Annotated in this window: 34 protein-coding genes; 21 read left to right on the plus strand and 13 right to left on the minus strand. The window is 70.9% G+C overall.

Annotation, left to right across the window (positions count from 1 at the left end; genetic code table 11):
• From AOK08_RS20350 to AOK08_RS20360, 3 genes are all read left to right on the plus strand, one after another.
• Positions 1 to 825: carbohydrate ABC transporter permease (locus tag AOK08_RS20350; protein ID WP_055527885.1), on the plus strand; the 825-nt coding region annotated here is incomplete at its 5' end.
• A gap of 70 nt (positions 826 to 895) precedes the next feature.
• A complete protein-coding gene (locus AOK08_RS20355; protein WP_055527887.1) occupies positions 896 to 2,305 on the plus strand; it encodes an extracellular solute-binding protein in 1,410 nt (469 codons plus the stop codon).
• Positions 2,302 to 3,048 carry a 2'-5' RNA ligase family protein gene (locus AOK08_RS20360; RefSeq protein ID WP_198539320.1) on the plus strand — a complete coding sequence of 249 codons (747 nt, stop codon included), beginning with the start codon at positions 2,302 to 2,304 and terminating at the stop codon, positions 3,046 to 3,048. Before AOK08_RS20355 ends, AOK08_RS20360 begins: the two co-directional genes overlap by 4 nt.
• A gap of 81 nt (positions 3,049 to 3,129) precedes the next feature.
• On the opposite strand, the gene AOK08_RS20365 is transcribed toward AOK08_RS20360, so the two are convergent.
• The 3 genes from AOK08_RS20365 to AOK08_RS20375 form a co-directional block, all read right to left on the minus strand.
• On the minus strand, positions 3,130 to 4,839 hold the full coding sequence (locus AOK08_RS20365; protein ID WP_055527889.1) for a methyltransferase: 1,710 nt from the start codon (positions 4,837 to 4,839) through the stop codon (positions 3,130 to 3,132).
• Positions 4,840 to 4,963: 124 nt separating this feature from the next.
• Positions 4,964 to 6,163: a 4-hydroxybenzoate 3-monooxygenase gene (locus AOK08_RS20370; protein WP_055527891.1), complete on the minus strand. Its 1,200-nt coding sequence runs from the start codon at positions 6,161 to 6,163 to the stop codon at positions 4,964 to 4,966.
• A gap of 145 nt (positions 6,164 to 6,308) precedes the next feature.
• Positions 6,309 to 7,376: a CPBP family intramembrane glutamic endopeptidase gene (locus AOK08_RS20375; RefSeq protein WP_079054152.1), complete on the minus strand. Its 1,068-nt coding sequence runs from the start codon at positions 7,374 to 7,376 to the stop codon at positions 6,309 to 6,311.
• A gap of 209 nt (positions 7,377 to 7,585) precedes the next feature.
• On the opposite strand from AOK08_RS20375, the gene AOK08_RS45845 reads away from it, so the two are divergent.
• The gene (locus AOK08_RS45845; RefSeq protein ID WP_157876736.1) at positions 7,586 to 7,861 is read left to right on the plus strand and encodes a hypothetical protein; all 276 of its coding nucleotides are present in this window, start codon (positions 7,586 to 7,588) and stop codon (positions 7,859 to 7,861) included.
• Between the two features lie 3 nt (positions 7,862 to 7,864).
• Positions 7,865 to 9,808 (plus strand): FtsX-like permease family protein, encoded by a 1,944-nt coding sequence (locus AOK08_RS20380; RefSeq protein WP_107101000.1) that lies wholly within the window; start codon positions 7,865 to 7,867, stop codon positions 9,806 to 9,808.
• Positions 9,809 to 10,048: 240 nt separating this feature from the next.
• On the opposite strand, the gene AOK08_RS20385 is transcribed toward AOK08_RS20380, so the two are convergent.
• On the minus strand, positions 10,049 to 13,348 hold the full coding sequence (locus AOK08_RS20385) for a S8 family peptidase (RefSeq protein WP_422125757.1): 3,300 nt from the start codon (positions 13,346 to 13,348) through the stop codon (positions 10,049 to 10,051).
• Positions 13,349 to 13,701: 353 nt separating this feature from the next.
• Here AOK08_RS20385 and AOK08_RS20390 point away from each other — a divergent pair, with 353 nt between their 5' ends.
• The 3 genes from AOK08_RS20390 to AOK08_RS20400 all read left to right on the plus strand — a co-directional run bounded on the left by AOK08_RS20390 (position 13,702) and on the right by AOK08_RS20400 (position 16,706).
• On the plus strand, positions 13,702 to 14,160 hold the full coding sequence (locus tag AOK08_RS20390; protein WP_055527895.1) for a hypothetical protein: 459 nt from the start codon (positions 13,702 to 13,704) through the stop codon (positions 14,158 to 14,160).
• A gap of 85 nt (positions 14,161 to 14,245) precedes the next feature.
• On the plus strand, positions 14,246 to 14,935 hold the full coding sequence (cseB, locus tag AOK08_RS20395) for a two-component system response regulator CseB (protein ID WP_055527897.1): 690 nt from the start codon (positions 14,246 to 14,248) through the stop codon (positions 14,933 to 14,935).
• 580 nt (positions 14,936 to 15,515) lie between these two features.
• Entirely contained in the window at positions 15,516 to 16,706 is a 1,191-nt protein-coding gene (locus tag AOK08_RS20400; protein WP_241827024.1) for a sensor histidine kinase, read from the plus strand.
• Between the two features lie 166 nt (positions 16,707 to 16,872).
• On the opposite strand, the gene AOK08_RS47450 is transcribed toward AOK08_RS20400, so the two are convergent.
• Complete coding sequence (locus AOK08_RS47450) at positions 16,873 to 17,142, minus strand: lantibiotic dehydratase C-terminal domain-containing protein (RefSeq protein WP_241827025.1); 270 nt, start codon at positions 17,140 to 17,142, stop codon at positions 16,873 to 16,875.
• Between the two features lie 301 nt (positions 17,143 to 17,443).
• Between AOK08_RS47450 and AOK08_RS20410 the strand changes: the two genes are divergently transcribed.
• From AOK08_RS20410 to AOK08_RS20425, 4 genes are all read left to right on the plus strand, one after another.
• On the plus strand, positions 17,444 to 17,710 hold the full coding sequence (locus AOK08_RS20410; protein WP_055527901.1) for a ribbon-helix-helix domain-containing protein: 267 nt from the start codon (positions 17,444 to 17,446) through the stop codon (positions 17,708 to 17,710).
• The gene (locus tag AOK08_RS20415) at positions 17,707 to 18,150 is read left to right on the plus strand and encodes a PIN domain-containing protein (protein WP_055527903.1); all 444 of its coding nucleotides are present in this window, start codon (positions 17,707 to 17,709) and stop codon (positions 18,148 to 18,150) included. Before AOK08_RS20410 ends, AOK08_RS20415 begins: the two co-directional genes overlap by 4 nt.
• A gap of 633 nt (positions 18,151 to 18,783) precedes the next feature.
• Complete coding sequence (locus AOK08_RS20420; RefSeq protein ID WP_055527906.1) at positions 18,784 to 20,565, plus strand: S8 family peptidase; 1,782 nt, start codon at positions 18,784 to 18,786, stop codon at positions 20,563 to 20,565.
• Between the two features lie 285 nt (positions 20,566 to 20,850).
• Complete coding sequence (locus tag AOK08_RS20425; protein WP_055527908.1) at positions 20,851 to 23,643, plus strand: alpha/beta hydrolase; 2,793 nt, start codon at positions 20,851 to 20,853, stop codon at positions 23,641 to 23,643.
• A gap of 372 nt (positions 23,644 to 24,015) precedes the next feature.
• Here AOK08_RS20425 and AOK08_RS20430 read toward each other — a convergent pair whose 3' ends face one another.
• Together AOK08_RS20430 and AOK08_RS20435 are read right to left on the minus strand one after the other, a co-directional pair.
• A complete protein-coding gene (locus tag AOK08_RS20430) occupies positions 24,016 to 25,566 on the minus strand; it encodes a multicopper oxidase family protein (RefSeq protein WP_055527960.1) in 1,551 nt (516 codons plus the stop codon).
• A gap of 74 nt (positions 25,567 to 25,640) precedes the next feature.
• Complete coding sequence (locus AOK08_RS20435; protein ID WP_055527914.1) at positions 25,641 to 26,063, minus strand: hypothetical protein; 423 nt, start codon at positions 26,061 to 26,063, stop codon at positions 25,641 to 25,643.
• Positions 26,064 to 26,225: 162 nt separating this feature from the next.
• Here AOK08_RS20435 and AOK08_RS20440 point away from each other — a divergent pair, with 162 nt between their 5' ends.
• The 4 genes from AOK08_RS20440 to AOK08_RS20455 all read left to right on the plus strand — a co-directional run bounded on the left by AOK08_RS20440 (position 26,226) and on the right by AOK08_RS20455 (position 29,942).
• Positions 26,226 to 26,735 carry a hypothetical protein gene (locus AOK08_RS20440; RefSeq protein ID WP_157876737.1) on the plus strand — a complete coding sequence of 170 codons (510 nt, stop codon included), beginning with the start codon at positions 26,226 to 26,228 and terminating at the stop codon, positions 26,733 to 26,735.
• Between the two features lie 161 nt (positions 26,736 to 26,896).
• Positions 26,897 to 27,322 carry a hypothetical protein gene (locus AOK08_RS20445; protein ID WP_055527927.1) on the plus strand — a complete coding sequence of 142 codons (426 nt, stop codon included), beginning with the start codon at positions 26,897 to 26,899 and terminating at the stop codon, positions 27,320 to 27,322.
• A 107-nt stretch (positions 27,323 to 27,429) separates the two neighbouring features.
• Entirely contained in the window at positions 27,430 to 28,641 is a 1,212-nt protein-coding gene (locus AOK08_RS20450) for a PLP-dependent cysteine synthase family protein (RefSeq protein WP_079054153.1), read from the plus strand.
• The gene (locus AOK08_RS20455; protein ID WP_055527931.1) at positions 28,638 to 29,942 is read left to right on the plus strand and encodes an MFS transporter; all 1,305 of its coding nucleotides are present in this window, start codon (positions 28,638 to 28,640) and stop codon (positions 29,940 to 29,942) included. The genes AOK08_RS20450 and AOK08_RS20455 overlap by 4 nt, the downstream gene beginning before the upstream one ends.
• Before the next feature lie 215 nt (positions 29,943 to 30,157).
• Here the strand turns inward: AOK08_RS20455 and AOK08_RS43380 are convergent, their stop codons facing one another.
• A complete protein-coding gene (locus tag AOK08_RS43380) occupies positions 30,158 to 32,074 on the minus strand; it encodes a PAS domain S-box protein (RefSeq protein ID WP_079054154.1) in 1,917 nt (638 codons plus the stop codon).
• A 779-nt stretch (positions 32,075 to 32,853) separates the two neighbouring features.
• On the opposite strand from AOK08_RS43380, the gene AOK08_RS20465 reads away from it, so the two are divergent.
• On the plus strand, positions 32,854 to 34,065 hold the full coding sequence (locus tag AOK08_RS20465; protein WP_157876738.1) for a chymotrypsin family serine protease: 1,212 nt from the start codon (positions 32,854 to 32,856) through the stop codon (positions 34,063 to 34,065).
• 296 nt (positions 34,066 to 34,361) lie between these two features.
• Entirely contained in the window at positions 34,362 to 35,570 is a 1,209-nt protein-coding gene (locus AOK08_RS20470; protein ID WP_055527933.1) for a fructose-specific PTS transporter subunit EIIC, read from the plus strand.
• 79 nt (positions 35,571 to 35,649) lie between these two features.
• Here AOK08_RS20470 and AOK08_RS20475 read toward each other — a convergent pair whose 3' ends face one another.
• The 5 genes from AOK08_RS20475 to AOK08_RS20495 form a co-directional block, all read right to left on the minus strand.
• Positions 35,650 to 38,064, minus strand: a complete 2,415-nt coding sequence (locus tag AOK08_RS20475) for an ATP-binding protein (RefSeq protein ID WP_055527934.1) — start codon at positions 38,062 to 38,064, stop codon at positions 35,650 to 35,652.
• A 315-nt stretch (positions 38,065 to 38,379) separates the two neighbouring features.
• On the minus strand, positions 38,380 to 39,402 hold the full coding sequence (locus AOK08_RS20480; protein WP_055527938.1) for a LacI family DNA-binding transcriptional regulator: 1,023 nt from the start codon (positions 39,400 to 39,402) through the stop codon (positions 38,380 to 38,382).
• A 72-nt stretch (positions 39,403 to 39,474) separates the two neighbouring features.
• Positions 39,475 to 40,311, minus strand: coding sequence for an ATP-binding cassette domain-containing protein (locus tag AOK08_RS20485; protein ID WP_055527943.1), 837 nt, complete (start codon positions 40,309 to 40,311; stop codon positions 39,475 to 39,477).
• Entirely contained in the window at positions 40,308 to 41,303 is a 996-nt protein-coding gene (locus AOK08_RS20490) for an ABC transporter permease (RefSeq protein ID WP_055527945.1), read from the minus strand. The genes AOK08_RS20485 and AOK08_RS20490 overlap by 4 nt, the downstream gene beginning before the upstream one ends.
• 239 nt (positions 41,304 to 41,542) lie before the next feature.
• Complete coding sequence (locus AOK08_RS20495; RefSeq protein WP_055527948.1) at positions 41,543 to 42,571, minus strand: sugar ABC transporter substrate-binding protein; 1,029 nt, start codon at positions 42,569 to 42,571, stop codon at positions 41,543 to 41,545.
• Between the two features lie 260 nt (positions 42,572 to 42,831).
• On the opposite strand from AOK08_RS20495, the gene AOK08_RS20500 reads away from it, so the two are divergent.
• The 3 genes from AOK08_RS20500 (at position 42,832) to AOK08_RS20510 (ending at position 47,047) form a co-directional block, all read left to right on the plus strand.
• Complete coding sequence (locus tag AOK08_RS20500; RefSeq protein ID WP_055527950.1) at positions 42,832 to 43,887, plus strand: carbohydrate kinase family protein; 1,056 nt, start codon at positions 42,832 to 42,834, stop codon at positions 43,885 to 43,887.
• Between the two features lie 238 nt (positions 43,888 to 44,125).
• On the plus strand, positions 44,126 to 46,723 hold the full coding sequence (locus tag AOK08_RS20505) for a glycoside hydrolase family 32 protein (protein ID WP_055527952.1): 2,598 nt from the start codon (positions 44,126 to 44,128) through the stop codon (positions 46,721 to 46,723).
• A gap of 30 nt (positions 46,724 to 46,753) precedes the next feature.
• A complete protein-coding gene (locus AOK08_RS20510; RefSeq protein WP_055527954.1) occupies positions 46,754 to 47,047 on the plus strand; it encodes a putative quinol monooxygenase in 294 nt (97 codons plus the stop codon).
• Positions 47,048 to 47,266 lie beyond the last annotated feature (219 nt).

Genomic DNA, 47,266 nt, shown 5'->3' on the forward strand with positions numbered 1-47,266 from the left:
GGCGGGAACCGCGTCCGGGCCGGTTCCGTACTGCGCTGGCTGTGGCTCGGCGCCGTGGTCGTACTCGTCGCCTTCCCCGTCTACGTCACCGTCGTCACCGCCCTCCTCCCGCCGGGCGACGTCGCCGCAGGGCGTCTCGTCCCGGTGCCGGACCGGCTGACCCTGGGCAATGTGCGCGAGGCGCTGGCCTCCGCCCCGCTGGCCCGGCAGTACCTGGTCAGTGTCGGTGCCACCGTCCTCCAGGCGACCGCCCAGCTCGTCACCGCCGCCCTGGCCGCGTACGCGCTCGTGTTCCCCCGCTGGCGCGGCCGGGGCATCGCCTTCGGGGTGGTGCTGGCCACCCTGGCGTTCCCAGGGGAGAGCCTGGTCATCCCCAACTTCGAGACCGCCACCGCGCTCGGGCTGCGCGACACCCTGCTCGGGATCGTCATCCCGTACCTGGCCGCGGGCTACGCGGTCTTCCTGCTCCGCCAGGCGTTCCTCGCGCTGCCGAGGGAGACCTGGGAGGCCGCCCGGCTCGACGGCTGCGGTGAACTGCGGGCCCTGCTGCACGTCGTACTGCCCATGGCACGACCGCAGTTGGTCACGGCGGCGATGTGGTGCGCCCTGTCGGCGTGGAACGGCTACTTCTGGCCGCTGCTGATCACCGACTCCCCCCAGCGACGCACCATCCAGGTCGGCCTCGCCCAGCTCGTCGTCGACCAGGCCACCAGCCCGGCCGTGATCTACGCCGGCACCCTGCTCGTCCTGCTGCCGACCCTGCTGCTTGTTCTTTTTGGGCAGCGCTTCCTGGTACGGGGCCTGGCCGCACGGGTCACCACGTAACCACCGCTCACCGCCCTCCACAACCACACCCGAACTTCACTGAGAAGAAAGACGATCCGTCATGCCATCCATGTCCTCACCTCTTCCGCGCCCCCGCAGACTGCCCGTCCTCGCCGCCCTCCTGACGGCCGTCACCGCCTCGACGCTCACCGCCTGTGGCTCCGGCTCCGGCTCCGGCGAGCAGGCCGCCACCGGGACCGCACCGGGAGCCTCGGCGCTGGCGGCGGCCAAGGGGCCGGTCACCGTGACCCTGTGGCACGGGGTCGGCGGGCCGGCCGGTGTGGCGCTCCAGCAGGAGATCGACGCGTTCAACAAGGCCAACGCCGGGAAGATCGTGGTGAAGGCGTCGTTCCAGGGCAGCTACGCCGACGCCATCGCCAAGTACACCTCCTCGATCCGCGACGGCGGCACCCCGAGCGTCATGGTCTCCAACGACATCACGACCGGCTATCTGCGCGACACCAAGCAGACCGTCTCCGCCCAGGCGATGGCCGCCGCCAACCCGAAGGACCTGGACCTCGACCAGCTCCGCCCGGCGGCGCGCAACTACTACACGGCCGACGGCGAGCTGCTCGCCGTACCGCTCAACACGTCCATGCCCCTGCTGTACGTCAACGACAAGCTGCTGGACCGGGCGGGCGTCGACCGCTCCACCCTCGGCACGCTGGACGGCGTGGCGGCGGCGGCCCGCGCGGTCCACGCCAAGGTCGCCGGGGTCAAGGGCATCGACATGCCCCTGGACGGCTGGTGGTTCGAGCAGCTCACGGCCGCCGCCGGAGTCCCCTACTGCACGCCGGACAACGGCCGCAAGGGCAAGGGCGCCACGGCGCTGACGCTGACCAGCGCGCCGCAGCGGGCCGCGATCGGCACCATGGCCAAGCTCGCCACGGACGGCGTCGCGCTCAACACCGGCGTCGACGGCAGCGCCGCCCTGTCCGCCTTCGCCGCCGGCAAGACCGCGATGATGTTCAACTCCAGCGGTGCCATCGGCGGCCTCAAGGAGGCCGGCATGACCGGCTACACCGCGCTCCCCTACCCCCTCTCCGGCCCGAAGGGCACGTCCGGTGCCGCGATCGGCGGTGCCGCGATGTGGGTGGACCAGGCCGGACACAGCAAGGCCGAGCAGGTGGCGAGCTGGAAGCTGATCAGCTACCTGGCGTCCGCCCCGGCGCAGGAGCGATTCGCCGAGGCGTCCGGCTACGCCCCGATCAACACCGGCGTCGACAACTCGCCCACGTGGAAGCAGTTCCTCGCGAAGAACGAGCCGTACGCCGTGCTCGGCAGGCAGTTCACCGACACCCCGGCCACGACGGCCACCTCCGGCTGCCTCACCGGCGCGATGACGGGCGTACGCGCCGAGGTCGTGTCGGCGATGCAGGAGGCGTTCGGCGGCCGGACCCCCATCGACAGCGCCCTGAAGTCGGCCGAGAAGTCGGCCACCGCCAAGATCCAGAGCTACCGGAAGCAGGCAGGACAGTGACCACCAACACCGAAACCACCAACACCGAGACCACTCAGCCCCGGACCCAGCCCCAGGCCCCGATTCAGACCCCGACCCCGGCCCTCGTCCCCGCTCTGCCGTCCGCGCGATTCGCGCAGGCGTACGGGGACCCGTACCGCTACGGCGTCTACCTCCGCCCCGACCCCGCGACCTGCTTCGCCGTCACCACCGTGACCTCCCAACTGCGGGCGCAGTACGGGATCGTGTCGGCCGGCGCGTTCCCGCCGCACGCGACCCTGATCGGCAGCCGGCACCTCACGGCGCCCGTCGAGGAGATCGTCGACTCGGTGACCCGGGCGCTGGCCGGGGTGTCCGCCTTCACCGTGCACAACGCGGGTGTCCGGCGGCTGGGCGTGGGCCTGGTGTACGACGTCCAGCATCTCGCCGACGGCCGTACGCCGAACCCCGACCTCACCGAACTCGCCGCCCGGGTCGACAAGGCCGTCACCCACCTGGAGGCCCCCGCGCCGAACCCGGCCGAGCACCGGTTCGACCGGGACACCTTCTCGGCGCACCTGTCGTTGGTCTCGCACGACATGTACGTACGCCCCGACCTGTCCGAAGAGGTCGAGGAGTACATCGACGGGCTGCCCGTGGCCTTCCCGGCGAGCTTCCCCGGGGACACGGTCGCCCTCTACCGCACCCGCAGCGACGACTGGACGGGCCGCTGGTGGCAGACCCTCACCTGGGAGCACGTCCACACCTGGCGGCTGCCCCGCTGACCGTCGCGCACGGGACACCGCCGGTCCGTCCAGGAGGACATGGACCGGCGGTGCTCGTTACCCTTCTCCCCTCCGTTCCCGTCAACTCCGCTCTAGGGTCGGCCGGTTGGTGGCCTTCCTGACGTGCAGGACATTGCCGTCCAGGGGCAGCGGGGACAGGTCCACCAGGGTGAGGCCCGCGTCGGCGAACAGCCGGGCGTAGTGGTCGGTGTGCCGTTCGCGTCCGCCGACGTTGCACATCATGTGGAGATCCCAGGCGGTCGCCAGCGACACCGAGCCGTCGGACGGCAGTACGCGTTCGACGACGAGCAGATCCGCGTGGTCGGGCATCGCGCGGGCGCAGTGGCGCAGGATCTCGCGGCAGCGCTCGTCGTCCCAGTCGTGCAGGACGCGGGACAGGACGTAGACGTCACCGCCCGCCGGTACGTCCGCGAAGTCACCGGTCAGGAACTCGCATCGCGGGCCGAGACCGGCCGCCGCCAGGCGCAGGCGGGCGGCCTCGACGGAGTGCGGACGCTCCAGCAGGACCCCGGTCAGCCGAGGGTGCGCGGCGAGGACGCGGCCGAGCAACTCCCCGTTGCCGCCCGCGACATCGACCACCGTGGCCCCCGCCGGAGCCTGGGCCGCCGCGCTGAACGCCGGATGCGCGGGGACCGGGTCGAACATGGCGGCCCCGGCGGCCATGGAGCGGTCGAAGAGTTCCATGAGTCGGGGATCGCGGGCGAAGTGGTCGAAGTGGTTCTCGCCGAAGAGGTGCTCGAAGGCGACCTCCCCCGTGCGTACGGTGTGTTCGAGCCCGGCGAAGGACTCGTAGAACGGGCCGCCGTACATCAGCGCCAGTGCCCGCATCGACCCCGGGGCGTCCGCGCGCAGCAGCGCGCCGAGGCCGGTGAGCCGGTAGCCGTCGCGGCCCTCCGTCACCGCGCCCAGCATCACCAGGTAGCGCAGCAGCGTGGCGAGGTTCCGCGGCTGTGCGCCGACCTTCCCCGCCAACTCCCCGACATCGACGCCCCGTTCGGTGTCCATGGCGTCGGGCACCGAGAGCTGCGCGAACGCGGCCAGCGCCTGGGTCGTCCACGCCCCGGTGAGCAGGCGCAGGAGCGTTTCCGCTGGCTGCTGGGCGCGGTGCTGGTCGAGGTGGGCGGCGAGTACGTCTCGGTGGTCGCCGGGGACGTACAACTCCACGCTCCGGTAGCCGGCCTTGGCCTCGGCGGGCGCGCGGAAGTAGAGGACCGTGCCGTTCTCGTGCGGGTTGTAGCCGCCGCCGTCCGGGACGGCGCCGTAGCGCGCGAAGGTCGCGCACAGGCCGCGCAGCACCAGCGGGTCGGGTGCCGGTACGTCGAAGGCGACGTGTGCCTCGTGCTGCCGTTCCCGTTCGTACGCGGCCAGGGTGTCCAGGTCCGATCCGGGTGGCACGGTCAGCGCGAACACCTCGACCATCCGTCGCTCCCCGTCCGCGCAGGTCACCGCCGGGCGCAGGATCCCCACGTCCAGTTCGGCCGCCCGTCTCCGGTGCCGTACGGCGAGCCGGTCGCGTACGACGACACTCGCTCGCGGCGGCGCGGTGGTGACGAGCCCGCAGTCGCCGAGCAGGGCGTGCAACTCCGCCTCACCGGACGGGAAGACGAGCAGCGCGGCGTGCGAGAAGCGGCAGTGCTCCACGAGACTCCGCAGCTCGGGGCCGTCGAGACCGGGGAAGAGGAGTGGGAGCAGCGTGACGGCGTCCTGCTCCTTGACGAAGTCGACCGTCGCGAGCAGGCGGGACGTGTCGTCCGCCGACGTCGTGATCATTTACGGAAATCCTCATTCAGGTGTGCGGAATGGGGGCATGCGGCAGTGGAGGAAAAGGAAGAGAAGGGAAGAGAAGAGGAGCGAAGAGAAGGGGAAGCGCAAGGGAAGAGGCAGACGCCGGACCTCATACGCCGACGTAGTGCTCGGCGAACCAGTCCTGCTGGCTTCGTGACGTTCGCAGCGACGTGATGCGGGAGCGCCGCAAGGAGTTGTGGAACAGGGACGCGCCGTCCGAGCCGGACGGGCCGTGCAGCAGCCCGATCATCCAGGCCGAGAACTCCTGCGCCCGCCAGATGTACGCGAGACAGCGCGCCGAGTAGGCGTCGAGACCGTCGGAGTCGCCGCGTACAAGGGCGTCGAGCAGGGCGCGGGCGGCGAACTCCGCTTCCAGGACAGCGAGGTTCGCGCCCTTGGCCGCGGAGGGGCTGATCAGGCCGGCGGCGTCGCCGACCAGCAGCAGCGAGCCGTGGCGCAGCGGTTCGAGTACGTCGGACTCCAGGTCGACGACGGCTCGCCGCGCGATACGGCCACGGTGCAGCGGGCCGAACTCCGGTGCCCGCATCCGCAGTTCCAGCTCGTCCCAGATCCGCTCCTCGGACCAGGCGTCGGCGCCCGTGCCGTGCTCGTACTGGAGGTAGTACCGGGTGACGTCGCTCGTACGCGCCATGTGCCCGGCGAAACCCCGCTCGTGCACCGCGTATCCGACGGCGTCCAGGCTGGGCGGTGCCTCGGCGAGCAGCCCGAGCCAGGTCACTCCGTGGTCGCGGTGGTGACGGCGTACGGAGCCCGCCGGCAGCGAGCGGCGGGCCGCGCCGTGCCGTCCGTCGCAGCCGGCCACGTATCGCGCCCGCCACTGGCCGGGCCGCCCGTCCGCCTCGCGCACCGCCACCGAGGGCCGGTCGGTGTCGGTGTCGAGGACGGCAACTGCCTCGGTGGCGAAGTCGATCCGCCCGCCCGCTGCCAGGAATCGCGTCAACAGATCGGTGACCAGGTGCTGTTGGGGATAGACGGTGTGCGACTCACCGCGTCCGAGCCCGCTGTAGTCGAGCCGGAACCGGCCGTCCTCGGTGCGGAACTCGCAGGTGCTGTGGGCCTGTCCGCGCCGCCGCAGCCCCTCGGCCAGCCCGTGCCGCTCCAGGATCCGTACCGTGTTGGCGGCCAGGAATCCGGCACGCGCCCGCGTCTCGATGTGCGCGCGCTCGGCACGCTCCAGGACGACGCAGTCGATGCCGCTGTCCTGAAGGAGATTGCCCAGCACAAGCCCGGCCGGCCCTGCCCCGAGGATTAGTACATCGGTCGCTCTACCGGTCTGTCCGTCTGTCACGAGATGCGATATTAGGTGGCTTGAAGTGGCCTATCTGACAATGATCACCCGTAGGAGTGGGTTCGTATGTGTTGTCGACTCGGCTGGTGATTCAGCCGGTGGTTCACGGTGAATCACTGTGAACCACCGTGAATCAAGCGGTGATTCAGCCGGTGCTGTCGGCCTTCCCGTACCGCTGTGGGTCGGCCACCGCACCCTGGGGATACGCGGCGAAGTGCCCCGGGAGCGGAGGCACCGGTGCCTGTGGTGCGGGGACCGTGCGGGTCGGGGTGCGGCGGCGGGCCAGCCAGAGGACGGCCGCCGCGTACAGGGCGATGCCGGCCAGGTCGAGGGCGACGATCTGCCAGGGCGCGTCCGCGGCCGTGTCGTCGCTCTTGAGGCCGTCGACGACGGCGGCCGAGACACCGAAGGCCAGCAGGTTGTTCACCGCGTGCAGCCCGATGGCCGCCTCAAGTCCGCCGGTACGTACGGTGAGCCAGCCCGCGACCATCGCGAACACGACCAGATCGGCGAAGCCCCACGGCGTGCCCCAGCCGTGCGCGGCGGCGAACAGGACGGCCTGCGGCACGAGCGCGGGCCAGGGGGAGCGCAGGAAACCGCCGAACGCCTGGGTGAGCCAGCCCCGGAACACGTACTCCTCGGCCGCCGCCTGCAACGGCACCAGCAGAACCAGCATGGCGAGGGCCGGGCCGAAGACCTCCCAGCCCGCCCACCGCGCGGGCGGCCCGTCGTCAGCGGGCAGCAGGAACATGGCGCCGGTGGTCACGGCGAGGGCGGGGAGGGCCACCAGTACGCACCACCCCAGCCAGCGCCACCGCAGTCCGCCCGTCACGGCCGAGACCGTGCCCGCCGGGCGGCGGCCGATCCAGAGCACCGCGAGCAGGACGACGGGAATCGCGGAGGCGATCGCCAGCAGGTCGAACGCGGTGCCCGACACCGGGCCCAACTCGACGGTCCCGTCCCGGGCTTCGGGATAGCCGACGGCCGTTCCCACGGCCTCGGCGGCGCCGTACAGCACCACCGCCGTGAGCACGCTCCCCATGGCCACGAACCCGGTGCCGAGCACGGCCCGCCACCATCGATGGCGTGCCGCCGAGATATGGGCCATGCGGTGATAGGCGAGTGGCTCGGAAAGTGGTCCGGGGGCCAGTGGTCCGGGGGCCGATTCGGGCAGGCGCGCGGGTATCGGGGCGGCGTCGAGCGGGTTCGTCATGAGGAGAATCCTCCCGGCGGGCCCGCGCCCCCGCATCGCCCGCAGGCACGATCGGCGCCTCTGCCGGAGGGTGGAGAGCGACTCCCTACCTGGGCCCTGAGCACACGGGTCCTGAGCACACGGGTCCTGAGCACACCTGGGTCCTGAGTACACCTGGGTACCGGGGGCCGGTGCCGGCCGAGGCACCCCCGCCCTACGCTCGTGCGGACATGGAGACGACGACGATACGCAACTGGCTGCTTCCCGTGCTGCTCGCGGCCGGGCAGGTCGCCTGGCTGTGGCCCGGGGCTGTCCTGTCGGTCGAGGAGTTGCCCGGGGCGGGCGTGCTGGTCGCCGTCCTCGGTGCGACGGTCGTCGAGACGGCCGCGCTGGGCCGCCGACGGCAGACACCGGACGCACCGCCTGAAAGCGGGCCCCAGCCCCGGCCTCAGCCCCAGCCCAAGCCCAGCTCCTGTTCCAGCTCATCGCTCCCACGGAGGACATGAACCATGCCCGTGTTAACCAGTCCCCTTTCCGGCTCGGCGGGCATGCGCCAGCTGTTCGTCGCCGAGGTCCGGGCCTACCCCGGCAGAGTGGCGGGCGCGGCGCTGGCCTGCGCGGCGACCGCCGCCGGACTGGGGGCAAGTGTGCTGCTGCTCATCGGAGTGAGCCTGCCGGACCATCCGGAGAACTCGGTGGCGGAGGCCGCCGCGCAGGACGCGCAGAACCTGTTGTCGCTGCTGATGTCCCTGCTGCTGATGTGCGCGGTGCTGGTGACCGGATCCACCGTCTCGCTCTGGACCGGTCAGCGTCTGTCCCAGTTCGCCGTGTTGCGCGCGCTCGGAGTCACCGCGGGCCGGCTGCGTGGCCTGGTCGCCCTCGACGTGGCGCGGCTCGGTCTCGTATCGGCGGCTCTGGGCGCGGCCGTGGGCATGGTCCCGCTGGCGCGGCTCGGGCAACGGGTGCTGCTGGCCCGGGAGTTGTTCCCCGAGGGGACCCCGCTCCCCTCCCCGGGGCAGACCTGGGCGACGGCGGCGGCCGTCCGCTTCGTCACGGCGGGGGTCGGAGTACTCGCGGCCCTGGCGAGCGTGCTGGCCGCGGGCCGGATCGGTCCCGCCGCCCTGCTGCGGGACGCGGAGCTGTCCATGGCCTCCACCCGGAGCACAGGGCGCCTGGTGACCGGCCTCGTGCTGCTGGTGACGATGTGCGCCCCCCTGCTGTTCGTCATGGCGTTCATGGACGTCCCGGCGACCCTGCGCGCCGCGATGGCCCCCGGGGTCGCGCTGACGGTGATCCCGGTGCTGGCCGTGCTCGCCCCCTGGATCGTGCCGCCCCTCGTCCGCCCGACAGCGCTGGCGATACGACTCCTGGACCGGCGTGTCGGGCGTATCGCGGCGGCGGGACTGCGGGAGACGCCCGCCCGGACGACGGCGTTGGCGGTGCCGGTGCTCCTCTCCGTCGGTATCGCCGTGTCCCTGCTCGGCGCCGGGGCCACCATGGGGCAGGCGGTGCAGCGGCAGTACGAGGAAGGACTGCGCGCCGACGCGGTCGTCACCGCCGAGCCCGGCACCCGCCTCCCCGCGACGGCACCGGCGTTCTCCGGAGGGAGCGCGACCGCGCTGGTGGCGACGGAGGTCACCGCCCCGCCCACCTGGTACGACGACCGGCCGGTGGCCACCCGCGCGTGGGGCGCCGACGGCGGCTCCCTGTCCAGGGTGCTGGACCTCGGCGTGCGGGAAGGCCGTATGTCCGCCGTGGGCCGGGGAACCTTCGCGGCGGGTGCCATGCAGGCCGACGGACACCACTGGCGGCTGGGCCAGCGAGTGAGACTGGCCCTGGCGGACGGCTCCCCGCAGACGCTGACCCTGGTGGCCGTCTACGAACGGGACCTGGCCTTCCCCGAGTTCGTCGTCGCACGGTCTGCCGCCCTGCGGCACACCCCGGCCGCGTACGCCGACCGTGTCCTGCTCACCGGACCGGCGGACGACTGGCCCCGGGGAAGGGGGCAGAAGGTCGCCTCCCGTACCTCGTACCTGGACGACCTCACCCCGCGCAACGCGGCCGACGACCTGGCCGCACGGCTGGTCGTGGCCGTCGTCGCGGGGTACGCGCTGCTGGCCGCCGCCAACACCAGTTCCCTCGCCCAGCGCGACCGGCGGGCCCAGCGGGCACACCTGCGGGCCATGGGCCTGGGCCGCTTCCAGTTGCTGCGCTGCGTGCTGTACGAGGCGGCGGGCGCGACGGTCGTCGGTGTGGCGCTGGCCGCTGTCACGGCGGGCGCGTGTCTCGTCCCGCTGTCCGTGATCCTGGGCACCGGCGCCGTACCGGCCGTCGACGTCCCCTGGACCGTCGGTGTACTGGCCGCCTCGGTCCTGGCGGTCGCGCTGCCCGCCGCCGTCACGGCGCACCCGATGTCCGGCGTACGCAAGCAGTACGCGAGGAGGGCGGCCTGAAGGCGCGGCAGTCGCCGGGCCGTCGCCGGGTCGGCTGATCCGGCCGTGGGCGACCCGGTCGCCGACCCGGCCACCGAACCGGCCACCGAACGCGCCACGGGCCGGTCTCCCGGAAGCATGCTTCCGGGAGACCGGCCCGTTCAGCGATTGCGTCAGTGACCGGTGCCGGCGATCCGCGTGTGCGAACCGCGGCCTGACTCGCTTGCTCAGTTGCCCACTTGTACCTGCCTGCCTACGCGCTCACTTGCCGTAGTAGGCGTTGTGCACGGAGATCGTGGACGTGTTGCCCTTCTTGTCGGTGATCTTGGCGCGGAGGGAGATGCCCTTGCCCTTCGCCGGGTTCTTCACGGTGATCTTTCCGTTCTGGACGGTGGTCTTCGTCCAGGTCTTGCCGTCGTCGTACGACACGGACACCGCGAGCGAGCGAAGGTTCTGGCCCTTCGCCGCGCCCTCGACGGTGACCGGGTAGGTGACCGTCTGCCCGGCCGCGACCCGGCCGTCCAGGCCCGTCCGCGGTGCGAAGCGGACCGTGGAGACGGGCAGTTCGGTCGGCAGGGCGGAGGTCGGCCGCTTCGAGCGGAACGTCCAGCTCGCGTCGACCCGGGTGGAGGCGGCCTGGACCTGGGCGCTTCGCGTGGCCGACGTGGTCAGGGTGTACGAGGCCTCGCCGGCCGGGACCTTGAACACGGCGGCGCCGGTGAGCGCGTCGGTGTTCGACCCGACCTTCTGGCCGTTGCGGAACAGTGTCGTGCGCGCCGAGGTGAGATCTGACTGCGCCTCATGGCCCTGGCCGTCGGCGAAGAGGGGCAGCCGGCCGTAGATCCCGTCCTCGCTGTGGAAGACGCCGAGCAGTTCGGGCACCACGTGCGGGGCGAACACCGCCGCGTTGAACGTCTTCTCGTAGGTCCTGCCGCCGGTGAACCTCAGGTAGTCACTGGAGTTGGCGTCGGAGTCCACGAGCCGCACGCCGTCCGCGTCCACCTTCCCCGAGAACTGCATGAGGTTGAAGTACCACTCGGAGCCGTCACCCGACGACAGGTACAGGGTCCGGGTGGCGGGGAGCTGCTGGTTGACGGGGACGTGGAAGCCGTTGCCGACGTTCGTGCCGACGGTCAGGGAGAGCGCGCCGGTCTTCCCGGGCGTCGAGGCGCCCAGACCGGCCTTCACCGTGGCGAACTCGCTCGCCTTGTAGTGGTGGACGCGCGTCCCGACCTTCGTCACCTCGGAGCCGCCGACGGTGTCGTACTCGGCGCCGCTGCCCTTGGTCCACTGCCCGGACCAGATCTGTGTCAGGCCGGAGGGCATCTCGGGGCCGACGTGCGCGACCCGGATGTCGGAGAAGGTGGGCATCAGGAGACCGTTCGCCGCGTTCACGGCCACGTTCTTGTAGAGCACCATGGCCTGGAGCGGCTTGGCGGTCTTGTCCGGCACGGTGATGTCGGACGAACGGGTGGTGTTCAGGTCGAGCGTGATCGTCGTGTTCTTCTTGATGTCCAGCACGGGCTGGGCCAGCCAGTCGACGCCGCCCTCGGTCGTCTCCGGGTTCTTCATGCTGGCCGTGTCGAGCATGTACGGGCCCTTGGGGACGCGGAAGGTGACCGTGTCGTCGCTGGACACGTTCGAGTAGCCGCCGCCGCCCCGGAAGGCCATCGCCAGGCTGCTGATGTGGACCGGGTGCTGCCCGGGGCGGTTGACGTACTTCAGCGTGACGTTGTACGCCTCCGTCTCCCGCTCGACTCCCAGCGGGGTGCGGACACTCTGGCCGTCGCCCGTGGCCGTCACGTACGCCGAGTACCCGCCGTCGACCGTGCCGCCCAGCTTGGTGTTGACGGTGACGTCCACGTCCGCCGTGCCGCCGGCCGGGACGGTGACCGTCTTCGCGCCGAGGGTGAAGAAGCCGGCCGGGGCGGTCCGGCCCTGGGGGTTGCGGGTCGTGGCCGACAGGTTCAGCGTGACGTCCGTGGTGCCCGTGTTGCGGTACGTCACCTTCCTGGTGACCGGGGTGTCGTCGGTGTGCGGCCACTGCTGGAGCGGGAAGCTCACCGAGGCCGGCTCGGCGACCACGGTCTGGGCGATCGCCTTGTCGACCTGGATACGGCCCGAACCCTGCGCGTAGGGCGGCAGGTCGCCGCCCTTGGCCGAGCCCATCAGCGCGCCCTTCAGCTCACGGAAGGTCCAGTCCGGGTGCTCCTGCTTGAGGATGGCGGCGGCGCCCGCGACATGCGGGGTCGCCATCGACGTACCCGAGATCGACATGTACCCGGGCGGGTTCTCGCCCACCTGCTTGGCGAGCGCGCTGCCCTTGGCCGCCGCCGCCGTGATGCCCACGCCGGGCGCGGTCACATCGGGCTTGAGGGCGCCGTCGGCGGTGGGGCCGGTGCTGGAGAAGCTCGCGAGTTCGTCGTGGCCGTCGACCGCGCCGACGGTGAGGGCGTCGGCGGCGGCGCCCGGGGAGTCGATGGTCCTGGAGCCCTGCTCGCCCTCGTTGCCCGCGGCGATGGTGAAGAGGACGCCCTTCGTCTCGGAGAGCCGGTTGACGGTGGCTTCCATCGGGTCGACGCCCGGGGTGTCGGCGCCGCCCAGACTGAGGCTGATGACGTCGGCGCCCTGCTCGGCGGCCCACTCCATGCCGGCCATGATGCCGGAGTCGTTGCCCTCGCCCTTGTCGTTGAGGACCTTGCCGATCAGGAGCTTCGCCCCGGGGGCGACCCCCTTGTACTTGCCGCCGGACAGGGCGCCGGTACCCGCGATGGTGGACGCGACGTGCGTGCCGTGGCCCTGGGCGTCGTTCGTGCCGGCGGCCGTGCTGAAGTTCTTGGTGGCGATCACCTGGCCCTGGAGATCGGGGTGAGTGGCGTCGAGTCCCGTGTCCAGGACGGCGACCTTGACACCCTTGCCGTCGTAGCCCTTCGCCCAGGCCGTGGGCGCGCCGATCTGCGGCACGGACTTGTCGAGGCTGGCCTTGCGGATGCCGTCGAGCCAGACATGGGAGATGCCGGAGGCGAGGGTGTCGCCGTCGGTGAGGGTGTCCCACAGCTTCGGCGCCTCGTCGGTGGGCGTGACGAGGGCGTCCATGTCCAGGGCCTGGAAGGTCCGCTGGACCATGCCCGTGTCCCGGACCTCGGCCTTCATGGCGCGTGCCGTGCCCTTGTAGTCGACGATGACCTTCAGGCCGGTGTGCTGACTCCTGAGACTGGCCGCCTTGTTGAGCTCGGTGATGTCGAACAGCCGCATGTCGAGCTTGCCGCTCGCGACCATCGCGGCGACGTCCGTCGGTATGACGTGGACGTGCCCGTCGATCGTCCGTATCTGTACGGGGATCCGCTCGCGGCCCGCGGCCCGCTCCATGCCGACGACACTGCCCTTGGCGCTGACGAGGACACGGTCACCGGTGACGAGGGTGATGCGGTGCGTGGCGGGCGCCCCGTTGTCGGCGTGCACGGGCGTCGCCTGTGCCGAGCCGTACATTCCCGAGGCGAGGACCGCCACCACGGTCGCGGCGGCCGTACCGACGAACGCGGCCTTCGTTTTCCTGCGCAAGGTTCCCCCAGGTCTGGTGTGCTCTGGTGCGTGCTCTGGTGTGTGTGCTCTGGTGTGCCGGGTCGCACCGGTCGGAATGAACGTAGCGACGCGGAAGCACGGTTGGTCGTCCGCTGTACGGCGGTGACGTATCGATGTCGATCACGCACTGATGGGTGGCTGTTACATACGCAGGTCAGAGGGCCTGTGCCAGGTAACAGCGGGCGAGAACAGCGGGCAGACGGCCGTGGCGGATCGAGGCCGACGCCACCTTTGAACGGCCGACACCACCCGGCCGTACCATGACCTGCGATGTGTGCGGCAGTGATCTGCCCATGGCCCGGCGACCCGGCGACCCGGCGGAAGGAGCAGGGATGCGGATACGCAGACTCGTGCTGTCGTGCGCCGTGTCGGCCGTCTTCCTGACCGCCTGCGGCGGGGTGGACGGCGGCGTACGGGTAGAGGGCCCGGCGGCGACGAGGATCCCCTCGACGGGGCCGGTGTACGTGACGGACTGGTACGGCCGGGCCTGGCAGCACCCCGTGGAGGTCGACCCGACCATGCGCGTCACCCTGACCGGGCTGAAGTGGCGGGACTGGGGCTCGCCCCGGGCCCGGGCCACCGGAACTGTCCTCGACGTGACCTGCCTGGGCGGCTGCACGGGGAGTGGCAACCACCCGCGGAGAGTCCCGGTCAAGGTTGTCCTGAGTGATCTGGTCAGGCGCGAGGGCGTGTCGTTCTACGGCCATCTGAACCTTGTCCCCGTACATCCCCCCTTGCCTTACTGGTTGCAGGGCAACGACAGCACGGACCTGGAAGTACCGGATGCGTGAGCAAGGCACCGGAGAGGACCGCCGGACAGGGCACCTGACAGGGCACCTGACAGGGCACCTGACAGGGAATCGGAGAGAGAACGCGATGCACGCCGCTCCTGAGATCCTGCTGGTCGAGGACGACGAGCTGATCCGGGAGGCCACGCGGCTCACACTGGAGGAGCGCGGCTACGGCGTCCGTGCCGCGGCCGACGGCCTGACCGGGCTCGAACTCTTCCGGGAACGTCATCCGGACGTGGCCGTCCTCGACATCATGCTGCCGGGCCTCAACGGAGTGAGCCTGGCCGGCCGTATCCGCGAGGAGTCGGGGGTGCCCGTGCTGCTGATCTCGGCCCGCAACTCCCCGCTGGACGTGGTGATGGGCCTGGAGGCGGGCGCCGACGACTACGTCACCAAGCCCTTCGACGCCCCGGTCCTCGTGGCCCGCATCCGCTCCCTGCTGCGCCGGGCGGCCCCCGTCGAGCAGCCGCCCGAGCAGCCGGCGCTCAGCCCGCGCCAGTCCTTCGGGGACCTGGAGTTCTGCCGGGTGTCCCTGACCGCGAGCCGGGCCGGGAAACCGCTCTCGCTGACCATGACCGAGCTGAAACTGCTGAGCGAGTTCGCCGCCGCGCCCGGGACCGTACTCTCCCGGGACGTACTCCTGGAGCGGGTCTGGGACTACGCCTGGTCCGGTGACACCCGGGTGGTGGACGTCCACGTACAGCGCCTGCGCGCGAAGATCGGCCGGGAGCGGATCGAGACGGTGCGCGGCTTCGGCTACAAGTTGCGCCCATGAGACGACCGCTGATGAGCCCGCTGAGACGGCGGCCGACGAGCCGCCCCGCCGAGAACAGACCCGCTGAAAGCAGGCCGGCTGTGAGCCGCCCCGCCGGGAGAGGGCCCGCTGCGAGCCGCCCGGCCGTGAGTCTCCCCGCCGAGAACAGGCCCGCTGCGAGCCGCCCGGCTGAAAGCAGACCTGCCATGAGCCGCCCGCCGAAAGCAGACCTGCCGTGAGCCGCCCACCTGAAAACGGACCCGCCCAGAACGGACCCGCCGAGAACTGGTCCGCCGAGAACGGACCCGCCGAGAACTGGTCCGCCGAGAACGGACCCGCCGAGAACTGGTCCGCCAAGAACAGGCCTGCCGAGAACAGGCCCGCAGAGCACACGTCTGCCGTGAACCGTCCCGCCGCAAGCAGTGCCGCCGCAAGTAGCGCTGCCGCAAGTAGTGCCGCCACAAGTAGTGCCGCCACAAGCAGCGCTGCCGCAAGCAGCGCCGCCGAAAGCAGCCCCGCTGCGAGTCGCCCCACCACGAGTCGCCCCACCACGAGCAGGCACGCGGCGAAACGCCCTTCCGCCCGGCGGCTCGCCCTGAACGTGGGAGCGAAGGTCGCCCTGGCCGTCGCCGCCGCGGCCATCTGCGTGGCGGGGTCCATCGGGTTGCTGGTCCACCGGACCACCGCCGCCGACCAGTTGGCCACGGCCCGCTCGGGCCTGGACCAGGAGCTGATGAGCGCCGCCGGCGACCGCGCCGATGGACGCCAGTCGGACGCCAGGCTCGACCCCCGTGACCTGCCCGCCCCGGTGGCACGGGCCGTGCGGGACAACGTCCGGGTGACCTACCTGCGGGAGGGCGGCAAGGGACCGGTGCTGTGGGCGGCGACCAGGATCGCGGACCGGAAGGTGCTCGCGGTCAGCCGCTCGTACGCCCCCGAGGTGCGGTCCCTGGCCGCCCTCGACGGGACGCTGTTCGCCACGGGCGCGGGCGTCACCGTCCTCGTCTCCCTGGCGGGACTGCTGCTGGGGGTGCGGATAGGACGCCGGGCCACGGTCGCCGCGCGTACGGCGGAACGCATCGCCGAGGGCGACTTCGACGCCCGGGTCAGCCCGAACGGCCGCGACGAGATCGCCCGGCTCGCCGCCTCCGTCAACACCATGGCGGACGCGCTCGGCGCCCGGCTGGAGGCCGAGCGCCGGGTGACCGCCGACATCGCGCACGAACTGCGCACACCGGTCGCGGGCATGTCGGCGGCGGTCGGCCTGCTGCCGCCCGGCCGGGTGTCCGAGCTGATGGCGGGCAGCGTGCAGAAGCTGCGCGGGCTGGTGGAGGACGTACTGGAAGTGGCTCGGATGGACTCCCAGGTCGCGGCGGTCGAGACCGAGGAGCGCGAGGTGAGCGCGATGACCCGGCGGGCGGTCGCCGGGCTCGACGAGGTGTACGTACAGGTCGTGGCGGACGCGGTGGTCTCCACCGACCCGCGCCGCGTCGAACGGATCCTCACCAACCTGGCCACCAACGCCCTGCGGCACGGCGCCCCACCCGTGCAGGTGGAGGTCGACGGCCCGGTGGTCCGGGTCCGCGACTACGGCCCCGGCTTCCCGGCCGACCTGCTCGCGGTGCTGAACACCTCCGGCCCCCAGCGCTTCCGTACGGGCTCCAGCACCGGCGGCACCGGCCTCGGCCTGACCATCGCCACCGGCCAGGCCCGCCTCCTGGGCGCCCGCCTGACCTTCCGCAACTGCCTGGACGGGGGCGCGGAGACGGAACTGCGGCTGCCGACGGACTGATCACCCCTCGGCGGCATCGGGGTCGGTGATGAAGGGCTGTTCCGCGAGGGTGCGGTCGGATGCGATCAGTCAGTTGTTCTTCCGTAGCAGCCTGCGCCTTACTGATCACCAGGGCACGCAGCCCTCGCCGCCAAGCAGGGTAGGGGGTGTGCCAAGGAACATGCGGTCAATTCCCGAGGATGGCTTCCCGTGCCGCCCGTGACCAGATGGCCTGTTGGCGCTGGGTGAAGCCCATGCGGTTCCAGTGGAAGAGGATGTGGCGGGCGAGGACACCACGGGTGGCGAGTGCAAGCCGTCCGTCGCGGCCGGCGTCTCCGAGGGCCTGGCCGCAGTGCTGCACCGCATCGGCCCAATCCGCCAGGGAAGCCAGTGAGTTGCCAACGGTGAAGGCGGGCTCGGGGTCGGCCATCAGGAGTTCGCACACCTTGCCGGTCATCGCGGTCACCCGCTCCGGCGGAACATCGCTGGGCAGAGGGCGCTTGGCTTCGACCCGCGCCCATGGCCGCTTGGAACACCGCCCGCATCGCGCTCCGCAAGTGGTCCGCGATCTCGCTGGGTGGGCGGTCGAGGAGAAGGTCGAGTTCGTCCGGTTCGGGAAGTGCGGGGATGCCGTGCTCGACCCAGAAATCTCCCCAGAGGTGGCGACGCCGTGCCTCTGAATCGGGATCGTGCAACCAGGGATTCGTGGATCCCTCTCGGCACATACACCAATCTGGTACATGGGCTAGCCTTGGTACATGTCCATGAAGCGCACCAACGTCTACGCCGACCCCGAGGACCTGGCGATCATCAAGGAGGCCGCCAAGCGCCGGGGTATAAGCGAGGCCGAGATCATCCGGCAGGGGATCCATCTCGCGGCCATGGCGAACCGTGTCTGGGACGAGCCGCTGTTCTCCCGCACCTTCGAGGGGCCGGGGCGTACGCCGTCCAAGGCCGAGGTCCGTGACGCGGTCGCCGACGCTGTCCGGCGCGAGACCGACCCGGGTCCCGGAACCGCCGCGTGATCATCGTCATCGCGGACACGTCCGGCCTCCTGGCCGCCCTTGACTCGACACACCCGGAGCACGTAGCGGCGAACGAGGCGATCATGGCGGCCGGTCTCCTGGTCATGTCCCCGCTCCTGCTGGCGGAACTCGACCATGTGGCGACGCGCGAGCTGGGACGCGCAGCCGCCGTCAGCGCGGTCGACGACCTGCGGCGCTGGATGAGCCGGGGCCGGGTCGTGATGCCCGAGATCACGGAACACCACCTGGGTGAGGCCCAGTCCGTCCGAGCCCGCAACGGTGCGCTCGACCTGGACCTCGCCGACGCCGTGAACGTGGCCCTCGCCGCCGAGTACGACACCGACGCGATCCTCACCCTCGACCGACGCGACTTCCGGGCAGTCCGCCCATTGGGCCGGCACAAGGCGTTCCGGGTACTGCCCGACGACCTTCCGCTCTGACACGAGACGCTCTCGGAACCGGGTTCCAGGCGAACCGGGCCCCACCGGTGCGCGGGCGATGCGCGGTCTCCGTACAGGTCTGGATGACAATCCCGCCCGCATGGATGGAGAGTCCTGCCGGCACGCTGACGGCGGGACTCGGCCGGGGATGACGGCCTCGCCGCTTCCGATCGGATGTCGGATGTCGGATGGCGGACCTCGGGGATCCAGGCCCTGGAGGGCCGGTGCCCGCGCATCTTCGGCCGCTCGGAGGCGAGTCGCACGTCGTGCGCCGTGGGGAACCACATCCGGGTCCGTCCGGCCCGCGGCAGGGTGATGCGGTCGGCCGGCCTCTCGACGCGCGGCCGGGTCGGCCGCCGCCTGGTCTGCTCGATACGCGCGGAGGGAGCGATCACCCCGTGCGTCCGCGCGGTGGTGACCATCCGGTACCGCGCCGGCACCCCCAGCGGCGATTTTCAGCCACGCCCCCATAACTTCGCGGCACGGAAAGGTACTTCCGTACACGAGGACCCGTCTGACATCTTGCATCCACCACTTGTTTCGTACGGCCCGGCTGATGTCATGAGCACGTCCGGGCCGTCTTCGGAGGACGCATTGATACCCCACATATCGAGCCGATCCAGACGCACGCTGGTGCTGGCGGCCACCCTCGGTGCCGCCCTCGCGCTCGGCGCCCCGGGCGCCCTCGCGGGCACGCTCCCCGTCGCCCCCTCCACCGCGCCGGCCGCCAAGGCCCACACGCCGGCCGCGAAGGCCCATGCTCCGGCCGCCGTGCAGGCTTCCCGGAGTGCGGCCTGGGTGGCCGGCACGCGTGCCTACCTCGTGATCACCGCCCCCGGTGACACCGCGGCGGTCCGCTCCGCGATCGCGGCCAACGGCGGCACCGTCTTCTCGGACTTCGACGCCATCGGCGTGATCGTCGCCCACTCGGCGTCCAGCGGATTCGCCGCCGCCATGCGCGGTGTCGCCGGTGTGCAGCAGGTCGGTGCCACGCGTACCTCGGACGTCCCGGCCGACGCCTACAACCCGGCGCTCCCGGCCAATCCGGCGCAGGCCGCGACCCCGGCCGGAGAACCGGTCCGGGCCGACATGAGCCAGATCAAGGCCGACCAGGCGTGGGCCGTGAACCCGGGCTCCGCCTCGGTCAAGGTCGGCATCCTGGACACCGGTGTGGACGACCAGCACCAGGACCTCGCGCCCAACTTCGACGCGGCCGACTCGGTCTCCTGCGCCTACGGCAAGCCCGACACCCGTGTCGGCGCCTGGCGGGACGTAGACACGCACGGCACCCACGTGGCGGGCACCATCGCCGCGGCCAAGAACGGCAAGGGCGTCGTCGGCGTGGCCCCCGGGGTGACGATCGCCGCGGTCCGGGTAGCCGAGCCGGGCAACTCCTTCTTCTTCGCCGAGAACACCATCTGCGGCTTCGTCTGGGCCGGTGACCACGGCTTCAAGGTCACCAACAACAGCTATTACACGGACCCGTGGCAGTTCAACTGCCCGGACAACATCGACCAGGCCGCCATCATCGAGGGCGTCAAGCGCGCCCAGGAGTACGCCGAGAGCAAGGGCTCCCTCCAGATCGCCGCCGCGGGCAACGAGAACTACGACCTCGCCCACAAGACGACCGACTCCGCGAGCCCGAACGACTCGACGCCGGTCACCCGCACGATCACCAACGCCTGCCTCGACATCCCGACCGAGCTGCCGGGCGTGGTCACGGTCGCGGCCAACGGCACGGGCGTCACCAAGGCCTCGTTCTCCAACTACGGACAGGGCGTCATCGACGTCTCGGCGCCGGGCAGCAACGTGTACTCGACCGTCCCCGGCGGCGGTTACGGCAGCAAGAGCGGCACCTCGATGGCCACCCCGCACGTGGTCGGCGTGGCGGCGCTCATCGCCAGCGCCAACCCGGGCATCACCCCGGCGCAGATCCGCGCCAAGCTGGCCGCCCAGGCCAACGACATCGCCTGCCCCTCGGACAGCCGCTGCACGGGTACGACGGCCGACAACTCGTTCTTCGGTGAGGGACAGGTCGACGCCCTCAAGGCCGTCGGGGCCACCCCGCCGCCCGGCAAGTACTTCGAGAACCTCGCGGACTTCGCCATCAACGACAACGCGACCGTGGAGAGCCCGATCACCGTCACCGGCGTGACCGGCAACGCCCCGGCCACCCTCAAGGTGGGTGTGGACATCAAGCACACCTACATCGGTGACCTGAAGGTCGACCTGGTGGCGCCGGACGGCACCGTCTACACGCTGCACAACCGCGCCGGCGGCAGCGCCGACGACATCGCCCAGACCTACACCGTGGACGCCTCCTCGGAGGTCGCGAACGGCACCTGGAAGCTGCGCGTCAACGACAACGCCGCCTCCGACACGGGCAAGATCGACGCCTGGAACCTGACCTTCTAGCGGCAAGGCGGGCCGCGGCCTGTTCGGCCGGGGCTGCGAACTGGTGGTCGGCAGAGGTGACCGCTCAGTGACAGTGAAGGCTCCGCTCCCAAGCCGGGAACGGAGCCTTCACTCACAACACGCGCCTGGCCAGATCGCATCGCCCACCCGCCACCGGCGCCTCCACACGGACAACCCACAGACAACCCACAGACAACCCACAGGCGCCCCTCCCCCTCCTACGTGACGCGGGAGGCGCCCAGGACCGACGGGACGTCTGCGCACGGGGTTTTGAGGAGTAGGCCATTGATCCGTGCCCGGCGAACAGGTGTGACCGCCGTGGCGGTGCTGGCGGCCCTGGCGGGGGCGCCCGGACTGGCGCAGGCTGAATCGCCGCACGCGGCGGAAGCAGGATTGCTGAGCGCGCCGGGCGTCGGCGACCCGTTCCCGCCGGGGTGGCGGATCGACGGGGAGGGCGGGGCCCGTGAGCTGGTCTGGCGGGCGCCGAGAGACGTGCCCATGGGCGATGCGCGGGTCGAGTTCCGTGCCGGGGACCGGCTGCTCGGGGTGCCGAAGCCGGCGCGGGACGGGCGTACCTTCCGGCTCGCCCTCGGTGAGGCGGCGCTGCCCGACCAGCTGACGGACCTTCAAGTAACCGCTTCGGGGCGGAGATTGGACGCGACGCCCGACGGCACGCGGCACGGGTCCGGCCCGCGTGTCGCACGTACGCCCGCGAGCATGGCGCCGGCCAACGCCGTCGATCCGGGCAGACCCGGCTCGTACCGCACGGTCACCGGGAGGTACGACCTCGACCCGGTGCGCCTGCCCGGGTTCGGCACCCCGGTGGAGATGACCGCCGAGGTGGTGGCACCGAAGGGGGCCACCGGCAGCCGGCCGCTCGCGCTGTTCCTGCACGGCCGTCACGACAGCTGCTTCAAGCCGGACTCCGACTCCGAGGACGACGTGACCGGCGACTGGCCCTGCGCGGACGGCTACAAGCCGATCCCGAGCCACCTCGGCTATCTGCGCGACCAGCGACTGCTGGCCTCCCAGGGCTATGTGACGGTGTCGATCTCGGCGAACAGCATCAACGCCCAGGACCACGAGGCCGAGGACTCCGGCGCGCAGGCGCGTTCCTCGCTGGTACGGCAGCACCTCGCCCGCTGGGCCGACTGGAACGCCCGTCGCTCCTCCGCCCCGGCCGTCGTACGCGAGGCGCCGAAGGTGGACCTCTCCCAGGTCCTGCTCGTCGGTCACTCGCGCGGCGGCGAGGGCGTCAACCGGGCCGCCATGGACAGCCTCTACCCGCCGCCGGCCGCCGAGGACGGCTACCGGGGCCCGGTGCGCTGGAAGATACGCGGGACCGTGCTGATCGGACCGACGATCTTCGGCCAGAACCCGGTCGCCGACGTGCCGTCCGTGACGCTGCTGCCGGGCTGCGACGGCGACGTGTCGGACCTTGAGGGCGAGAACTACGTCGACGGGACGCGCGGGACCGGCGGGGGCACGGCACTGCACAGCGCGGTCTACATGGTCGGCGCCAACCACAACTACTTCAACAGTGAGTGGACCCCGGGCGAGGCCGTCGCACCGGCCATGGACGACTTCCTGTCCGACCCGGAGCATCCGGACCCGGTGTGCGCGCCGGGTGCCGCGACCCGGCTGACCGCCGCCCAGCAGCACAAGGCGGGCGCCACGTACATCGCCGCCGCGGCCCGGCTCTTCCTCGCCGGGGACGACCGGGTACGTCCGCTGCTCGACGGTTCCGGCAGGCGGGCGCCGTCCGCGGACCCGGCGCGGGTGCTGACCCACGCGGTCGGCGGGCGCCGCAGCGGCGGTTTCCTGCCGGACGGCGGGGCGAGGGTGACGGGCGCCCGGCCGTGTTCGGCGGTCGACCCCGACCCGGCCGTGGCCTGTCTGAGCCCGGCGACCCGCGGATCGTCACCGCACTTCGCGTCGTGGGTGACGGCACAGGAGGCAGGTCGTGGCGCGGTGGATCTGAAATGGTCCGCGCCGGGCACGGCCGCCCGCGTCACCCCACCCAAACCGCTCTCCCTGCGCGGCTACCGGCAGCTCGCGCTCCGGGTCTTCGTACCGCCGAACACGACCGGTACGAAGTTCGACGTGTCCGTCACCGACTCCGCCGCCCGCCGGGTGACGCTGGGTTCGGTCCGGGCGGACGGGCTCCCGGGCACCGCGAGCACCGCCTCATACTGGGCTCAGGAACTGCGCGTCCCGCTGTCCGCCGCGACCCGGGCCGGCCTCGATCTCACGCATGTCAAGTCCCTTGAACTGACGCCCCGTTCGCGGTCCGGGCGGGCCTGGCTGATGGACGCCTGGGGCTGGGCGCCCGGCACTCCGGCGGTACGGGAGGCCGTACTGCCGCGAGTCGACGTCGGCCGCACGACCGTCAAGGAGGGCGACTCGGGCACCCGCACCTACCGGATCCCGGTCACTGTCAGCGGGCACGGCAGCGGGCAGGTCCGCGTGTACGTCCTCGCCCGGAACGGCGGCCGGACCGAGAACCGCCTTGTGACCGTACGGCCCGGCAGCCACGCCATCGACGTGCCGGTGAAGGTGAAGGGCGACACGGTCTACGACGACGACGTGGATCACGACATCGCCGTCAAGGCCGTCCGCAACGCCGTCGTCGGCAAGCACCGGGGCGGGCTCTCCGTCCAGAACGACGACCCCGAGCCGCCGGTCACCCTGACGCCGGTCACGGACCGGGTGACCGAGGGAGAGACGCTGACCTGGCGGCTGTCCATCGACGCGCCCGCGCAGACGGACATCTACCAGCCGGTGCTGGTGCTTCCGGTCACCGAGGGCGCCGAACTGTCCACCAAGGACGTGGACCCGCGGTGGCTCAGGGAATCGTCCGGTGACGTGCCCGACCCCGAGCGCCCGCTGTCCGCCGCGAAGCTGTGGGTATGGCCGCACATCCCGCCCGGCAGCACCGGCGTGGACTTCACCGTACCGACGGTACGGGACCAGGCGGCCGAGCCGACCGAGTCCGTCCGCCTCGTCCTGACCGACCGGCACGCCGACCCGCTGCCCGGCAGCCCGGTACTGACGGGGGCGGTGCTGGACAGGCCGTAAGCAGGATGTACGGGGGACAGCGAGCCCCTCTTGCGCGCGCGGGGTCCGGTCTGTCCGGGCCCCGCGCTTCACCAGGCCACGCGGATCCAGACCGTTCCGTCCCGAGCCCCGGCCACAGCCTGGGACGTACCCGCACAACAACGTCGCCGCCAGTCTCCCTACCGCCAGGAGCACACGCCCGCAGGCCCAGGGCAGCCGAAGGGCCCGCACTCGTGACCGTGGGGGCGCCGCAGCGCCCGGCCTGTCATCCGGGAAGGGAAGCGAAGGGGGCACCGGCCGACGGCAGTGGCGCCCACCGGCGCCGCGCGCGCGACAGCGACCGGGTGGCACGCGAGCGAGCACTCCGCATGACGCGTGCCACCCGGCCCGAGGTCATGCCCGGTACGCGACGTTCGCCATCATCCCGGCCTCGCCGTGGTAGGCGTTGTGGCAGTGCAGCATCCACTGGCCGGGGTTGTCGGCGTCGAAGAGGACGGACAGCTTCCCCTTGGGCAGGACGATCGCGGTGTCCTTACGGGGACCCGACCCGCCGAGCTGGTACGTGTGGCCGTGCAGGTGCATCGGGTGCCACATGGTGGTGTCGTTGACGAAGTCCAGCCGCACCCGCTGGCCCTCCTCAATCAGGATCGGGTTGGCATCCGGGTCGGCCATGTCGAAGGGCCTGCCGTTGATGGCCCAGTTGTAGTGCATCATGCCGCCGGTGAGCTTGATCTGGTGCGTGACGTCGACCCTGGCGGACTTCAGGCGCACCTCGTCGGCCGCGCGGAGCCGGGAGGCGGTCATGATCAGGCCGCTGAGTTCCTTCGGCCGCACAGACGCCGACGGTGCGCGGCCGGAACCCGTACGGACCAGAGCCAGACCCCCTGCGTTCTTGCCCTCGGCCGCGGCAACCAGGGGGAAGACGCCGTCGCCGAGGGTGACCAGGACGTCGTAGCGTTCGCCCATACCGATGAGCAGGGCGTCCACCTGCTGGTGCTCGACGGGATACCCGTCGGTGTGGGTGACGGTCAGCCGGTGGCCACCGAGCGCAACCCGGTAGGCGGTGTCGGAGCCGGCGTTGATGATCCGCAGCCGCACCCTGTGGCCGGGCTTGCCGACGAAGACGTGCGGGTCGGCCGGAACACGGCCGTTGACCAGGTGGTACGGGTACTTCACATCACCGGCGTCGCCACCGAGGAGATCGCTCCCGGAGCCGCCCATGAGCATGAACTTCGACGACATGCCACCCATGTCCATGTCACCCATGTCACCCATGTTGTCCATGTCGCCCATGCCGTGCCTGAGCTCGGCGAAGACCTCGTCGGGGGTACCGGTGACTCCGTCGACCCAGTCGTCGAGGACGACCACCCACTCGTCGTCGTACGCCAGCGGCTCGCGCGGGTCCTCGACGATCAGCGGGGCGTACAGGCCGCGGTCGAGCTGGACGCCGACGTGCGGGTGGAAGAAGTACGTGCCGGGGGTGTCGGCGACGAACCGGTACGTGAAGGTGCTCCCGGCCCGTACCGAGGTCTGGGTGGCGGGCGGCACGCCGTCCATGTCGTTGCGCAGGGTGATGCCGTGCCAGTGGATCGAGGTGGCGGTCCTGTCGGGCAGTTGGTTCACGAGTTCGGCGGAGAGGGTGTCCCCGGCGGACAGCCGGACTTCCTTTCCGGGCGTCCGGCCGTCGTAGGCCCAGGTCCTGGCCGTGACGCCGCCGCCCAGGTCGAGCATGGCGGGCGCCGCGGTCAGGGTGATCCTGTGCTGTCGGCCGGTGCCGGTGCCGGTCCGTTCCCTTTCCACGCGGGCGACGGCGGAGCCGGACGGGCCGATCAGGCCGGGGGCGCCGCCTGCCGCGCTGCCGGAGTCGGTGCAGGCGGCGAGCGTGCCGGCTCCCACGGCGCCGAGTCCGGCGAGCAGGACGGAGCGGCGGTTGATGCTGTTCACGATGTATGTCCTCTTGTTCAGCTGCTGCATGCGGTCGCGGACGCGAGACGGCACACGGGTGCCGTTAACGCGGCCTAGATGCGCAGCGTGGAGAGGACCGACAGGTCGGGTGGCGCGCGGCCGACCGTCCCGGCGGACACCGGGCCGGCGTGGGCTTCGTACGGGTCTGCCGGCTGCCCGGCATGCCCCTGCGACGGCGCAGCGAGCTTGACCACCTCGATGCCCGCGGTGGCACAGTGCTCCATGCCCGGGGCGGCGCAGGCGCTGTCGGGAGCGTTGTACATGCCTGTCATGCCTGTCATGCCTGCCAGGCCTGTCATGCCGGGCATGACGTGCTCCGAGTAACTCGCGTGCGAGGCGGAGGGCATCGAGCCGACGGCGACCGCGGGGGCCTCGTGGTGGACCAGCACGGCCAGGGCGGCACACAGCACGATGACGACGCCGCGCGCCCAGCGCGCGAAGCCCGCGCGGGCTGCCCGTGCCGCTGCTGCCGACATCGCCTCCACCCGATCAGCATACCCCCGTGGGGTTTGTCCGATGTTTGCAGTCGATGAAGTGCGTTGAGCCTGCACACGGTTGGTTCCGCGAGATGGCTTGTTTACGCGGGGCCCGCGAAGTTCGAGGCGGGCGTGCTTCCGGGAGAGGGCTAGGATCACGGCGTGATTACGGCCTGGTCGCCCTCCGGTGTGCAACGGAGCCGCTCGACAGCGGTTCTGCGGCGCATGGTGGGCCTGGGCCTGCTCCTCTTCGGCCTGCTGTATACGCACGCCGTCAGCCCCGATGAGACGGTACGTCACCTCTCGTACGGCGAAGGCGTCGCGGTGGTCGCGGTATCCGCCGCTCACGTCACGCCCACCGTGGACCAGGAAATGGTCGCGAGTGCGACGTCGGCACTGTCCCCGGGCGGGAGTCCCCACACTCCGTACGCTCCGTACGATCCGGCGGGGGGCGACCACGAGGGGCACGGGCAGCACCACGCCGGTGGTGAGTGCGGGCTCGGGCAGCCTCCGCAGGGGCCCGGTGCCGGCGAGCCCTGCGTGGCCGCGCTGAGCCCGGTGAGCAGCGATGAGGACAGCCTGTCCCGGCCGGCGCACGCCCATCACACAGCGGCTCGGGACTTCGCGACTCCGGCGGCGCACGCGGCGGACTCCGCGATTCTGCGTATCTAGGTCAGCGCTTCTCCGAACCGGTCACCTCCCACTTTTCGCTGCGCTGAGCTGCGCTGCCGTGCGCTCTGGGGCCGGTCGACGACTGTTTCCTCACCTCCCCCCCCACTGATCCCTGCCCCTGCCGTGATCCTTCGGCGAGGGCGGCGCCGCACGGAGAACATGTGCCTCCCATCCCGGACACCGTCCTGGTCCACAGGAGCCGACTCGCCCTGACCGCGCTGTACGCCCTGCTCTACGCCTTGCTGTTCGCGATGCCGGTGTGCCTGGGCGATCAGCCGCATGCCTCGGAGCAGCCGTACGGTCGCTCAGCCGCCGCGCCGAGTGAGGTCCAGCCGCGAGCGAAGAGCCCCGACAGCAAGGTGCTTGACGCACCGGACTCTCCCGACAGTTGTCACGACGCCGGTTCAGAGGCGGCCACGACCTCGAAGTCCTCGACCACCCCCGTCCGCCCGTCCGCGACCACCGCCGTCTCGCGGGCGGGCGACGGGTCGGACCTCCTCTCGCACGACTCCCGTGATGCCACGCGAAGACTCCCGCCGAGCGGTGGCCGGTCAGCTCTCGTCCGCCTCTGCCAGTGGCGCGTATAGACGCCGCCCTGGCAGGCCGGCCCCGGCCGGACCGCCGCGCGAGAAAAGCATCCGCATCCGCATCGCATCCGCATTGAGCGAGAGCGAAAGAGAAGAAGCGAAGAGAAATGCACTCTCTGACCACGAGTGACTTCACCCCCGCCGTCTCCACCCTCCCCGGGCTGGTCGGCAACACCCCTGTCCTGCGCGTGTCCCAGCCCTTCTCCCCGCCCGGCCGGGGCTTCTGGGCCAAGCTGGAGGGCTTCAACCCCGGCGGCATCAAGGACCGTCCCGCCCTCCACATGGCCGAACGGGCCCGAGCCCGCGGCGACCTGCGCCCGGGATGCCCGATCATCGAGTCGACCAGCGGCACGCTCGGCCTCGGCCTGGCCCTGGCCGGAATGGTCTACGGGCACCCCGTCACCCTGGTCACCGACCCGGGCCTGGAACCGTCCATGACCCGGCTGCTCACGGCGTACGGGGCCACTGTCGACATGGTCCACGAGCCGCACCCCACCGGCGGCTGGCAACAGGCCCGCCGTGACCGGGTCGCCGAACTGCTGGCGCAAAACCCCGGAGCCTGGTGTCCCGACCAGTACGGCAACCCGGACAACGTCTCCGCGTACACCCCGCTCGCCCTCGAACTCGCCTCGCAGGTGGGGCACATCGACACACTGGTCTGCAGTGTCGGGACCGGAGGCCACTCCGCCGGCATCTCGCGCGTTCTGCGCCAGCTCTACCCCGGGATGAATCTGGTCGGCGTGGACACCGTGGGCTCGACCATCTTCGGCCAGCCCGCCCGGCCCCGCCTGATGCGCGGCCTCGGCTCCAGCATCTACCCGCGCAACGTCGCGTACGAGAACTTCAGCGAGGTGCACTGGGTGGCACCGGCCGAATCCGTCTGGGCGTGCAGGCAGTTGGCCTCCTCGCACTACGCCACGGGCGGGTGGAGTGTCGGCGCGGTCGCGCTGGTGGCCGGCTGGCTCGCCCGTACGACTCCTGCGAGCACCCGCATCGTGGCGATCTTCCCCGACGGACCCCAGCGATACCTGGAGACCGTCTACGACGACGAATACTGCGCCGGACAAGGGCTGTTGGGGATGACGCCCGCACCGGAACCGGAGGTGGTGGGCAGGCCGAACGAGAAGGAAGTCACCCGCTGGACCCGCTGTACGACGGTCAGCGACCCGGTCTCCCTGCCGACGGACTCAGCCGAAGCCGAAGCCGAAGCCGAAGCCGAAGCCGAAGCCGAAGCCGGAACCGGAACCGACGGCGGAACCGACGGCGGAACCGACGGCGGAACCGACGGCGGAGCCGGAACCGAAGGCGGGGCGCGATGAAGTCGACGTTCACGCAGGTCCGTTCCTACGAACGCAGCGTCCAACTGCTCATGGTGAACCAGTTCACCATCAACCTCGGCTTCTACATGCTGATGCCGTACCTGGCCGCCCACCTGTCCGGATCCCTGGGCCTGGCCGGATGGCTCGTCGGACTCATCCTGGGCGTACGGAACTTCAGCCAGCAGGGCATGTTCCTCATCGGCGGCACCCTTGCCGACCGGTTCGGCTACAAACCGCTGATAGTCGCGGGGTGCGTCCTGCGCACCGTCGGCTTCGCCACCCTCGGCCTGGTCGACTCGGTTCCCGCGCTGCTCGTGGCCTCGGCGGCGACCGGCTTCGCGGGGGCGTTGTTCAATCCGGCCGTACGCGCCTATCTGGCGGCCGACGCGGGGGAGCGCAGGGTCGAGGCGTTCGCCCTCTTCAACGTCTTCTACCAGGCCGGCATCCTGCTCGGCCCGCTGGTGGGGATGCTGTTGACCGGCATCGGCTTCCGGATCACCTGCCTTGCCTCGGCGTCGGTCTTCGCGCTGCTGAGCGTCGTACAGATCCGCTCACTGCCCGCCCGGCGTGCGGACGACGACGCGGCGGACGCGAAGCCCGACGGGCGTCGCGAGCGGGTGCCGGCCCAGTGGGCCGGGATCCTGCGCAACCGCGCGTTCCTGCTCTTCGCCACGGCCATGATCGGCTCGTACGTCCTGTCCTTCCAGGTGTACCTGGCGTTGCCGCTGGAGGTACGACGCCTGGGCGGCGACGGTGAGTTCGCGACCGCGGCCGTCGCGGTGCTCTTCGCGGCCTCGGGTCTGGCGACGATCTTCGGCCAGACCCGGGTGACCGCCTGGTGCAAGGCCCGGACGGCGCCCGGACAGGCCCTGGCCTGGGGGCTGTTGACCATGGGCGTGGCCTTCGTGCCGCTGCTCGTGGCGACGGCCCTGCCCGTCCCGGACGAGGGGGTGGGGCGCGGGCTGCTCGCGACCGTCCCGCCGACGCTGGCCGCGCTGCTGCTGGCACTGGGCACGATGATCGCGTACCCCTTCGAGATGGACACCATCGTCCGGCTCTCCGGCGACCGCCTCGTCGCCACGCACTACGGCCTCTACAACACCATCTGCGGGGTCGGCATCACCTTGGGCAACCTGCTCACCGGTGCCGCTCTCGACGCCGCACGGTCGGCCGGCATGTCCGCACTGCCCTGGCTGGCACTGCTCGTCCTGGGCCTGGCCTGCGCCGGCTCCCTGTACGGACTGAACAGGTCCGGCCACCTGACCCACGAGGCTCCCGAGTCCCAGCCGGCGGTGACCTGACCCGGAACCCGTTCCGTCCTGTCCCGTCCCCGGAGCGGGGCGAGCGGCCCAACACCGCTCGCCCCGCGCCATGACTGTTTCCGTGGCGCGTGGGCCACGCGTTCCGGGTCGTCGCACTGGTGGCCCGTCGGGTTGGGTGTCGCGGACCAGTTCACGGCGTCGACCGGCGAGGGACACCCCCTCATTCTGCCGGTCGGTGGGGGAGGGGCCGCCCGTCAGGCGGGGCGGTGGCCGGTGCTTCCTGTCAGGGGGAGCGAGAACCACACGGCTTTGCCTTCCTCGGCGAGCAAGGTGCCCCAGGTGGAGGCCAGTTGGTCGAGGAGGGCCAGGCCGCGGCCCGACTCCTCGTCGGGGCCCGCGGTCCTGGCGCGGGGCAGGACCGGGCTGCCGTCGCAGACCTCGATGTGGAGTTCGTCCCTGGTGCGCCGAAGGCGCAGCCGCAGCGGGTCGCAGGCGTGGCGCACCGAGTTGGACAGCAGCTCGGAGGCCAGCAGGCAGGCGGTGTCGGTGAGGGGCTCGCAGTCCCAGTCCAGCAGGGTGCGGCGTATGAACCGGCGTCCTTCCCCCACGCTGATGGGCTGCGCCGGAAGGACCGCGGACACGGCGGTCACCGGGGCGGGCGGGATGCGGGCCAGGAGCAGGGTCACGTCGTCGCTGTAGTCCTGGGGGTCGGGCAGCAGCGCGGTGAGAACGCAATCGGCGGCCTGCTCCAGGCAGGTCGTGTCGGCGACGGCCTTCTCCAGGGCGATGGCGAGGGCGTCGATCTGCAATTCGATGTCGCTGGTGGGGGTTTCCACCAGGCCGTCGGTGTAGAGAGCCAGGACCGAGCCCGGCGGTACGGTCAGCCGGGTCTCCTGGTGGGGTACGTCGCCGACGCCCAGCGGCACGCTGACGTCGACCGGGAGTCTGCGCACCTGGCCCGCGGGGTCCACCGCCAGCACCGGCAGATGGCCGGCCGAGCACACGGTCAGGGCGCTCTCGTCGGGGTCCAGCACCAGGTAGCAGCAGGTGACGAGCTGGTCGGGCAGTTCGCTGACGACCGCGTCCAGGGCCCGCATCAGCTGCCAGGGCGGCATGCCGGTCTTGGCCAGGGCATGGGAGGCCGAGCGGAGCTGGCCCATGACGGCGGCGGCCTCCAGGCCCCGGCCCATGACGTCCCCGATCAGCACTCCCATACGGCCGCCGCCCAGCGTGATCAGGTCGAACCAGTCACCGCCGACGCCCGGGCCCTGGCGTGCGGGGAAGTAGCGGCTGGAGGTGTCCATGCTGGGCAGGGGGGTGGGCGAGCCCATCAGGCTGCGTTGCAGGGTCAGTGCGGCGTGGCGCTGCTGTTCGTAGAGTTCGGCGAGTTGGCCTTCGGCTTCCTTGCGTTCGGTGACATCGCGGATGGCCGCGGAGACCAGGGTGCCTTCCGGGGTCTCCAGCGGGCTGAGGCTGATCTCGACCGGGAATTCGGCGCCGTCGCGGCGCAGCCCGTACAGCTCCAGTCCGGCGCCCATGGGACGCACGCGCCGGTTGTCGACGTAGCCGTGGCGGTGGGCGGGATGGTGATGGTGGAACCGCTGGGGGACCAGGATCTCCACCCGCTGCCCCAGGAGTTCCTCCCGCCGGTAGCCGAACAGGGCCTCGGTCTGCGCGTTGACCAGCTGGATGGTGCCGGTGTCGTCGACGATGACGATGGCGTCCGGCGCCGCTTCCAGGAGGGCACGGAAGCGTGCCTCTGCCGCCTTCCGCTCGCTGACGTCGCGTACGGCGGCGGAGATCAGCAGTCCGTCGGGGGTCTGGAGCGGGCTGATGCTGATCTCGACCGGGAACTCGGCACCGTCCCGGCGCAGCCCGTACAGGTCCAGGTCGGCGCCCATCGGGCGGACCTGCTGGTTGGCGGAGTAGCCCAGGCGGTGACCGGGGTGCTGAGCGCGGAAACGTTCTGGCACCAGCATCTCGATGGGACGGCCGAGCAGTTCGTTGCGGGGATGACCGAACAGGGCTTCGGTCTGGGCGTTGACCAGCCGGATGATGCCGGCGTCGTCCACGATCACCATGGCGTCGGGAGCCGCTTCAAGAAGCGCGCGAAACGGTTCCTCGGCCACCGGGATCATGCTGGAGTGGGTCTCACCACTGCCTGGTTCCATGCCGCATCTCAGCATCAACCGTGCGGAGATCGGGCGCCTTGTCGCGAAGTGACCGTTCGCGACATTTTGCGTCCGTCAGGGAGGTGTGGCTCCGTCAGATGTGGTCGTAACCCCTTGCGGGCGGCGGCGAGCCGGTACTCACCTCACCACGAGGGCGTCAGCCGACAGTCCACTGCCGGCTCGCCGCACCCGTGCCCGTCAGCCGGACCGAACGGTTGCCGACCGCCACCGACAACGTCCGCCTGCCCTTCGCCCGCGACATCGACGGCCCCATGGACCGCACCGTCCGCTGCGGCCAGTCCCGCGACCGGACCACCAACACCCACCGTGGTCCGTTCGCCTCGAACATTCCGCGAAGCCCGGCATGCGGGCTACGCGCTGCGGGGCGCGTCCTACCCAGACAGGGACCGACTGGGTAGATCGCTCCGCTCCGGACGCCTACGTGGGTAGGACTCGGTAGAACTACGCATTGAGGGCGGCGCCCCCCTGTTGCGATTCTCTTCGAGTGTCCGGCCCCGCCATCCGGCGGCGACACCGCCCCTCCGTCGACGCAGGTGGCCGCCAGGACATCGGATCAGGTTCCCCCGCCCCCGGCCCAGAAGCCACGAAGCGCGGGTGTTCGTCGATCGCCGCCGCACTCTCGCGTGTGCTCCCGGCGGCTGTCGACGGCGAAGGAGCTCGGAGAACCCCCGGTCCGGATCCCACACCGAACCCTCCCCTCCCCGGGGAGAACTGCGGCGGATCCCGCTCCCAGGCCCGCCCTCATGGAAGGAAGCACAATGAGAACGACGACCAGAACGAGACGCGTCGCCAGCCTGGTGGCCGGCGGCGCCCTCGCCATGATGGTGTCGCTGGGTGTTCCCACCGTCTCCTCCGCCGCCACCGGATCCCCCTCCCCGGCGCCTTCGCAGACGCTCAGCCAGTCGCAGTGGAAGAAGGTCGACTCGGTCGCCGACAAGCACTCCGCCCTCGGGGTCTTCGGAACCTCCGACGCGGTGCTCGCCCTGCCGGCCGGAACGTCCGCCGCCCAGCAGAGCGCGGCCAGGGCGGCGCTCCCCGCCACCGCCGACATCAAGGTCAGGACCAGCCAGTTCACCAAGAGCCAGCTGACCAAGATCGAGAAAACGGTCACGAACCGCAAGTGGAGCTCGGAGGCCGACAAGTACGGCGTCGGTGTCGAGTACAACGCGCAGAAGGACAAGATCCGGGTCATGACCGACGCTCCCGCGTCGGTGACGAAGGCACTGGTCGCCGCCTACCCGGGCAAGATCGAGATCCGTGGCACCCGCTGGACGCCCAGTGCGACCCGCTTCACCGACTGGGCACCCTTCTTCGGCGGAAACGCGCTGACCAAGGGCGACGGCGGCCTCTGCTCGGCCGGGTTCGCGATGCAGTTCCCCAACTCGGTCAACTCGTACATGACGACCGCGGCACACTGCTTCGGGTTCTGGACGAACATCTACAACAAGAACCCCGCGGGCGGCAACGGCGCGCTCGAAGGCCGGGTCAGCTTCAGGTTCGCGGACATCGACACCGAGCTGATCGGTGAGCAGACGTACACGGCGCAGATCTACAGCGGGTACTCGTGGGACAGCCAGGACAAGATGTTCGTCCATGGAACGCAGCAGTCCCAGCAGGGTCTCCAGGTGTGCGTGAGCGGCGCGAGGACCTTCCTGCACTGCGGCCACCCCATCTCCAACAACGACCTCTCCCTCTGCTACGGCGGCACCGACGTCTGCATCAAGAACGGGCAGGGCTTCGTCTATGAGCGCGGTGGGACCAACTGGCCCTGGTACAACAACGGCCAGCTCGCGATCCCGGGTGACTCCGGGGCTCCCATCTTCACCACCGACGGCACCTGGTCGGCGGCCTGGATCGTCGGCATGAACTCCGGCAACGGCAACGACTGCTGCGGCAACCCGGTGAACATGGTCGGCGTGAAGATCGGCGCGATTCAGAACTACTCGGGCGCCTACGTCATGACCCTGTAAGTGACGCAAGCCATGCAAGCCACGCAAGCCATGCAAGCCACGCAAGTCACGTAAGCGGCTCGCGAGTCGCTTCCGGTGTCCCTGACGGTGCCGGCCCCCGCAGTGGGCGGCACCGTCAGGGACCACCTCCCGGCCCGTCCCGGGCCCTCGAAGGACGTCAGTCCCCTCTGCGATCCGCGATCCGCGATCCGTGATCCGTGATCCGCGATCCGGCCGGGCATCGCCTCGACGAACCGGCCGTTCCTCTTCCCATCCAGGTTGCCCGCCGCGCGCCATCCCCAGATCGGAGCATCCCCATGGCCCACCTCAGCGACCCTCTCCACACCCCGGCCGTCGCCACCATTCCCATGAACCAGGGCGTGACGAAAAACCTCTCCTTCGTGGCGAGGTTCGGCGGCTGGCTGAGATCCGGTACGCCTTACCTCGGTCCGCTCGTCGCGAGCGCCGGGGGGCTGGTCATCCTGGCCCTCGCGCTCGGCGGCCCGTACATCGCCGACGGTGCCTCCCAGGCCCTGATGACCGGTGACTGGACGCTCCCTGTGACCTGGGCGGCCCTGATGCTCAAGATCGCCCTCACCGCCCTGTACGTCCTCCCGGTGCCCGTCGCCGGGTACATCGCCTACGGACTGGCCGGCCGGCAGGGCGTGATCCCCGGTCTCTTCGGCGGCTTCGCCGCCCTGGGCATCGAGGCGGGCGCCTTCGGCGGGCTGGTCGCGGGTCTCCTCGCGGGCACGGCCACCCTCGCCCTCGTACGGATCCCCGTGCCTCAGCGGATTCGTGAGATCACGACGACCGTGGTGGTCCCGATGGTGGCCGTGGTGTTCACCGGCGCCGTGATGTACGCGTTCGCCGGAACGGCGTTGAAAGCCCTGGTGGAGTGGTTGCAGACGGAGCTGACACAGGTGCAGTTCCACAACTTCGTCGCGCTCGGCCTGCTGCTCGGCGCGCTGGCGTGCAGCGACCTCGGCGGCCCCGTCGCCAAGGCGGCCGTCGCCTACGGCTCGGTCATGATGCAGACCTCGGACCCGTCGAAGCTCGCCCCGCAGAACATGGTCATCATGGCCGCCGTCGTGGCCGCCGGCATGGTCCCCCCGATCGCCCTGTCCCTCGCCACCCTGGTGCGCGGCAAGCTGTTCAGCGAGTCCGAACGGCGTTACGGCAAGGTGGCCTGGCTGTTCGGGCTGGCCTTCATCCCCGAGGGCACGGTCCCCTTCGCCCTCGCCGACCCGCTGCGCGTGCTGCCGGCCACCATGCTGGGCGGCGCCACCACCGGCAGCCTCGTCATGGTCTTCGGTACGAACATCTCGTACCCCTACGGAGGGGTCTTCGCCGCCACCCACATCGGCAAGCCGCTGCTGTTCGCCGTCGCCGTCCTGGCCGGCGTGTTCGTCACCACGGCGGTCACCGTCGGGCTCAAGAGCCTGCGGCGGACCGCTCCGGTGGCGGCGAAGCCGGTACGGGCCGCAGGCAACCGGAAGCGGGTCGTGGCGGCCGGCCGCGTCTGACCCGCACGGACCGGCACAGCTGAACCGGCCCCGGGCAGACGCCCCGAGGCCGGTTCAGCCGTCCGCACGCGTGGGTGTCTCACCCGCCCTCGCGCGAGGGCGACCGGCTCTCCGCCCACCAGGCCGCGATCTGGGCACGGCAGACGAAACCGAGCTTGGACAGGATCTTCGCGACATGGGTGTCCGCGGTCCGCGGCGAGAGCCCGAGCGCGCCGGCCACCTGCCGGTTGGTCATGCCCTTGGCCACCAGCGCGGCGACCTCCCGCTCCCGACGGCTCAGCCGGTCCGCGTCGTCGGGCCCGGCGGTACTCGGATCGACCGCACTGCCGCCGCCCGCGACGCTGCCCGTGACCGCGACGCTGCCGGTGCCGGTGCCGGTGCCGGTGCCGGTGCCGGTGTCCGTGCCGAGGGCGAGAGCGATGGCGCGGGCGGGACTGTCGTAGCGAAGGCCCTGGGCGAGGGCCTTCTCGTAGCCCGTGGGGCCCAGCACGCCCGCGACGGCTTCCTCGCACTGGGCGTGCAGCCCGCCCGAGGCGTTCGCGGCACAGACACCCGTGGCCCGTGACAACGCCCGCACCGCGCCCAGCAGTTCCGCCGCCCGCTCGTACTCGCCACGGGCCGCCGTGATCCGGGCGAAGACCTCCAGCGACATCACGGTGCCGGCGTAGTCGTTGAAGCCCCGGAGGATCTCCAGCGAGGCCCGGGTACGCGCCAGGCCCCTCTCCTCGTCGCCGCGGGCCCACAGAGCCAAGCCCAGTGCCCCAAGAGCGTAGGACCGGTAGAGGTGTTCGCCGTGCCGCTCCGCGACCTCCACCGCCCGCGCGCTGGTGTCCGAGGCCCCGGGGCAGCCGAGATGAACCTGGACGATGGCCCGCTGGAACAGCCAGAACAGCTCATCCGGGCCGTCTCCCGCGGGCCGCTGCGCGGCCAGGGCCGCGTCGTACCAGGACAAGGCCTCCAGCGGCTCTCCCCGGAAGGCGGCCAGCGCGCCGCGCAGGCCCTGGACGACGGGTTCGAGGGACCGGTCGGCGAGCCGCTCGCCCAACTCCTGGGCGGCGTCGAGTCGTTCCTCCGCTCCGGTGAGGTCGCCCTGAAGGAGCGCCACCCAGGCGGCGCACCACAGGGCCCTGGCCCGTACGGGGGTGGGGCGGGAGTCCATCGCGAGCAGACGGTCGAACTGCCGGCGCCCCTCGGTCAGAAAGCCGTCCGCGCACCAGTGGTACCGCAGGGCCACCGCCAGCCGGAGCGCGGCCTCACCGTCACCGTCGTCGCTTTCGGCGGGCGGACATTCCAGTACCGTCACGAGATCCGCGTGCTCGGCGCGCAGCCAGGCGAGCGCCTCCTGCTGGCCGGGCCCGAACCACCGGCCGGCGAGCCGTTCGGCGCGGTCCAGGTAGAAGTCCCGGTGCCGGCGCGTCATTCTCGGGTGCTCGCCGGACGCGGCCAGGCGCATGCGCCCGTACTCACGGATCGTCTCCAGCAGCCGGTAGCGGGGCGGTCCGTCCCCCTGGGTCATCAGGACGACGGACCGGGACACCAGCCGGTCCAGCAGGTCGATCACCAGGTGGCCCGCCAGTCCGTCGTCCGGGCACACCTCTTCGGCGGTGTCCAGCGTGAACCCGCCGGTGAACACCGACAGACGGTGCCACAGCACCCGCTCCGCCGGGGTGCACAGCTCGTAGCTCCATTCGATCATCCCGCGCAGCGTGCGCTGGCGTGGATGCGTGGTCCGGCAGCCCCCGGTCAGCAGCGCGAAGCGGTCCTCCAGCCGGTGCGCCAACTGCTCCACGGACAGCGTACGAAGCCGGGACGCCGCCAGTTCGATCGCCAGCGGCAGCCCGTCGAGGAGGGAGCACAGCCGGGCGGTCTCGGCCTGGTTCGCCTCCGTGAGGCGGAAGTCCGCCCCGAGCGCCGTCGCGCGGTCCCGCAACAACTCCACGGCTTCGTCGGGCACCGGCATCGGAGGGACGATGAAGACGTGCTCGCCGATGACGGAGAGCGTCTCGCGGCTCGTCACCAGCACCCGCAGCTTCGGGCAGGCCTTCAGCAGGGCGCCGGCCAGTTCGGCGGACGCCTCGACCACGTGTTCGCAGTTGTCCAGCACGATCAGTGCCCGATGCCGGGCCAGGTGCTCGGTGAGCCTGGCCAGATCCGACGTGGTGCGGCGGTCGGGAACCCGGAGCGTACTCGCGGCGGTGGCCGCCACCGCCGCCGGATCCCGGACCGAGGCCAGGTCCACGAGCCACACACCGTCCGGGAACGCCTTCCCGCTCGCCCCGGCGACGGCGAGCGCCAGCCTGGTCTTGCCGACACCGCCGATCCCGGTGAGCGTCACCAGCCGCACCGTGGTCAGCAGCCGGCGTATCTCGGTGATCTCCCGACGCCGCCCGACGAAGGCGGTCAGCGCGGCGGGCAGGTTGTCACCGGTGGGGGTCGCAACGGCGGCCGAAGCGGTCTTGGTCGAAGGAAGGTTCGACTCGGGTGCGTTCGTCATCGCCACCTTCCATGGAGTGCTTCCGTGAGGGGAGAGGCGTCGGATCCGGAAGCCCAACTCTGTGCGAAAGGCAGAGATCCATGGTTAAGGCGGACGAAATTCTGAGTCAACAGGCTGTATGTCCGATGATGTGCTGACTCTGTGGAACGAAACGGCTACCCGACCCCGAAGCCCGGTGAGGGCAGGCTAGGCCAGGGCAGGCCAGGGCAGGCCAGGGCAGGCCAGGGCAGGCCAGGGCAGGCCAGGGCAGGTCAGGGCAGGTCAGGGCAGGGCAGGTCAGGGCAGGCCGGGCGGGTCGGGGCAAGGCCGAGCCGCCTACGCCTTGGGCGCCGCCTGCTCCCCCGACCCCCGGACGATCAACCGAGTGGACACGGTGATGGTGCGAGCCCGGGTGCGATCGCCGTCGAGCCGGGTCAGGGCGGTGGTCGCCGCTGCCCTGCCGAGTTCTTCCGCGTCCTGGGCGACGACGGTCAGGGCCGGTTCGAGTGCCTCGGCGAGCGACAGGTCGTCGAAGGCGACGACGGCGACGTCCTTGCGTTTGCTGCGGGCGAGTTCGGCGACTATGCCCATCGCCACGATGTTGTTGCCGGCGAACAGGGCCGTCGGGGGATCGGGAAGGCGCAGGAGCTGGGCGGTCGCCGCCTCGGCGTCCCGCTGGTCGTGGGCGTTGACGACGAGTGAGCGGTCGTAGGGGATGTCGGCCTCCTGCAACGCCGAGCGGTAGCCGGCCAGCCGCTCCCGGCGCGTGTACAGCTTCAGGGGCAGGTCGCCGACGAAACCGAGGCGCCGGTGCCCGTGGGCGACGAGGTGGGCGACGCCGTCGTGGGCTCCGGCGCGGTTGGAGCTGACGATGCTGTCCGTGGCGAGTCCGACTCCGGGCCGGTCGAGGAAGATCACCGGCAGTCCGGCCGTACGGTGGGACTTGAGGTGGGCGTGGTCGGCGCCGACGGACGGTACGACGATCAGGATGCTGACCCGCCGGGCGAGGAACTTGTCAGTGAGCGCGCGTTCGCGTTCGGGGTCGTCCGCTGAGGAGCCCATCAGCAAGGTCAGGCCCCGGTCGCGGACCGTGTCCTCGATGCTTCGGGCCACGGCCCCGAAGAAGGGGTTCCCGAGGTCGGGGACGACCAGTCCGACCGTGGTGTCGGGCCCGCCGACGCGGATGTTGCGGGCCATGAGGTTCGGCTGGAAGCCGAGCCTGGCCACCGCGGCGAGCACCTGCTCCCTGGTCTGTGCGGAGGCGGGCCCGTCCTCGTTGAGGACCCGGGAGACCGTCTTGGCGCTGACACCGACCTCGCGGGCGACATCGGTCAGGGTGGGGCGGCGGTTCGCTGCCATGGAGAAACCGTCCTGTGGGCTCCGGTTCCGGCCGCGGCCTCGGCCGGACACCAGGAGATCCGGGTTGTGCTGTCAGGTGGCCTGGACTCCGGCGGCCTTCGCCGCCTCGGAATCCGCTACGACAGTATCTCCGGCCGCGTCGACGGTCAGAGCGCCGGTCATGATGGCGACGACCTCGGCCATGGAGTAGTCGGAGGGCTTGATCACGGCGGCGCGCCGGCCGAGGCGGTGCACGTGGATCCGGTCCGCGATCTCGAAGACGTGCGGCATGTTGTGGCTGATCAGGACGACCGGCATGCCCTTGTCGCGGACCCTGCGGATCAGGTCCAGAACCTGCCCCGACTCCTTGACGCCGAGAGCGGCCGTCGGCTCGTCCATGACGACGACACTGCTGGCCCAGGCGACGGACCGGGCGACCGCGACGGCCTGCCGCTGCCCGCCGGAGAGCGTCTCCACCGACTGCGTCAGCGAGCGCAGACCGATCTTCAGGTCGGCCATGTGCTCGGCGGCCTCCTGGCGCATGCGCTTCTTGTCGAGCATCCGGAAGACACTGCCGAGGACGCCGGGGCGGCGCAGTTCGCGCCCCAGGAACATGTTCGAGGCGATGTCCATGGAGGCGGCCACGGCGAGATCCTGATACACCGTCTCGATGCCGTGGGCGCGAGCGCTCTGCGGACCGGAGAAGGTGATGGGCTCGCCGTTGAGGCGTATCTCGCCCGAGTCCGGGGTCACGGCACCCGTGAGCGCCTTGATCAGACTGGTCTTGCCGGCGCCGTTGTCACCGATGACGGCGAGGACCTCGCCGGGCAGCAGGTCGAAGTCGGCGCCGTCGATGGCGGTGACCTGGCCGTACCGCTTGACCAGACCACGGGCCTGAAGGACGGGCGTGGGGGAGGAGTTGGCGGTCATCGGGCCTTCTTCCGGGAGAGCTGGTCGACGGTCACCGCGAGGATCACCAGGACTCCGGTGATCAGGGTCTGGTAGATGGACGCGACGCCCATCAACTGGAGCCCGTTGCGGAAGACGCCCACGATGAGGACGCCGATGAAGGTGCCGAGCACCGAGCCGCGTCCGCCGAAGAGGCTGGTGCCGCCGAGGACCACGGCCGTGATGCTGTCGAGGTTGTCGGTCTGCCCGGCCTGCGGGTCACCCACTCCGGTACGGGAGATGAGCAGCAGGGCGGCGATGCCGTACAGCAGACCGGCCACGGTGTAGATGCCGATGGTGAGGCGGGAGGTACGGATGCCGTTCAGCCGCGCGGCCTCGGCGCTGTTGCCGAGCGCGTACACGTGGCGCCCCCAGCCGGTGTTGCTCAGCGAGTAGGCGAGCAGGAGGAAAAGGCCGATGGTGACGAGGGAGCCGTAGGTGATGTCGGTGTGGCCGAGGGGGAAGGTCTCGCCGAGGGCGGTCAGCGGCCCGGGCAGGTTGCTGACCGTCTGCTCCTCGGAGTAGATGTGGGTCAGTGCGAACGCCACGTTGAGCATGCCGAGGGTGACGATGAACGGCGGCAGCGGGATCTTCTGCACCAGCAGCCCGTTGACCAGCCCGAACCCTCCGCAGACCGCGATGCCCAGGGCGATGGCGACGAGCGGGGGCAGGGAGCCCTCGGCGGCCATCTTGGCGATCACGATGCTGCCGAACGCCATCACCGCCCCGCACGACAGGTCGATACCGGCGGTCAGGATGATCAGCGTCTGCCCGATGGCGAGGGTGCCCACGACCATGACCTGCTGCACGATCAGCGAGAAGTTCCCGCCGGTCAGGAACTGTTCGGTCGAGAGCGAGAAGAAGGCGCACGCCAGAAGAAGGGCGACCAGCGGTCCGGTGGTCGGCGCCGTGAGCAGTCTGCGGACCGTGGTCGGCGCTTTGAGCTCCGAGTACGGGGTGGTCGTGGCTGTCATGCGAAGTCCTTGTCGGAAGACAGATGTCCTTGTCGGCGGGCGGGGGAACTGTGCGGCGGGGGCGCCTGTGGTTCGGATGAAGGCCGCTCGGAGGCGAAGGCCGCCCGGAGCTGAAGGCCGCCCCGCAGGGGCGCCTTCAGGGGCGCGGGGCTGTGTCGATGTGCGGCTCCGCCGCGCGGGCGCGACCAGCCCCCACCGGACCCGCAGCAAACCACCGCGCCCCCAGCGGAGCGCCCCGCTCAGCCCCAGCAGTTCTCCAGGCCGTACCCGGTGTCCTTCGAGTCCACCCCGCCCTGCGCCTTGTCGCTGATCAGCGTGACCCCGGTGTCGGTGTACCCGGACGCCTTCTTCCCGTCCTTGGCGAACGTCACGACGGCCTTGACCCCCTCCGCGGCCATCTTCAGCGGATACTGCTGCGAAGTCGCGGCGATCTTGCCGTCCTTGACGGCCTGGGTGCCGGTGCAGCCGCCGTCGACGGAGACGATCAGTACGTCCTTCTCCCGGCCCTTGGCCTTCAGCGCGGTGTACGCGCCCAGCGCGGCCGGCTCGTTGATGGTGTAGACGACGTTGATGTCCGGCTCCTTCTGGAGGCAGTTCTCCATCGCCGTCTGGCCCTTGGCCTGGTCACCACCCGTGTCCTGGGCGCACACGACGTCCTTCTCGGCGGCGCCGAAGCCCTTCAGGAACCCGTCGTGGCGCTGGACGCCGACGGAGACGCCCGGCGCGAGGTCGAGCGCGGCTATCTTCGCCGTCTTGCCCTTCATCGCGGCCTTGGCGTACTCGCCGATCAGCTCACCGGCCTTGAGGTTGTCGGTGGCGAAGAGTGCGTCGACCGCGCTCTGCGGGTCGGTCGGGGTGTCCAGGGCGATGACCAGGACGCCCTTGGCGCGGGCCTTCTCGATCGCGGGCACGATCGCCTTGGAGTCGCTCGGGGTGATCAGGATGCCCTTGACCCCGGCGGCGACCATGTTCTCGATGGCGGTGACCTGCCCGGCGTTGTCGCCGTCGAACTTGCCCGCTGCGGTGGACAGTTGGGCGCCGTTCTCCTTGGCGGCCTGCTCCGCGCCCTCCTTCATCTTCACGAAGAACGGGTTGGTGTCGGTCTTGGTGATCAGGCCGACCTTGACCGCGCCCGAGCCGGAGCCGGAACTCGGCGAGCCCGATCCGGAGCCGGCGCCGGGGCCGCAGGCCGTCAGGGTGAGGGCCGCGACGCCCGAGACCGCCGCGACTCTGACGAGGGTGGAGGACAGGCGAGTGGTGCGAGACATGATCGACTCCTGTGGGATAGGGAGCGGCACGGAGTTGGGGCCTGAGCACGCCCCCCAGGAGTGTCATCGTTGACTTATGTCATCGTTGACACCGCCTGGCGAGGATGATGGACTCCGCCTCCCGGAAACGTCAATGCCTTGCGCTCGTCACAAATCGGCAAACGTCCACGGGCCCGCCGCCCACCAGGCTGTCCGGCAGCCGTCCTCCGACGTGACCGGTGAGCCCGTACGCCCGTACGCCCGTCAGAGGAGAGCCGCCCATGAGCCCGTGCCAGATCACCGTCCTGGGGGAGTGCGTCGCGGACGCGTTCGCCGAGCCCACGAGCCCCTCGAACGTGCCCCTGAACGAGCCCCTGAACAAGCCCATGAACGAACCGGCGAACGAAGCCGCAAACGAACCGGCGAACGAACCCGCGAGCCCCTCGTACGAACTCACCCTGCGCGTCCTGCCGGGCGGCGGACCTGCGAATACGGCGGTTTCCCTGGCCCGGCTCGGCACCCCGGCCCGCTTCCTCGCCCGTCTGTCGGGCGACGTGTTCGGCCGCCTGTTCCGCGCCCATCTGGAGTCGTCCGGGGTGGACCTGTCGGACGCCGTCCAGGCGGCGGAGCCCAGCACGCTCGCCGTGGCGGAGCTGGACGCCCGGGGCCAGGCCGCGTTCTCCTTCCACGCCCGGAACACGGCCGACTGGCAGTGGACGCCGGAGGAACTGGCCGGTGTCGACATGTCCGAAACCGCATGCCTGCACACCGGCTCCCTGGCCCTGGTCCAGCAGCCCGGTGCGACGGCGGTCGAGGACTTCCTGGCGGCGGCGGCCCCTCGTACGACCATCAGCATCGACCCCAATGTCCGGCCACTGCTGGTCCACCCCGACGTCTACCGGGCCCGGCTCGCGCACTGGTGCGCCCTCGCCGACGTGCTGCGACTGAGCGAGGACGACCTGGAACTCCTGCTGCCGGGCACCCCGCCCGAGCAGGCGTGCGACCTCTGGCACGCGGCCGGGGCCCGGCTCGTCGTGATCACGCTCGGTGCCGAAGGCGCGCTGGCCTCGCTCGACGGCGAACGGGTCCGGGTGCCCGCCGTCCCGGTGGACGTCGTCGACACGGTCGGGGCGGGCGACTCCTTCACCGCCGGACTGCTGCACCACCTCGGCACTCGCGGGCTGCTGGGCGGCCGGCTGACGGATCTCGGCCTGGACGACGTCGAGGAAGCCTGCCGCTTCGGCGCCCGCGTAGCGGCCCTGACCTGCTCGGTAGCCGGCCCCAACCCGCCGTGGCAGCACCAGCTCGGGCAGCTCGCCGGGGCCGACCGCGCCTGACGGGCGAACACATGGCGAACCTGCGGCTCAACAGACCATGACTGCCGAAGCGTTGACGCACCGGCCGGGTTGCGTTCATCATCGGGCCACTCGGTGTCATCGATGACACAAGTCAACGATGACACTTCCTTGCCGACGCCGTGGACGACGGCGTCGGCAAGGGCGTCATTTTCGGCCGGACCCGCACCGTGCGGCAGGCAGGCTCCGCCGCACGGACGGCCGTAGCACAGGAGGCACCATGAGCCTTGGACGTGTATCCCGGCATGCCCGCACCCGGATGATCGGGGCGGTGGTGGCGACGGCGGCGACGGTCTGTGCCCTGTCAGCCACCCCGCTCGCCCCGCTCGCCGCGCTCGCACCCCAGGCCGTGGCCGCCGACACCCCGCCGTACTCCGAGACCTACCGGCCCCAGTTCCACTTCACGCCGCAGAAGAACTGGATGAACGACCCCAACGGCCTCGTGTACTACAAGGGCGAATATCACCTCTTCTACCAGTACAACCCCAACGGCAACTCCTGGGGAGACATGTCCTGGGGCCACGCGGTCAGCAAGGACCTGGTGCACTGGCAGGAACTGCCGCTCGCCCTCTCGCACGACGACAAGGAGATGGTGTTCTCCGGCGGCGCGGTCGTCGACCGGGACAACACCACGGGGTTCGGCACGAAGAAGAACCCGCCCATGGTGGCGATCTACACCAGCAACAACAACGCCACGGGCATCCAGTCGCAGTCGCTCGCGTACAGCACCGACCGGGGCCGTACCTGGACGAAGTACCAGGGCAACCCCGTCATCGACATCGGCTCCAAGGACTTCCGCGACCCGAAGGTCCAGTGGTACGCGCCGACGAAGAGCTGGCTGATGACGGTGTCGATGTCCGCCGAGCACAAGGTGCGCTTCTACTCGTCGAAGAACCTCAAGGACTGGACCGCGCAGAGCGAGTTCGGCCCGGCGGGCGCGACGGGCGGCGTGTGGGAGTGCCCGGACCTGTTCCCGCTCGCGGTCGACGGGAACAAGAAGAAGACCAAGTGGGTCCTGGTCGTCAACATCAACCCCGGTGGAATCGCCGGTGGTTCGGCCGCCCAGTACTTCGTAGGCGATTTCGACGGCAACAAATTCACCGCCGACGACAAGGGCACGTACACCCCGCCCGCGGGCACGGTGACGCAGGACTTCGAGGGCGCGGACTTCGGTACGTGGACGACGACCGGCAGCGCGTTCGGCGCCGGACCGGCGGCCGGCGCGGTGGACGGCCAGGGCGCGGTCGACGGCTTCGACGGCAGGGGCCTGGCCAACAGCTTCCACGCGGGCGACGCCACCACAGGCACCCTCACGTCGCCCGAATTCACGGTCGGCAGCGCCTACTTGAACTTCAAGGTGGGCGGCGGACGCCACCCGCACGTGGACGGCACGGTCATGGAACAGGGCCCCCCGCCTGCGGGCACAATCCTCGCGGACTTCGAGGGCGGCACCTACGGCGACTGGACGACGACCGGGGACGCCTTCGGCTCGGCACCGGCCAACGGCACACTCCCCAACCAGCAGCAGGTCTCCGGCTTCCTGGGCGGCGGCCTGGTCAACTCCTACCTGAACGGCGACTCCACGACGGGCACGCTCACGTCACCCGAGTTCACCATCGCCAAGAAGTACGTCAACTTCCTTGTGGGCGGCGGCAATCACCCCGTCGGCTCGGCCGACCCGACCGCGATCGAACTGCTCGTGGACGGCCAGGTGGTCCGCAGCGCCACCGGAAAGAACTCCGAGGCGCTCGACTGGGCCTCCTGGAACGTCGGCGACCTCGCGGGCAAGAAGGCGCGCATCAGGATCGTCGACGAGAACACCGGCGGCTGGGGCCACCTCGACGTCGACCACATCATGCTCTCCGACACCAAGGCCCAGCCGGTCTCCCAGGAGACGTCCGTCAACCTGATCGTCGACGGCAAGGTGGTCCGCAGCGCCACCGGCGCCAACAGCGAGACCCTGGACTGGGCGTCCTTCGACCTGCGCGCTTACGCAGGCAAGAAGGCGAGGATCCAGCTCGTAGACATGAACAGGTCCGGCTGGGGCCACATCCTGGCCGACCGGTTCACCACCGCCGACACGGCCGCGAGGTCCATCGTCCAGCGCGCCGACTGGGCCGACTACGGCAAGGACTACTACGCGGCGGTGTCCTGGGAGGACGCGCCCGACGGCAAGCGGTACATGATCGGCTGGATGAACAACTGGGACTACGGCGGCGCCGTCCCCACCTCCCCCTGGCGCGGCGCGCAGGGCGTCCCCCGGGAGATGGCCCTGCGTACGGTCGACGGCCGCGTCCGGCTGACCAGCAAGCCGGTCGACAGCCTGGAGACCCTCAGGGAGAAGAGCCCGGCGACAGCGTCACCCATGACCGTCAAGAACACCACGAAGACGCTCATCGGCTCGGCGGCCAGGGGCAAGGCACTCGACATCGAGGCGACCTTCTCCCTCAAGGACGCCGACGCCGACCGCTTCGGTCTGAAGGTACGCACCGGCGCGAACGGCGACGAGACGGTCATCGGCTACGACACCACGACACAGGAGCTGTACGTCGACCGCACCCACTCCGGCGCCGTCGACTTCGACAGCACCTTCCCGGGCATCCAGACGGCACCGCTGAAGGCCAAGAACGGCAAGGTGAAGCTGCGGATCCTGGTCGACTGGTCCTCGGTCGAGGTCTTCGGCGGCACCGGCGAGGCCGTGATCACCGACCAGATCTTCCCGGCCCCGGCCAGCCAGGGGGTGCAGGTCTTCGCGGAGAACGGCTCGGCGAAGCTGGACAGGGCGGTGGTCTGGCACCTCGACCCGGCCCACAAGTAACGCGAAACGAAGAATGAGGAGAACGAGTCCGTGAAGAAGACCTTGCTGGCCGAGTTCACCGCCCGAGAGGGAGCGGAGGACGAGGTAGCCCGCCTGATCAGCGACTACGCCCTGAAGGTACGCGAGGAAGAGGGCAACCTGGCCTTCGACGTCTACACCAAGGCAGCGGCCCCGCGCGCCTTCTGGATCTTCGAGGTGTACGAGGACGAGGAAGCCTTCCAGGCACACCTGAAGGCACCGTACGGCGCCCCGTTCAACGCGGTCCTCACCCCGCTGATCGAGGAGGACGCCTCGGTGCTGACATTCCTCGATCCGGTGACGTGAGTGACCTGACCTGACCTGACCTGACCTGACCTGACGTGACCTGATCCGACGTCGGCCGGGCCCGCGCCGCGGGCCCGGCACCGGCGCGTCGTCATGCCGCTGTCCGCTTTCTCCGGGCCTGCCCACCACGAGCCCGACCGCCCTGGCCCCGCCCTGCCAGCCCCCGCGCTGCCTGGCCCCGTCCGGCCTGTCCGGGCGAGGCCGAAAACCGTCGCTGTC

It is taken from the genome of Streptomyces graminilatus (assembly GCF_001418565.1).
In the GTDB taxonomy this organism is placed as follows: domain Bacteria; phylum Actinomycetota; class Actinomycetes; order Streptomycetales; family Streptomycetaceae; genus Streptomyces; species Streptomyces graminilatus.

Coding starts and splice junctions, on each gene's coding strand:
- AOK08_RS20355 (WP_055527887.1), top strand. CDS start 896: ATGTCCTCACCTCTTCCGCGCCCCCGCAGACTGCCCGTCCTCGCCGCC.
- AOK08_RS20365 (WP_055527889.1), bottom strand. CDS start 4,839: ATGATCACGACGTCGGCGGACGACACGTCCCGCCTGCTCGCGACGGTC.
- AOK08_RS20375 (WP_079054152.1), bottom strand. CDS start 7,376: ATGACGAACCCGCTCGACGCCGCCCCGATACCCGCGCGCCTGCCCGAA.
- AOK08_RS45845 (WP_157876736.1), top strand. CDS start 7,586: ATGGAGACGACGACGATACGCAACTGGCTGCTTCCCGTGCTGCTCGCG.
- AOK08_RS20380 (WP_107101000.1), top strand. CDS start 7,865: ATGCCCGTGTTAACCAGTCCCCTTTCCGGCTCGGCGGGCATGCGCCAG.
- AOK08_RS20390 (WP_055527895.1), top strand. CDS start 13,702: ATGCGGATACGCAGACTCGTGCTGTCGTGCGCCGTGTCGGCCGTCTTC.
- cseB (WP_055527897.1), top strand. CDS start 14,246: ATGCACGCCGCTCCTGAGATCCTGCTGGTCGAGGACGACGAGCTGATC.
- AOK08_RS47450 (WP_241827025.1), bottom strand. CDS start 17,142: ATGACCGGCAAGGTGTGCGAACTCCTGATGGCCGACCCCGAGCCCGCC.
- AOK08_RS20410 (WP_055527901.1), top strand. CDS start 17,444: ATGTCCATGAAGCGCACCAACGTCTACGCCGACCCCGAGGACCTGGCG.
- AOK08_RS20435 (WP_055527914.1), bottom strand. CDS start 26,063: ATGTCGGCAGCAGCGGCACGGGCAGCCCGCGCGGGCTTCGCGCGCTGG.
- AOK08_RS20450 (WP_079054153.1), top strand. CDS start 27,430: ATGCACTCTCTGACCACGAGTGACTTCACCCCCGCCGTCTCCACCCTC.
- AOK08_RS20455 (WP_055527931.1), top strand. CDS start 28,638: ATGAAGTCGACGTTCACGCAGGTCCGTTCCTACGAACGCAGCGTCCAA.
- AOK08_RS43380 (WP_079054154.1), bottom strand. CDS start 32,074: ATGGAACCAGGCAGTGGTGAGACCCACTCCAGCATGATCCCGGTGGCC.
- AOK08_RS20465 (WP_157876738.1), top strand. CDS start 32,854: ATGAGAACGACGACCAGAACGAGACGCGTCGCCAGCCTGGTGGCCGGC.
- AOK08_RS20470 (WP_055527933.1), top strand. CDS start 34,362: ATGGCCCACCTCAGCGACCCTCTCCACACCCCGGCCGTCGCCACCATT.
- AOK08_RS20475 (WP_055527934.1), bottom strand. CDS start 38,064: ATGACGAACGCACCCGAGTCGAACCTTCCTTCGACCAAGACCGCTTCG.
- AOK08_RS20480 (WP_055527938.1), bottom strand. CDS start 39,402: ATGGCAGCGAACCGCCGCCCCACCCTGACCGATGTCGCCCGCGAGGTC.
- AOK08_RS20485 (WP_055527943.1), bottom strand. CDS start 40,311: ATGACCGCCAACTCCTCCCCCACGCCCGTCCTTCAGGCCCGTGGTCTG.
- AOK08_RS20490 (WP_055527945.1), bottom strand. CDS start 41,303: ATGACAGCCACGACCACCCCGTACTCGGAGCTCAAAGCGCCGACCACG.
- AOK08_RS20495 (WP_055527948.1), bottom strand. CDS start 42,571: ATGTCTCGCACCACTCGCCTGTCCTCCACCCTCGTCAGAGTCGCGGCG.
- AOK08_RS20500 (WP_055527950.1), top strand. CDS start 42,832: ATGAGCCCGTGCCAGATCACCGTCCTGGGGGAGTGCGTCGCGGACGCG.
- AOK08_RS20505 (WP_055527952.1), top strand. CDS start 44,126: ATGAGCCTTGGACGTGTATCCCGGCATGCCCGCACCCGGATGATCGGG.